The sequence below is a fragment of the Patescibacteria group bacterium genome, from assembly GCA_028692545.1.
Classification (GTDB): domain Bacteria; phylum Patescibacteriota; class Patescibacteriia; order UBA1558; family S5-K13; genus STD2-204.
The window spans coordinates 1-57671 of record JAQUXC010000002.1 but is presented as its reverse complement, the minus strand read 5'-3'; the positions used below and the strand labels follow the sequence as shown (position 1 = coordinate 57671).

Annotated in this window: 54 protein-coding genes and 4 tRNA genes (1 of these 58 running past the window's edge); 27 read left to right on the top strand and 31 right to left on the bottom strand. The window is 28.3% G+C overall.

Annotated elements, in window-relative coordinates; all coding sequences use genetic code 11:
- Positions 1-817, top strand: the 3' portion of a protein-coding gene (locus PHZ07_01290; GenBank protein MDD3284207.1) for a site-specific integrase. The gene continues 257 nt to the left of window position 1, outside the view; only the last 817 of its 1074 coding nucleotides appear in the window; the start codon falls outside the window, past its left edge; the stop codon is at positions 815-817.
- A 31-nt stretch (positions 818-848) separates the two neighbouring features.
- Here the strand turns inward: PHZ07_01290 and PHZ07_01285 are convergent.
- From PHZ07_01285 to PHZ07_01240, 10 genes are all read right to left on the bottom strand, one after another.
- Positions 849-923: transfer RNA gene (locus tag PHZ07_01285), tRNA-Gly, on the bottom strand.
- 40 nt (positions 924-963) lie between these two features.
- Positions 964-1533, bottom strand: a complete 570-nt coding sequence (gene rpsP, locus PHZ07_01280; protein ID MDD3284206.1) for a 30S ribosomal protein S16 — start codon at positions 1531-1533, stop codon at positions 964-966.
- A gap of 164 nt (positions 1534-1697) precedes the next feature.
- A complete protein-coding gene (locus tag PHZ07_01275) occupies positions 1698-4316 on the bottom strand; it encodes a chromosome segregation SMC family protein (GenBank protein MDD3284205.1) in 2619 nt (872 codons plus the stop codon).
- A gap of 86 nt (positions 4317-4402) precedes the next feature.
- Positions 4403-5098 (bottom strand): ribonuclease III, encoded by a 696-nt coding sequence (rnc, locus tag PHZ07_01270; GenBank protein ID MDD3284204.1) that lies wholly within the window; start codon positions 5096-5098, stop codon positions 4403-4405.
- Between the two features lie 55 nt (positions 5099-5153).
- On the bottom strand, positions 5154-5603 hold the full coding sequence (nusB, locus tag PHZ07_01265; GenBank protein ID MDD3284203.1) for a transcription antitermination factor NusB: 450 nt from the start codon (positions 5601-5603) through the stop codon (positions 5154-5156).
- Between the two features lie 34 nt (positions 5604-5637).
- Positions 5638-5874: a 50S ribosomal protein L32 gene (rpmF, locus tag PHZ07_01260; GenBank protein ID MDD3284202.1), complete on the bottom strand. Its 237-nt coding sequence runs from the start codon at positions 5872-5874 to the stop codon at positions 5638-5640.
- Between the two features lie 140 nt (positions 5875-6014).
- Positions 6015-6407: a hypothetical protein gene (locus PHZ07_01255; protein ID MDD3284201.1), complete on the bottom strand. Its 393-nt coding sequence runs from the start codon at positions 6405-6407 to the stop codon at positions 6015-6017.
- 90 nt (positions 6408-6497) lie between these two features.
- Positions 6498-9635 (bottom strand): class I tRNA ligase family protein, encoded by a 3138-nt coding sequence (locus tag PHZ07_01250; GenBank protein MDD3284200.1) that lies wholly within the window; start codon positions 9633-9635, stop codon positions 6498-6500.
- A 176-nt stretch (positions 9636-9811) separates the two neighbouring features.
- Entirely contained in the window at positions 9812-10237 is a 426-nt protein-coding gene (gene tsaE / locus PHZ07_01245; protein ID MDD3284199.1) for a tRNA (adenosine(37)-N6)-threonylcarbamoyltransferase complex ATPase subunit type 1 TsaE, read from the bottom strand.
- A complete protein-coding gene (locus PHZ07_01240) occupies positions 10230-10385 on the bottom strand; it encodes a hypothetical protein (protein MDD3284198.1) in 156 nt (51 codons plus the stop codon). Before PHZ07_01240 ends, tsaE begins: the two co-directional genes overlap by 8 nt.
- Before the next feature lie 135 nt (positions 10386-10520).
- Between PHZ07_01240 and PHZ07_01235 the strand changes: the two genes are divergently transcribed.
- Entirely contained in the window at positions 10521-10883 is a 363-nt protein-coding gene (locus tag PHZ07_01235; GenBank protein ID MDD3284197.1) for a hypothetical protein, read from the top strand.
- An 80-nt stretch (positions 10884-10963) separates the two neighbouring features.
- Here PHZ07_01235 and tsaD read toward each other — a convergent pair whose 3' ends face one another.
- The 7 genes from tsaD to PHZ07_01200 form a co-directional block, all read right to left on the bottom strand.
- On the bottom strand, positions 10964-12001 hold the full coding sequence (gene tsaD / locus PHZ07_01230) for a tRNA (adenosine(37)-N6)-threonylcarbamoyltransferase complex transferase subunit TsaD (GenBank protein MDD3284196.1): 1038 nt from the start codon (positions 11999-12001) through the stop codon (positions 10964-10966).
- 32 nt (positions 12002-12033) lie between these two features.
- On the bottom strand, positions 12034-12387 hold the full coding sequence (locus PHZ07_01225; GenBank protein MDD3284195.1) for a hypothetical protein: 354 nt from the start codon (positions 12385-12387) through the stop codon (positions 12034-12036).
- A gap of 10 nt (positions 12388-12397) precedes the next feature.
- Positions 12398-13786, bottom strand: coding sequence for an AmmeMemoRadiSam system protein B (gene amrB, locus PHZ07_01220; protein MDD3284194.1), 1389 nt, complete (start codon positions 13784-13786; stop codon positions 12398-12400).
- A 94-nt stretch (positions 13787-13880) separates the two neighbouring features.
- Positions 13881-15179, bottom strand: a complete 1299-nt coding sequence (gene tig, locus PHZ07_01215; GenBank protein MDD3284193.1) for a trigger factor — start codon at positions 15177-15179, stop codon at positions 13881-13883.
- Between the two features lie 303 nt (positions 15180-15482).
- A tRNA-Gly gene (locus PHZ07_01210) sits at positions 15483-15558 on the bottom strand.
- Positions 15559-15665: 107 nt separating this feature from the next.
- Complete coding sequence (ruvC, locus tag PHZ07_01205) at positions 15666-16160, bottom strand: crossover junction endodeoxyribonuclease RuvC (GenBank protein MDD3284192.1); 495 nt, start codon at positions 16158-16160, stop codon at positions 15666-15668.
- A 76-nt stretch (positions 16161-16236) separates the two neighbouring features.
- On the bottom strand, positions 16237-16938 hold the full coding sequence (locus PHZ07_01200; protein ID MDD3284191.1) for a YebC/PmpR family DNA-binding transcriptional regulator: 702 nt from the start codon (positions 16936-16938) through the stop codon (positions 16237-16239).
- A 107-nt stretch (positions 16939-17045) separates the two neighbouring features.
- Here PHZ07_01200 and PHZ07_01195 point away from each other — a divergent pair, with 107 nt between their 5' ends.
- Genes PHZ07_01195 through PHZ07_01180 form a run of 4 tightly spaced genes read left to right on the top strand, consistent with a single transcriptional unit; the run spans position 17046 to position 21866 of the window.
- A complete protein-coding gene (locus PHZ07_01195) occupies positions 17046-18290 on the top strand; it encodes a hypothetical protein (GenBank protein ID MDD3284190.1) in 1245 nt (414 codons plus the stop codon).
- A 4-nt stretch (positions 18291-18294) separates the two neighbouring features.
- The gene (locus PHZ07_01190) at positions 18295-19320 is read left to right on the top strand and encodes an SIS domain-containing protein (GenBank protein ID MDD3284189.1); all 1026 of its coding nucleotides are present in this window, start codon (positions 18295-18297) and stop codon (positions 19318-19320) included.
- 6 nt (positions 19321-19326) lie between these two features.
- On the top strand, positions 19327-21123 hold the full coding sequence (locus tag PHZ07_01185; protein ID MDD3284188.1) for a sulfatase-like hydrolase/transferase: 1797 nt from the start codon (positions 19327-19329) through the stop codon (positions 21121-21123).
- Between the two features lie 44 nt (positions 21124-21167).
- Positions 21168-21866, top strand: a complete 699-nt coding sequence (locus tag PHZ07_01180) for a polyprenol monophosphomannose synthase (GenBank protein ID MDD3284187.1) — start codon at positions 21168-21170, stop codon at positions 21864-21866.
- A gap of 59 nt (positions 21867-21925) precedes the next feature.
- Here PHZ07_01180 and PHZ07_01175 read toward each other — a convergent pair whose 3' ends face one another.
- Positions 21926-23956 (bottom strand): DUF2079 domain-containing protein, encoded by a 2031-nt coding sequence (locus tag PHZ07_01175; protein ID MDD3284186.1) that lies wholly within the window; start codon positions 23954-23956, stop codon positions 21926-21928.
- A 138-nt stretch (positions 23957-24094) separates the two neighbouring features.
- Here PHZ07_01175 and PHZ07_01170 point away from each other — a divergent pair, with 138 nt between their 5' ends.
- The gene (locus PHZ07_01170) at positions 24095-24571 is read left to right on the top strand and encodes a hypothetical protein (protein ID MDD3284185.1); all 477 of its coding nucleotides are present in this window, start codon (positions 24095-24097) and stop codon (positions 24569-24571) included.
- A gap of 63 nt (positions 24572-24634) precedes the next feature.
- Here PHZ07_01170 and PHZ07_01165 read toward each other — a convergent pair whose 3' ends face one another.
- From PHZ07_01165 to PHZ07_01120, 10 genes are all read right to left on the bottom strand, one after another.
- Positions 24635-25102: a hypothetical protein gene (locus PHZ07_01165; GenBank protein MDD3284184.1), complete on the bottom strand. Its 468-nt coding sequence runs from the start codon at positions 25100-25102 to the stop codon at positions 24635-24637.
- 42 nt (positions 25103-25144) lie between these two features.
- Complete coding sequence (locus PHZ07_01160; GenBank protein MDD3284183.1) at positions 25145-25561, bottom strand: hypothetical protein; 417 nt, start codon at positions 25559-25561, stop codon at positions 25145-25147.
- 60 nt (positions 25562-25621) lie between these two features.
- Positions 25622-26050, bottom strand: coding sequence for a hypothetical protein (locus PHZ07_01155; protein ID MDD3284182.1), 429 nt, complete (start codon positions 26048-26050; stop codon positions 25622-25624).
- Positions 26051-26059: 9 nt separating this feature from the next.
- Positions 26060-26461 (bottom strand): hypothetical protein, encoded by a 402-nt coding sequence (locus PHZ07_01150; GenBank protein ID MDD3284181.1) that lies wholly within the window; start codon positions 26459-26461, stop codon positions 26060-26062.
- A complete protein-coding gene (locus PHZ07_01145; GenBank protein ID MDD3284180.1) occupies positions 26458-26859 on the bottom strand; it encodes a hypothetical protein in 402 nt (133 codons plus the stop codon). Before PHZ07_01145 ends, PHZ07_01150 begins: the two co-directional genes overlap by 4 nt.
- Before the next feature lie 76 nt (positions 26860-26935).
- Complete coding sequence (locus PHZ07_01140; GenBank protein MDD3284179.1) at positions 26936-27349, bottom strand: hypothetical protein; 414 nt, start codon at positions 27347-27349, stop codon at positions 26936-26938.
- Between the two features lie 78 nt (positions 27350-27427).
- A complete protein-coding gene (locus PHZ07_01135) occupies positions 27428-27781 on the bottom strand; it encodes a TrbC/VirB2 family protein (protein MDD3284178.1) in 354 nt (117 codons plus the stop codon).
- A gap of 34 nt (positions 27782-27815) precedes the next feature.
- Positions 27816-30140 (bottom strand): pilin, encoded by a 2325-nt coding sequence (locus PHZ07_01130; protein MDD3284177.1) that lies wholly within the window; start codon positions 30138-30140, stop codon positions 27816-27818.
- 15 nt (positions 30141-30155) lie between these two features.
- Positions 30156-31550 carry an extracellular solute-binding protein gene (locus PHZ07_01125; protein ID MDD3284176.1) on the bottom strand — a complete coding sequence of 465 codons (1395 nt, stop codon included), beginning with the start codon at positions 31548-31550 and terminating at the stop codon, positions 30156-30158.
- A gap of 71 nt (positions 31551-31621) precedes the next feature.
- Complete coding sequence (locus tag PHZ07_01120; protein MDD3284175.1) at positions 31622-32485, bottom strand: UTP--glucose-1-phosphate uridylyltransferase; 864 nt, start codon at positions 32483-32485, stop codon at positions 31622-31624.
- Positions 32486-32607: 122 nt separating this feature from the next.
- Here PHZ07_01120 and PHZ07_01115 point away from each other — a divergent pair, with 122 nt between their 5' ends.
- From PHZ07_01115 to PHZ07_01055, 13 genes are all read left to right on the top strand, one after another.
- Entirely contained in the window at positions 32608-33582 is a 975-nt protein-coding gene (locus tag PHZ07_01115; protein ID MDD3284174.1) for an RluA family pseudouridine synthase, read from the top strand.
- Positions 33575-34150 carry a guanylate kinase gene (gene gmk, locus PHZ07_01110; protein ID MDD3284173.1) on the top strand — a complete coding sequence of 192 codons (576 nt, stop codon included), beginning with the start codon at positions 33575-33577 and terminating at the stop codon, positions 34148-34150. The genes PHZ07_01115 and gmk overlap by 8 nt, the downstream gene beginning before the upstream one ends.
- Before the next feature lie 4 nt (positions 34151-34154).
- Positions 34155-34231 (top strand) — tRNA-Arg (locus tag PHZ07_01105).
- Between the two features lie 223 nt (positions 34232-34454).
- Complete coding sequence (locus PHZ07_01100; protein MDD3284172.1) at positions 34455-34769, top strand: metalloregulator ArsR/SmtB family transcription factor; 315 nt, start codon at positions 34455-34457, stop codon at positions 34767-34769.
- Positions 34762-35067: a thioredoxin family protein gene (locus PHZ07_01095; GenBank protein MDD3284171.1), complete on the top strand. Its 306-nt coding sequence runs from the start codon at positions 34762-34764 to the stop codon at positions 35065-35067. Before PHZ07_01100 ends, PHZ07_01095 begins: the two co-directional genes overlap by 8 nt.
- Before the next feature lie 9 nt (positions 35068-35076).
- Positions 35077-36057: a permease gene (locus PHZ07_01090; protein ID MDD3284170.1), complete on the top strand. Its 981-nt coding sequence runs from the start codon at positions 35077-35079 to the stop codon at positions 36055-36057.
- A gap of 12 nt (positions 36058-36069) precedes the next feature.
- Positions 36070-36522, top strand: coding sequence for a nitrophenyl compound nitroreductase subunit ArsF family protein (locus tag PHZ07_01085; protein ID MDD3284169.1), 453 nt, complete (start codon positions 36070-36072; stop codon positions 36520-36522).
- A 1-nt stretch (position 36523) separates the two neighbouring features.
- On the top strand, positions 36524-37240 hold the full coding sequence (locus PHZ07_01080; protein MDD3284168.1) for an aromatic aminobenezylarsenical efflux permease ArsG family transporter: 717 nt from the start codon (positions 36524-36526) through the stop codon (positions 37238-37240).
- Entirely contained in the window at positions 37237-37911 is a 675-nt protein-coding gene (locus PHZ07_01075; GenBank protein ID MDD3284167.1) for a hypothetical protein, read from the top strand. Before PHZ07_01080 ends, PHZ07_01075 begins: the two co-directional genes overlap by 4 nt.
- Before the next feature lie 3 nt (positions 37912-37914).
- Positions 37915-38331 (top strand): hypothetical protein, encoded by a 417-nt coding sequence (locus tag PHZ07_01070; GenBank protein MDD3284166.1) that lies wholly within the window; start codon positions 37915-37917, stop codon positions 38329-38331.
- 72 nt (positions 38332-38403) lie between these two features.
- Positions 38404-38955 (top strand): hypothetical protein, encoded by a 552-nt coding sequence (locus tag PHZ07_01065; protein MDD3284165.1) that lies wholly within the window; start codon positions 38404-38406, stop codon positions 38953-38955.
- Between the two features lies 1 nt (position 38956).
- Positions 38957-39505: a hypothetical protein gene (locus PHZ07_01060; GenBank protein MDD3284164.1), complete on the top strand. Its 549-nt coding sequence runs from the start codon at positions 38957-38959 to the stop codon at positions 39503-39505.
- Between the two features lie 21 nt (positions 39506-39526).
- The gene (locus PHZ07_01055; GenBank protein MDD3284163.1) at positions 39527-39946 is read left to right on the top strand and encodes a DUF2703 domain-containing protein; all 420 of its coding nucleotides are present in this window, start codon (positions 39527-39529) and stop codon (positions 39944-39946) included.
- Positions 39947-40076: 130 nt separating this feature from the next.
- Here the strand turns inward: PHZ07_01055 and PHZ07_01050 are convergent.
- Positions 40077-40152 (bottom strand) — tRNA-Lys (locus PHZ07_01050).
- 224 nt (positions 40153-40376) lie between these two features.
- Between PHZ07_01050 and PHZ07_01045 the strand changes: the two genes are divergently transcribed.
- Positions 40377-41681: a PIF1 family DEAD/DEAH box helicase gene (locus PHZ07_01045; protein ID MDD3284162.1), complete on the top strand. Its 1305-nt coding sequence runs from the start codon at positions 40377-40379 to the stop codon at positions 41679-41681.
- Between the two features lie 101 nt (positions 41682-41782).
- On the opposite strand, the gene PHZ07_01040 is transcribed toward PHZ07_01045, so the two are convergent.
- Positions 41783-42190 carry a MarR family transcriptional regulator gene (locus tag PHZ07_01040; protein ID MDD3284161.1) on the bottom strand — a complete coding sequence of 136 codons (408 nt, stop codon included), beginning with the start codon at positions 42188-42190 and terminating at the stop codon, positions 41783-41785.
- 191 nt (positions 42191-42381) lie between these two features.
- On the opposite strand from PHZ07_01040, the gene PHZ07_01035 reads away from it, so the two are divergent.
- Positions 42382-43053 carry a hypothetical protein gene (locus PHZ07_01035; GenBank protein ID MDD3284160.1) on the top strand — a complete coding sequence of 224 codons (672 nt, stop codon included), beginning with the start codon at positions 42382-42384 and terminating at the stop codon, positions 43051-43053.
- 54 nt (positions 43054-43107) lie between these two features.
- Here PHZ07_01035 and PHZ07_01030 read toward each other — a convergent pair whose 3' ends face one another.
- A complete protein-coding gene (locus PHZ07_01030; protein MDD3284159.1) occupies positions 43108-44352 on the bottom strand; it encodes a M23 family metallopeptidase in 1245 nt (414 codons plus the stop codon).
- 225 nt (positions 44353-44577) lie between these two features.
- Here PHZ07_01030 and leuS point away from each other — a divergent pair, with 225 nt between their 5' ends.
- From leuS to PHZ07_01005, 5 genes are all read left to right on the top strand, one after another.
- The gene (gene leuS, locus PHZ07_01025; protein ID MDD3284158.1) at positions 44578-47550 is read left to right on the top strand and encodes a leucine--tRNA ligase; all 2973 of its coding nucleotides are present in this window, start codon (positions 44578-44580) and stop codon (positions 47548-47550) included.
- Positions 47551-47633: 83 nt separating this feature from the next.
- Positions 47634-48866, top strand: coding sequence for an MFS transporter (locus PHZ07_01020; protein ID MDD3284157.1), 1233 nt, complete (start codon positions 47634-47636; stop codon positions 48864-48866).
- 3 nt (positions 48867-48869) lie between these two features.
- Positions 48870-49694: a 16S rRNA (adenine(1518)-N(6)/adenine(1519)-N(6))-dimethyltransferase RsmA gene (gene rsmA / locus PHZ07_01015; protein ID MDD3284156.1), complete on the top strand. Its 825-nt coding sequence runs from the start codon at positions 48870-48872 to the stop codon at positions 49692-49694.
- 64 nt (positions 49695-49758) lie between these two features.
- The gene (locus PHZ07_01010) at positions 49759-50583 is read left to right on the top strand and encodes a hypothetical protein (GenBank protein ID MDD3284155.1); all 825 of its coding nucleotides are present in this window, start codon (positions 49759-49761) and stop codon (positions 50581-50583) included.
- 19 nt (positions 50584-50602) lie between these two features.
- On the top strand, positions 50603-57671 hold a 7069-nt coding region (locus tag PHZ07_01005; protein ID MDD3284154.1), incomplete at its 3' end, for a carbohydrate binding domain-containing protein.

The window sequence follows — 57671 nt, the reverse complement described above, 5'->3', positions numbered from 1 at the left end:
AAAGTATATTCTTGATAAACATTTAATTCCTTTTTTTGGTAAACTCCCACTAAACAAGATAAGTGTGCTGAAGATAGAGGAGTTCAAAGCAAAGAAACTTGAGGAAGGATTAAGTCCAAAGACAATCAACAATATTTTAACAATTCTAAGTAAATGTCTTAAGACGGCTCAAGAATGGGAGTGTGTAAATCAAGTTCCAAAAATGAGGTTATTAAATGTTCCACCACAGAAATTTGATTTTCTAAGTAATGAAGAGTTATCTTCACTTCTAATTGGCGCAAATGAAATAATAGGAGAAATGATTCTGATGGTTTATATGACTGGTTTAAGATTTGGGGAATTGGCAGTCCTTGATTGGAGTGATGTTGACCTTAAGAATAAGAAAATTATTATTCGTCGTTCTATTACCAGAGGATTAATTGGGAGCACAAAAAGTAATAAGATTAGATATATCCCTCTTGCACCACAACTTCTTGATATGCTTGAAGCCAGATCTATAAAAACAGGTTTAGTATTCCCAAATGTTAATGGAAAATCTTATACTTCAAATTTGGCACTAAACAAACTTCATAGTGCCTGTCAGTTAAGTGGTTTAAGAAAAATAGGATGGCATAATTTAAGACATACATTTGCTTCTCATTTAGTTCAAAGAGGAATTTCAATACTTGTTGTAAAAGAGTTATTGGGGCATTCTGATGTTAAAACTACAATGAGATATTCTCATCTTGGACCACTTGCGACAGTTGATGCAATAAGGTCTTTAAGTGAACAGAAATATAATATTGGCCACAATATGGCCACAATTTGTTTGCCATAAACAAAAAAGACCCATAAATAGGCGTCTTTAATGGAGCGAGTAACGGGAATCGGACCCGTCTCTCAGCCTTGGCAAGGCCGTATAATAGCCACTATACGATACTCGCTTAATTCCATCAGGTCGAATGACCTGGTGGAAATGTGAAATTATTCAGTTTTTTCTTCTACTATTTTTGATGTTTCAACAGAATCTTTAGTTGGAATTTCTTCTACAGGTTTTTCAGTAATAGGAGCTTCTTTATTTTCTGCAACTTCAGTAGGGGTAGATTCTGTAGTTTCAGTTTTTGGTTCTTCAGGAGTGGGTGTTTCTTCTACTACAACTTCTTTAGTTTTTGCTTCTTCTGCTTCTTTCATAACTCTTGCTTCTTCATCTGCTATAGCTTTTGCTTCTTTTTTGGCTTTTGTCTCTTCTTCTAGTTTTTTCTTATCACCTATTTTTGTTTGTCTTTTTTTGCTGATTTTTACAGCTTTTTTCTTTATATCTTCGATAATACCATTTTTTAGAAGTAAATTACTTACTGTGTTTGAAGCTTGTGCTCCAACACTAAGCCAATATTTTATTCTGTCTTCTTTTAATACTGTTTCTTTGGTTTTTGGATCGAAAAATCCTAGCTTTTCTATATAGTTTGACCATGGATCTTTTTGTTTTTCCATTACAACTATTCTATAGGATGGAGCTTTTTTTCTTCCAACTCTTTTGAATCTAATACTTAACATACATTATTTTAGATTAAATTTAATAAATTTTTGAGCCGTGACGCTTGGGAGTATAATATCGCATTTTGTGATTTATGTCAATATTGATGAGGTTTTACAAGTATATTTGTAATTCAATTTTGTAATATAATTATTATATAATAAGTTTTTTTAGTTTTATAGTTTTATTGTTCGCTATATTTTTCTGCTTCATTAAAACTTATAGAAAGTATTTTTGATATTCCATTGTCATCCATTGTAACTCCATATAATGTATTTGACTTATGCATTGTGGCACGATTGTGTGTTATGCATATAAATTGGGTTTTGTTTTTTAACATATCTACTATTTCTGCAAATCTTTCAGAGTTTGCTTCATCAAGTGCTGCATCTACTTCATCTAGTACTACAAATGGAGATGGATTGTTGTCTATGATTGCACAAATTAGTGCAATTGATGTAAGAGATCTTTCTCCACCCGACAATACATTCATACTTGTGAGCTTTTTACCTGGAATTTTTACTGAAATTATTATATCAGCTATACATTTTCTGTCATTATATATATTTGATTCTTCATTTTCTATATCCTCTTTCTCTTCTTCATTTTCTTCACTATTTTCATTTTCAGTATTTGTTGTTTTTATATTTTCCTCTTTTTTTATAACAAGACCAGCATTTCCGCCTTCAAAGAGCACTTGAAAATATTTATTAAAAGCCTCATTTATTTTTTTGAAATTCGTATTAAATCTTTCTTCTATTTTTATCTCTAAATCTTCAATGATTCTTTTTAAATTTTTTGATGCTTCTTCTAGATCTGTAAGTTGTTTTTCTAGAAATTCATATTTTTCATTTACTTTTGTGTATTCTTCTTCTACATTTTCTTCTATTTCTCCAATCTGAGCAGATTGATTTTTGTATTTATTGATTTGAGATAAGCTGTAATCTTTGTCTATATCTTTTGCATTATAATTTAATTTTTCTAAATCTATATTTTCATATTTTATTTCGTTGTCTATATCTTCTTTTTTGGTTTGAAGTCTAGCTATGTTTATATTTAAATCCTGTATTTCTGAATTTATTATATTTAGTGCATTTTGTATTGATTGTGCCTGTTTTTGAGCATCAAACAATTTGTTTCTGTTTTCTTGATTTTTTTTGTCTAGATTTTCTATTTCTTTTTTTGAGATTGATATTTTCTCATTTAGAATTTCAGTTTTTTTATCAATATCACCTATCATTTCTTCTATTTGTTTTTGATTTTTTGATTTGTCTTCTGAATTAGATATTTCTATATCAATTTTTATTTTATTAAGTTTAATTTTTATATCTTCTTGTCTTCTTTTTAGATTAGTTAATTTATTTTCTATTATATTTTTTTGATTTTTTAATTCAAAAATTTCATTTACTAAAGAATCTTTACTACTTAGATATTTATTAAATTCCTTTTGTACTTCTTCATATTTTGTCTTTACATCTGAATTTTCATTATTGACTGATTTATTTATATATTGAACTTCTTTTTCTATAAAATAAAACTCTTTTTCCAATTCATCTTTACTGAGATTCTTTATGTTTTTGACAACATTTTGTATTGAATCATTTAATCTTTTTATTCTTTCTTTTATATTTATAGAATCTTTATTTGTATTTGAGTTAGATATTTCCTCTAGTTGAGATTTTATTTCATTTATTTTTGATATAAAATTTTCTTGCTTTACGATTTTTTCATCAAGATGAATTTGTATGGATGTTATATTTTTTTCTTCATTTGTAATTTCAGATTCATTTTGATCGTATTCTTTTTCAAGTTCTTCTTTATGATTTCCAAGCCAAATAAGATTACTTTTTCCATTGGAAGAAAATTCTATATCTAATTTTCCTTGATAAACTACCTTGTCGTGTGATAAGTTGTTCCTTGTATCTATAAGTTTTTGATATTCCAATTGCAAATCAGAAAATTCTCTGCTATAAGTATTTTTATTTTTTTCTTTTTCTATTTCAGATTGTTCATGCTCAAGTTTTATTTGAAGGTTTTCTTTTTCTTTGTTTTTTTCTTTGAGTTTTTGTTCGATTTCTTTTATTTTTGTATTCATTTCAGAAATTATAAATCCGTAGTAGTTGTTTTGAAGTTCTTCTAATTGAATTTTTGTTTCTTCTTGTTTCTTTAATTTATTTACTTGTTTTGTAAGATATTTAAGTCTAGGAGAAATTTCATTTAGTATAAGATTGCTTTGTTTTAAATTGTTTTGAGTGCTTATATACTTGTTTTGTGACTTTTCTTTTTTTATTTGATATTCTTTTACACCAGTTGCTTCATCAAAGAAATCTTTTCTTGAAGCAGAGGATTGGTTTAATATAGAATCTATCATTCCTTGTCCTACTATTGAATAATTACCTTGTCCAAAATTCGCTCTAGCTAGTAGTAGTTGTATATCTAATAACCTTACTTTATTTTTGTTTATTATATATTCACTTTCTCCATTTCTGAAAATTCGTCTTGTAATAACAACCTCATCAAAGTCTAGTGGAATTTTTTTGTTTTTGTTATCCAAAAAAATACTTACTTCGGCCATTCCTAATTTGCTTTTTTTGTCTGAGCCAGCAAAAATAATCTCTTCAGCTTTTTTTGTACGAAGAAGTTTTTGGCTTTGTTCACCAGTAACCCATCTTATAGCATCAGATATGTTTGATTTTCCAGAACCATTTGGTCCAACTATTGACGTGAGATTTCTATTAAATTGTAATTCAGTTTTATGTGCAAAGGATTTAAATCCTTGGATTTCTATTTTCTTTAAGAACATTGTTTTGTTTTATTTTTGTATGCGAATTTTACTAATTATACTAATCATTTGTGTTATATTGGTATGAATTTGTATATTTTTTTATTTTACCAGTTTTGTTTTTTAAGTCCCAATATTGCAGCATTTATTTCTGCTTCTTGTTTTGAGCTTCCTTCTGCTTTTGATATTAGTTTTTCATCTATATATAGCCCTACTGTGAATATTTTATTGTGATCTGGTCCTTTTTCGCCAATTAGTTTGTATTTTGGTGTTATATTGTATTGTTCTTGTGCTTTTTCTTGAAACTTTGTTTTTGGATCCATGTATAATTCTTTTTCTAATATTTCATCTATTTTATATAATATATTTTTTTCTACAAATTTCTTTGCTTCATCGTAGTTTTTGTCTATATAAATCGCTCCTATTATAGCCTCTACTGAATCAGCCATAATATATCTTCTAGCTTTACTATTTTTGTCCTTTGATTCACCTCGACTTAGAAAAAGATATTTATCTATCTCTAAATTTTGAGCAACATCTGATAATGTATTTGAATTTACCAAACTTGCTCTTATATTAGTAAGATCTCCTTCTGGTTTTTCTGGAAATTGACGAAATAAAAAGTCAGTTGTTATAAGTTCTAATACTGCATCTCCAAGAAATTCCAATCTCTCATTATTTTTTAATTTGAAATTTTGATTTTCATTTAAGAAAGATTTATGTACAAAAGCCTGTTTTAATAAATCTATATCATTAAATGATATTTTTATTTTTTTTGCAAATTCTTGTGTTTTGTCTTTCATTGTATTTGTTTTTAGCTCCGCAAAGGCTAATGGCTGTCAGCTAAATGAATATTATTTATTCTTCTTCTATTTTTATTTCCAAATCTTCAATATTTCCACCAAGTTCTTTATATATTGATCCAAGTACTCCATTTATAAATTTACTACTATTATCACTGCCATAATTTTTAGATAGTTCTATTGATTCATTTATAGCTACTTTTGGTGGAATTTCTTTGGAATATTTTAGTTCATATATACCAATTCTAAGGATATTCCTATCTATTATGTTTATTTGTTTTAATGGCCACTCAGGGGCGTATTTTAGTATTAAACCATTTAATTCTTTCCATTTTGTTACAACACCATTTAATAAAATTTTTGCAAATTCATCTTTGTCTATATCTGGAGTAACTTCTTTTGTGATGTATTCTAATAGTTTCTCTGGATTCCCAGGGGTTTTATTGAAGTCCCAAGTAAAAAGTGTTTGTAAAACTATTGTTCTAGACAGATGTCTATTAGACATAGATTTTTATTTTAATAACAAAAAAAGAGGAGAGCTATTGCTTTGCCTCTTTTTTTGCTTCTTTTTCTTTTTTAGCTTTTTTCTTATCTAAAGTAGTTTTTATTTTTATTATTTCTTCTCCATTGTAATAACCACAATATTTACAAACTCTATGAGGTGCAATTGTTTGTTTGCATTTTGGACATTGTACTAAAGTAGTTTTTTTAAGTGCATGATGTGATCTTCTTTGATCTCTGGCAGACGAAGTATGATGTTTCTTTGGTACGGACATAAATATTTATTTGTTATTTTGTTAATATTATATCAAGATTTTAGCTTATTTTCGAGCTTTTGTCAATTTTAAAATTTTATTCATAATTGCTATTTTTATTATATTTATATATCTAAAAGACCCCAGAAAAACAAGGGTCTTTAGTTTTGTATAGCATCTTTTACCATTATCCAGAGTGATTCTGGTTTGAACGTTAAAAAATTTATAAATCCATTTACCTCTACTGCTTCAAATTCTTGTTTTAATCTGGCTCCATTTCCAATAGCAATTATCGGAAGATATCTGGTGGATCTTTTCATTCGGAGTTTTGCAACAATATTTGGACCATTTTCTTTTTCATAGAAGAAATCTTCTAATATAAGGAGATTTGGATTTCCTTTTTTTGCGATTGATTTGATGCATTCATCTCCAGAACATGCTTCGTCAAATAATAGATAACAATTATCATTTTCTGTGAGTTTTTTTAGTAATCTAATTAACTTTGTTCTGTTTACTACGTTTGAATCGGCAATAAGAATTTTAACTATATTCATCTTTCCTCCCAATGTAATTGTATAGTTTATTCTATAATAGAAATTTGTCAATATTTTAAAACTTCGGTTTTTGGTCGAAGTTTTGTGTTTTTATTTTAATTTATTTAATAATTCTTTTGCATCTCTTAATTTCTTTTTTTCAGCTTCTACAATTTCATTTGGCGCATTGTCTATGAATTGTTTATTTGCTAATTTTGTTTCAAGAGTATTTATATATTTTTCTAGTTCGATAATCTGTTTTTCGGTTTCTTTTTTATCTATAATTATTTCAATATATATATCTATATTTGGAATATGGATTTTTTCTTTGTACAAATTATTTTGTAATTTTATTCTAGATAGGATTTCTATGATTTTTGAATTTTCTTTTATCAATTTTTCATATTTTTTTGATTCTATATGACAATTGATAATTTTTGCCGGGTCTATTTTATTTATATTTTTGAATTTTCTTATTTCAGTTATTATATTTTGTATTATAAAAAATTCATCCTTTACCTTTTTGTTTTCTTTGTATTTCTTCGAGCTTAGCTTGATTTTTACTTCAGGCCATTTTTGTATCAAGAGTAATTCATTGCTAAAATTTTTCCATATTACTTCTGTTATATATGGAGTAAATGGATGCCATAATTTTAACAAATTTTGAAGTATATATAATAATATTTCATCCTTGTCCGCCATAGCTTTAGCGTCGGCGGATTTTTCTAATTTTGAAATTTCAATATACCAATCAGCTAATTTGTTCCAAGTAAATTCATATAAATCTTCTCCAGCAGGGGAGAATTGAAAGTTTTCTATTTTTAAAGTTGTATTGTAAATTATTTTATCAAGTTCATCTAGTATCCATTTATCAGAAAGTGTAATAGCCTCTGGTTTTTTTTCTATTAGTTTAGGATTTTCTATATTTGTAAGAATATATCTTGAAATATTCCATAATTTATTTATAAAATTTCTATAACCAGATATTTTTTCATCATACAATTTTACATCATTTCCTGGCGTTGATCCTATTATCATAGAAAGTCTTAAGGCATCTGCTCCATATTTTTTTATTACATCAAGCGGATCTATTCCATTTCCAAGTGATTTGGACATTTTTTTGCCATTTTTGTCTCTTACGAGCCCATGAAGATATACAGTGTGAAATGGAATATCATCTAATATATATGTTGTAAGAAGTATCATTCTTGCAACCCAGAAAAATAATATATCATAACCCGTTTCCATTACAGATGTGGGGTGAAAATCTTTCAAATCTTTTGTTTTGTTTGGTCCACCAAGTGTTGTAAATGTCCAAAGTGCAGAAGAAAACCAAGTATCCAATGTATCAGGGTCTTGTTTCCAGTCTTTTATTTTATATTTTCCATCAAGTATTTGATATTTTTCTATTTTTTCATGTTGTAATTTATATTTTGAAGCTTCTTCATCATTTAATTCATTGATAATTATATTAAAAGTTCTTATAACAGCATTGTGAGTTATTATAAGTATTTTTTTGTTGCTATAATTTTTATTAATGTATTCTAAAAATTTTTCTACACGTTTTTTCATATCATCGTAGCTCTCTTCTTCTCCAGGAATATCAAATTTAATTTTATTATTTTTATATTCTGGATATTCTTTAGCAACTTTCTTTGCTTCTTTTCCTTCAAATCCCGCATAATCTCTTTCTACTAGTAATTCATTTGTAAGAAGAGTAATATTTAATTTTTGATTTATTATTTCTGCTGTTTGTCTTGCTCTTTTTTGTGTTGAAGAAATTATAATATCAAATTTTTCATTCTTTAAATTTTCTGCAATTTTTTCTATATTTTTTACATTGTCTTCATCAATTGGAACATCGGTTTTTCCTTGGATTTTTCCTTCTTTATTCCAGTCTGTCGCCCCATGTCTCATCACATATAATTCTGTAATAGTTTTTGGTACCCAAATTTCTTTGTCTTTGTACCAAACAGGCATTCTGTGTCCAAACCAAAGTTGCCTTGAAATACACCAATCTTTCAAATTATTCATCCATTCAAAATATACTTTATCAAACCTCTGCGGAATAATTTTTATAGATCCATTTTTTACAACCTCTGTTGATAATTGTTTGAGAGTTTTATTGTTTTTACTTTTTATTTTTTTGTTTACATTTACAAACCATTGCTCAAGTGGCATTGGCTCTATTGGAGTATCACATCTATAACATATTGATAAATTATTATTATATTCATCAATTTTTTCTATGAGCTTATTTTTCTTTAATTCTTCTATGATTTTTTTACTTGCTTCTTTTGTATTGAGTCCAGAGAATTTTCCAAATCCTGGTAAAATCTTTCCATCTTTGTCTATAACTTTTATTATTTTTAAATTATGTTCTTTTGCAAGATCTGCATCTATTGCTGAGTGAGCTGGCGTTACACCAAGTGCACCTGTTCCAAAATTCATATCTACATTTCTATCAGCAATAATTTTTATATGTAATTTTATGCCACAAAAAGTTATATCAAATGTTTTTCCGATATATTTTTTGTACCTTTCATCTTTTGGATTTACTGCAACTGCAGTATCACCAAGTTTTGTCTCAGGGCGGGATGTTGCTATTGTGATAGGAAAATCTTTAGAATATTTGAAATAATATAACTTTGTATTTTGTTCGCGATGCTCAACTTCATCATCGGCCAAAGTGGATTTACAATGTGGGCACCAATTTATAACTCTTTCGCCTCTATATATAAGTCCATCTTCATACAATTTTCTAAAAACATGTTGAACTTCTTTGGTAATTCCTTTGTCCATTGTATATCTCTCTCTTGACCAATCTAGAGATGAGCCCATTTTTTGGAGTTGATTTTTTATAACTGTTTTTGATTCTTGTACGAAATTATCTACTTCTTCCAAAAATTTTTCTCTTCCAATTTCATGCCTATCTATTCCTTTTGCTTTTAATTTTTTATCAACCACAGTTTGTGTTGCAATAGCAGCGTGATCCATACCTGGAAGCCATAGAGTTTTATCACCTCTCATTCTATGATATCTAACTATTAAATCTTGATATGCAAGCATTGCTGCATGACCAATATGAAGTTGTCCAGTGACATTTGGAGGAGGTAAGACTATAGAAAAACTTTTATTATTTCTTTTTTGTAAATTGTCAGGATTAAAATATCCAGAGTTTAGCCACTCTTGATATATATCGTCTTCAAATTTTTTCGCTTCGTATGCTTTGTCTAATTCTATTTTCATGTGTTTATTTTGTATGATTTTTGTTTCCTATGTCGTTTCGAGCGAAGTCCCGCTGAGCGGGACGAAGTCGAGAAACCTCGAAATTGTATTTAATTAAATAACTTCGAGACCTCTCCATTCTCCCGCATTGCGGGATCGGTCGAGGTGACTACCCTAAAACACAAAGTGCAAAAATTTTAATATTCTATTATTCTTTCATTTTCATGAGTCCCTAGTTTAAAGTTTACATAAATTGTCTCTTTTGGTAAATAGTCACAAATCTTATTAGCCCACTCTAAAATTATAAGATTTTTTTCATCATTTATATAATCTTCAAGTCCAATATCAAGAAGTGCGTCATAAGTTTCGAGTCTGTAGCAATCAATATGTACTACGTTTTTTATTTTGGAATTATTTTTTAGCGTTTTATAAATTTTCATTACTACGAATGTTGGACTTGTAATATTTTCTATGCCAAAATACCCACCAATTCCCTTTGTAATTGCAGTTTTTCCTGCACCCAAATCACCATTTAATCCTATTACATGAAAATTAAAATTTTTTGTTAATTTTTTTCCAAGCAATCTGGTTTCTTTTAGTGATTTTGTAATATGTTTAGTCATTTCCAAAATTTATAGTAATAAGTAATGTTGGAATAGGACAAATATATAACTTTTTATTATCTCTATCAATATATATGCCAATCCAAAAATCATACCACGCAAATGATAGTTTAAATCTGCTAATTTTTAATAATGTAATTGATTTCATACAATAAAGCATAACAAAAATGGGGGGTTTGGGCAATTGAGATTTGAGGCTGTTATACTTGACAATTGCATAAATATATGTTAATATAGATAGAATATATAAAATCCTAGAAAATAGGTAAAATATGGAGGAATCATGAGTGATGAAGTACAAACAAAAATTTCTGCCATGAACTATCAACTTGGTATCATTATAATTATATTGATACTAATGTTTCTTGGTCAATGTTCGTCAAAGTCTGAGCCAAAATCCCCGTGGGTATTTGTTGATGGCAAGACGGCATATCTTCAGACATTTGAAGAGTCATCGATGCCGGAAGCTTACTCTGGCAACGTCATTTTTATCAAGGATAGTATAGTATGTCAGTCCCATGTGACAAAAAGGGGTAGTTATTACAAGTCTAAAAAGCTTGAGAAGACATTGCCCCTTAATGAAGAACAGGCCCAACTTTGGGCCAATAGAATTGAACAAAGAATGTTTGAGACCGGGAAATACTAATTTTCTGGTCTCAACAGAATATAAAGGATGGTGTTCTATGAGCATCATCCTTTTAAAATTAAAAAATATATTTGAAATATTTACAAGCTCAAATTAGAATCAGCTGTTATTTTGAAATTATTTTTACGAGCACGATTTCTATTAAAATACCCAGCAACTGCTACCATCGCAGCATTGTCTCCGGTATGTTTTAGTTCCGGAAAATATGTTTTTATGCTTAATTTTTCAGCATCAGCTTTTATTCTACTTTTTATAGAACTATTTGCACTTACTCCACCACCTAAAATTATATTTTTTACATTATAATTTTTTGCAGCGCTAATAATTTTTTTTGAAAGTACATCACAGATCGCGTTTTCAAAAGCTTTGCAATATTCACTTATTACTTTATTTTTTTTTCCTGGCCCGAGCGAAGTCGAGGGGTCGTCACGCCACTTATATAATATAGAAGTTTTAAGTCCAGAAAAAGAAAAATTATAATCTTTTGTGTTTAGCATTGGTCTAGGAAATTCAAAGCTTGGTTTTTTAGAATATTCGCTGGCTAGCTTATTTATTATTGGACCACCTGGATAGCCAAGTTCTAATATTTTTGCAACTTTGTCATATGCTTCACCAACTGCATCATCAACTGTAGCTCCTAATAGTTTATATTTTCCATAATCTTTCATTAAAAATATTTGAGTGTGACCACCAGAGATTACTACGGCAAGTGCTGGAAAAGTTGTTTTCTCATTAAATAATTCTGGATAAGTAAGCCAATTACTATAAATATGCGCTTCTATATGATTAATTTCTATCAATGGTTTTTTGTAAATATATGAAAGTGTTTTTGCAAGTTCTAGTCCTATAATAAGAGATGTAATAAGTCCTGGGCCATAAGTAACTGCTATTAGGTCAACATCACGCGCGATATCAATATCTAATTTTTTTAGCAATGGGAAAAAATTCTCAGCATGACATCGTGCTGCAACTTCTGGAACTATTCCACCATATTGTTTATGAATTTCTATCTGAGATGAAATGAGATTTTTTAAAAGTGTAATCTTGTTATTCTTATCAATTTCAATAAGAGATAATGCACTTTCATCACAAGAAGATTCTATACCTAGTATTTTCATATATATAAATTTATTTGTGATATTAAGATTATTTATTGGGTTTTTATTTTATTAAATGATCTAATTGTTATAATAAGTGAGTCTTCAAGTGCAATCCATTTGTGATAAACTCCTGGCGCATAATATACAAGGTCACCTTCCTTTGTTTGTAGGAGTTTTTTGTTTTCAAATATTTGTTGCATTTTTCCATATACAAGAATTGTTACGGTAAACATATTTTTATCACAAACAAAATTTTTTCTTTTTTCACCTTTTTTATGTTTACCCCATTTTATCATTACATTATCAGACATAAGCTCCGGGTATTTATCTATACTATTTCCAATAATCCATTGTTTATAATTTTTTCCAATTTTAGCTGTATTTTCTGAAAATATTTTTTTCATTTTTTTTGTTTTATTCACTAAAAACTTCCACTTGATATGTAAAAAATTTTGTATCATTATCTTCATAACAATTCCAATCTAGTCCTGCTTTTTGACAAAGTGAGCCAAAAAATTCATCAGCGTCCGTAACATTTTCCCAAACTTGTGGTAAATAAGTTGCTCCATATTTGCCATTTTTCAAAACAACACCATCAATATCTTTTCTGATTTCATCAAATTCTACTTTTTGTGGAACTGTGAGAACTGATATTTCTATTTTTATATCTTTCAATTCATCTTGAGATAGGGGAGAAAATCTTGTATCTTCAAACGCAGCTGAAATTGCATTTAGCTGAACTGCTTTATATAATTTTTCAATTGCTTCGATGTAGCCAATACAACCACGAAGTTTATCATATTTATTTAATGTTACAAAAACACCTCTTTTTTGTTTGAGATTTTTTGGAATTTTATCTTCATCAACTTTCATCAATTCCCCATTATTTTTGAGAGCATAATCTATAGTATTTCTTGCAAGATTTAATAAATATTTTTTGTCTTCATTCGAATAATTTGAATTTTTTATTTCTTCCACCTTCGTTGAAGCTTCGGTGGACAAGTCACCTGTAAATATTGCAGAAGCATATCCAACAACATTTTTGTCTCCTGTAATTTCTCCGCTATCACTGTAGTGCAACACTTCCGATTCCCAATTATTATTTTTTGCAATTTCAAATAATAATTTCAAAGGAATTTCCCCACATGCTTCACATTCTTCATTATATTTCAAATTTTTTATTGATTCCAAACATTTTTTATCCATTTCATTCGCAATGACTTTTTTATAATAATGAGACAAGTCGGTACTTATTACTATAATAGTTTTATCATCCAATAATTTGGATATAATTTTAGAGGCACTTATAATTTCTTCAGAATTTACTTGTCCGACTAATATAGGAACAAGTTTCCAATTGTTTGCTATTACAACTTGTAAAAATGGAATTTGTACTTCTTGTGAATGTTCTTCTTCTAGTGCTAAATCAGTAAATTCAAATATGGCATTTTTTTCTAATTCAAAATTTATTTCTTTGTCTATTTCTATATCTCCTAGTGGAGTACGCCAATAATCAGCATGAGAAAGTCCAAAATTATCTATATATTCACTATGAACTGGACCAATTATTATTACTTTTTCTATATTCTGATTTTCAAGTTGTTTAAATCCATAACTTGCAGTTTGTCCACTATAAATCATTCCTGCATGAGGAGAGACTATTGCTCTAATATTTTTATAATTTTTGTTTTCAGTATTATTCAAAAAATTATTTATCATGGTCCCTAATTCATTTTTGTCAGATGGATAAAATGAACCACTAACTGCTGGAAGTCTGATAATTTTTTCTTCATTTTTATTCATATTGTTTTGTCCAGTCGTATAACTGGATGAGTTATTACTTTTTATATCACAACCACAAAGCAATAATAGTAATACCAAGAAAATAAATAATTTTTTATTTTTCCCCATCATCATGGATTATTTTTTCTGTTAAATATTCCATTACTTTTTTATTCAAGAGAGTATTTATAAGATAATTCTTATAATGATCTGACTCTATATGTTTGTTTGTTTTTTCATCTCCATTTCCATACATCATCTTTGCTTTTTCTACTTCTGAATTTAATTCATTATCTTTGATTTCAAATTTTTGATCATCAATTACTTTTCTTATCACAAGAGAGGACTCAAGTCTTTTTTTTGCTTGTGGCATAAATTCTTTCTCTATTTCTTCTATTTTTTTGCCAAGCTTTGTAATATAATCAGAAAATTCTATTCCGCGATGACCTATTTCATGCTTTAGTTCCTCAATCATTTTTTGAGCTTCTTGAGCTACTATTTCATCTGAAAATTCACCTATTTCAGAATTTTCTATAATTTTATTTAGCATTTCCATTTCTGTTTCTTTTTCTATTTTTGCATTTTCTTCAGTTTGATAATTTTCTTTTATTTTTTCTTTCAAATCTTTCAAATCTTTTGCTTGTAATCTTTTTGCCCATTCATCATTTACTTCTGGCAATTCTCTTTCAAATACAGAATTTAATTTCAATTCAAAATTTGCTTCCTTTCCAGCAATTCCTTTGTTGTGATATTCTGTTGGAAAACTCAATTTAAATTTGAACTCATCACCTTTTTTGTGACCTACAATTTGTTCTTCAAAGCCAGGAATCATTTGTCCTTTGCCAAGAATAAGTGGATAATTTTTTTCAGTTCCACCTTCTATTACAACATCACCCATTTTCACAACAAAATCTATTTCTACTTTGTCGCCAATTTTGGCTTCTGTATCTTTAAGAGTTTCTTTCGCTTCAAAGTCTCTCATTGTTTCAATTGCTTTTTCTATCTCCTTGTTATCTACTTTCGCTTTTTTCTTTTTTATTTCAATTTTTTCCAAATCGGCCAATTTTATATTGGGAAGAATATTTATTGTTGCTTTGAAAATTATTGGATTTTTAGGAGCTAGTTTTTCTATATCTACTTTTGGATGTGAAATTGGTTCCAATTTTTCCTGTATTACAGCTTCAAAATAAAAATGAGTAAGAATATCATCTAATGCATTTTGTAAAACCGCATTTTCACCAAATTTTTGTTTTACTATTTCATAAGGTGCTTTTCCAGGTCTAAATCCTGGTATTTTTGATTCTTTTGCCATAATTTCCGCAGTTTTTTCTACGAATTTTTGGTATTCTTTTTCTTCTATTTCAATAGTAAGTTCTACTTGATTTTTTGGGAGTTCTTTTTTGATTATTTTCATTGCTATAAACCTTTCTTTTAATTGTTTAATATATCTAAATTTAGCAGAGAAATAAGGAAAAATCAACTTAATATAAAACAAAAAATAATCTTTTAAAGATTATTTTTTGATGGTTGACTTTGAATAGTTGCGTCATTCGAAACGTGTATATAAATATAATAGAGTTGGGATACACGTCCGCCTTCGCCTACGGCTTCGGTGGACTATCCTTCTATTCCTTTTGGGAATACGGATGGCTTTCTTCTTTATATAAAGTTTCGAAGGAGTGGCGCGCCATCCGAAGTTCGCTAAGCGAACGAAGGATGGAGCGGGTGAGCGGAATCGAACCGCCCTCTTCAGCTTGGAAGGCTGACATAATAAGCCACTATACGACACCCGCATATTAATTGTGAATTTCAAATTATGAATTTTGAATTAACTTTTATATTTGAAACCTGTATATAATATTTAAGCAGTTATAAAGTAAAAAGTCAATATTTTAATATATTATCTCATTCTATATTTACAAGTAAGTGCTATTGCAAGAGCATCTGCCGTATCATCTTTTTTTGGAACTTGTTTTAATTTTAGAATAATTTTTACCATTTCTTTTATTTGGTTTTTGTCAGCCTTTCCATACGATGCAATAGCTAGCTTTATTTCAAGTGGAGTGTATTCATAAATAGGAAGTTTTGCCTCTGACAATGTAAGAATTATTACACCCCGAGCGTGACCTACGTCCATTGCTGTTTTTACATTTTTACAGAAGTACAGTTTTTCAACTCCAACAAAATCAGGTTTGTATTTTTTTATTAAAAGTGTGAGTTCTTTGTGGATTGTGTTTAGTCTTTTGTTGAAATCAACTCCTGCTTGTGTTTCAATACAACCACAGCTGATAAGTTGTGGTTCTTTTTCTTGTGTTATAAATCCATAACCTACTGTTGCAAGGCCAGGATCGATTCCTAAGATAATTTTTGGGGATTTTTTTTGTATTTGAGGCATTATTTATGCAAGTTAAAAGTTATAAAGTTGTAAAGTTTTGGATTTTTTTTACAACTTTAAACTTGGTACTTTATTATTATTCTGCGTTTGTATAAAAATTATTTACATCATCATTTTCATCAAGCATTTCTATGAGTTTTTCTAGTTTTTCAGGATTTTGCATTTTTACTTTGTTTTTTGCAATGTATTCTACTTCTGCATTTTCTATTTCTATTACATCTTTTAATTTTTCTTGGGTTTTTTGTAAATTTTCTATAGATGTGAGAATCATTATTCCATCTTCAGTTTTTTCTATATCATCTGCCCCAGCATCTATTATAAGGAGTTCTTGTTCATCAGAGAGTTCTGTATTTTTTAAATATATTACTCCACGTTTTTCAAATTGCCACAGTACAGAATTACTTGCTCCAAGTGATCCACCAGTTTTTGATAAAATATGTCTTATTTCAGATGCAGATCTATTTTTGTTGTCTGTTACAAGTTCTATTATTATTGCAACTCCTTCTGGACCATATCCTTCATATGTAATTTCTTCAAGATTGTTTTGTTCTCCAATACCAGCGCCCTTTGCTATTGCTCTTTCTATATTTTCTTTTGGCATAGAAAAAGCACGAGCTTTATCTATAGCCATTCGCAATTGAAAATTCATATCAGAGTCAGCACCATTTCTTGCTGCAACTGATATTATTTTTGCAAGTTTTGTAAAAATTGATGATTTTTTAGCATCAACAAGTGCTTTTTTGTGTTTTGTTGTGGCCCATTTTGAGTGTCCAGACATATTATTAACTATTAGTTATTATTAAAGTATAAATCAATATTAACAATTCTTTTTATTCGTGTAAAGAATAAAACTGGGGTATAATATATAGGATTGATATAGAAAATATGAATAAAAACAGAAATTTATTGTTTTTTTTGCCACATATATTTTTGATTGTATTATTTTTTGTAATTTTTATTGTATTATATTTTTTATCATTCCAATTTTCATATCTACTTACAGATATACATCTCTATAAAAGTATAGCCGACAATATAATGATGGGGTTTATTCCATATATTGATTTTGATTTTGAATATCCATTGTTGGCGTCATATATTTTTTTATTGCCAAGAATTTTTAGTAAAGATATAACATCTTATTTTTATATATTTTCTTTTTTTAATTTTGTGATAGTATTTTTTACAAGTTTTGCTTCTATGAAAATTTTAAAATTATATAAAAAAGATATAAATTTCAAAACGATTATTTATCAAATTATATTTATATTTATATTTTTGTGGCTTCTTCTATTACGCTATGATATTTATCCTGTATTTTTTGTTGTTTTGGGGATATATTTTTATTTACTTTCATATAAAAAGCAAAAATATACTCATCATGTGTTATCTTATATTTTTGTTATACTAGCTGGATTTTTGAAATTATATCCATTTTTACTTTTACCAGTAATGTTTATTTCAGATATTAGACAAAAAAATATAAACATTTTTTTGAAAAGTTATTTTTATAGTTTTTTATTTTTTGTATTGAATATTATTTTTCTATTTTTTGGAAGAGATGGTGTTTTTTATTTTTTCAATTTTCACTCAAATAGAGGATTACAGATTGAAAGTTTTTATAGTTCTATAATTTTATTTTTATCAAAAACAAATATTATATCTGGAATAGAGATAATTAACGATGGAGCTTGTTGGATTATTTCTGGAAGTTTTTTGGAATTTATTTCTAAAATTTCATTATATATATTCTTATTTTTTTATATTGTTATATTGTATTTTATATACAAAAAGAATGATTGGAGTGAAAATTTGTCAAAGAATATTATTTTTTCCTTTAGTATTGTGACTTTGACATATATTTTATTGAATAAGGTTTTTTCACCACAATATTTAATTTGGTTGTTTCCATTTATATTTTTATTAGATACTTTCTCTCATAGGAAAAATAATTTTGTTAGTAAAATATTTTTATTTATAATATTTTTGACTATAATAATTTTTCCTTTTTATTATGCAAATTTGGTATCATTTGGCTATGTTTCTATTATTTTATTACTTATAAGAAATGTATTATTATTTGTTATTTTGCTTAGAATATTATATGATTTTTTTATAAATAAAAAATAAATATATGACAACAAAAAATACTAATTTATCAAAAATAGCTATTTTCGATAAAGGTGATGTTTTCAAAACTTATGAAAATACCCATAAACAATTTGATCAAGTTTTTGGTGAATTTAAAATTAGTTCTTTGAAGAATAAATTCAAAGATATAAACAAAGTTTTGATTTGTGGAATGGGGGGCTCTGCGCTCGGTGCAGATCTTGTGAGAAATGTATTTTGCAAAAATATAAAATTACCAATTCTTGTTTTGAATGATTACAATTTACCAGCTTGGGTGGACAACAAAACACTTATTGTAATTTCTAGTTTTTCTGGAACAACGGAAGAGTCAATACAATGTTTCAAAAATGCAAGGAAAAGAAAAATGAATATATATTGTATAGGTGGAAAAACTTTTGATATTTCAAATACTTCAGGATATTTGTTTGATCCAAAATATAATTTTGCACAAAATCCAAGATTTGCTATAGGATACTCAATAGCTAGTATGATTTCTTTGTTTATTGGATTAAATATTTTGAAATTTGATTTGAATGATATTAAAAAAGGGACTAAATATTTTAGTATTGGAAAAGAAACTACAGAGAAGTTTGCAAAAAATATTTTAAATAAAATTCCTATTATAGTTGCATCAGAGCATTTGTTTGGTAATGCTCATGTTTTTCAAAATCAATTAAATGAAACAGGAAAAATATTTTCTACTCATTTTCAAATGCCGGAGATTTGTCATCATCAGTTTGAAGGACTTGGTTCTCCGAAAGATTTAAATAAAAATATTATTTATGTACTCATAAATTCTAAATTATATGATGATAGGAATCAAAAACGTTATAATATTTTTAAGGAAATTTTGAGTAAAAAAAAGATAAAATTTATAGAAATTATTCCAAAGGGTTTAAACGTTTGGGATGAGTCAATGTACGTTCTTGGATTATCATCATATATATCTTTTTATTTGGCATATTTTAACAACATAGATCCACAACCAAACCCTTGGGTTGATTATTTAAAAAAAAGAATGAGGGAATAATTAAAGATGAAAAATATAATTTTTTTATTTATTTTTGCATTTTATATTTTAGTGTTTTATTTTTTTGAAATACAGTTTACTCATACAAATTTTTTAGTAGGGGGAATAGAAAATATTTTTAGAATTATTACTAGTTTTATATTATGTATAATGCCATTTTTATTTTTTTCTTATTTTCAAAGGAATAAAAAAAATATATATTTTTGGTATTTTTTGTTTATAGCATCGTGTTTGTATTATTTTGTATTATTTTTTTTACTTATTTATTTGGTTACTACATTAGGATTTTTTAATTTAGATTTTTTTATAGATAACTTTAGAGATTCTTTTTTTACAATATTTACAGTAGTTAATAATATGGAGCTTTTTATGTCTCTTTTTTTTCTTATTTTATTTATAGTATCATTCTTCATTTCTGTAAATTTTTTGTCAAGAATAAAAAATATTAATAGAAATGACTTAAAATATATAATATTTTTTTTATTATTGTTGCTTATTCTTTTGGTTGGAGTGCAATTTCATTTTAAATTTGAAAAAAGTATTTTTTCGGATTTTGTAGGTCAATTTTTTACTGGTAAAGATGTTGTGTATAGTCAATATCAAAAGGATTATTCTGCTATAATTCAAAGATATATGAATTTCGATTTAGATAACTTTATAAGAGATGAAAACCACTCTTTACCGGATATATATTTTATACATTTGGAGAGTGTAAATAGTGATTTGATAAATCAATCTATAATTCCTAATTTTGAAAAATATTCTTCTAAAAATGGTATTATTTTTAATAATTTTTTTAGTAATTCTGTGCAAACATTAAAATCACAGGAGTCTATTTTATGTGCATTACCACCATCAATGGATGCACGCTTTAGGATAGGATTAGATGAAAAAAAATTAATTTGTATACCAAAAATTCTTGATAAGTATGGTTATAAAACTTTATTTTTCAAAAGTCATAATTTGGAATTTAGTAAGACAGGTCAATTCATGTCTAATATAGGATTCCAAGAAACTCACAATGCTGACATAATGGAAAATGAAGATATGCAATATGATTGGGGATTTAGAGAAGATTTTTTTTATAAAAGGGTTTATGGATATCTTCAGGAATATGGAAATAATAGAAAATTTGTTTATATAGCAGTTTCTACGACCAATCATTATCCATTTATTGTTTATGATAAGAGTTTTGATTTACCTATAAAAAATACTAGATCTATAACAGATAAAATGAAAAATACAATATATATACAAGATCAATACCTTAAAATTATTTTAGAAGAATTAAAAAATGACAAAAAGGATAAATACATTTTTATTTTTAGTGATCATAGTTGGCCCCTTGGATATCATTATGGAAATATTATAAATGAGAGTAATGCTTATATGGAAAATTTTCATATACCTTTTGCATTTTTATATTTCGGAAATGAAGCTAATTATTTTGATTTAAAAAATAGAGTCTCAGATTCATATAGTGAGTTAGATTTTTTAAAAACAGTTTTGGATTTACTTAGTATAAAAACAGGCAATGAATATTTAGGGAATTCTTTTTATCAAAATTTATTGAATAATAAAAAAGAATCAGATATAGAAAATTGTTCTATATCAGTTCAGCCTTATTCAGATAAATATATAACTTTTTTTTATAATAATAAACATTATATTTATAATATTAGAAGGAAAGAAGCTTATTATTTTGATATTTTAAGTGATAAATATGAGAAAAACAAAAAAAATATTACTCAATTTGAATTTTTGGATATATATAATAATTGTAAGGGAATAGTGGGATATTGAAAAATAATGTAATTAATTATATACTTGTATTAACATGAAATTTTATGGTTTATATAGTGATACCAACTTATAAAGAAAAGGACAATATTGGAGCTCTTATAGAGAAAATCTGTGAGCAAGATATTGAAGATCTTCATATTTTGGTAGTAGATGACAATTCTCCAGATGGTACAGCCGAAATCGTAGAATCTTTGATTAGTAAATATCCAGTAGAAATTATAAAAAGACCAGAAAAACTCGGTCTTGGTAGTGCTTATGTGGCAGGATTTAAATATGCACTGTCTCATAATGCTGATATGTTGATGGAAATGGATGCCGATTTTTCTCATTTTCCAAACAAGATACCAAATCTTATTGATGGTGTAAAAAACGGTGCAGATATGTGTCTTGGTTCTAGAAGAGTAAAGGGTGGAGGAGTGATAGGCTGGAGTTTCAAAAGAAAGTTTATGTCTCGAGCGGCTCAAGATTTTTCTAGATTATTTCTTGGTCTAAAAACAAAAGATGTAACAGGCGGTTTTAGATGTTATCACAAAAGAGTGTTTGATGTAATAGATTTAAATAATATAAAAAGTAATGGTTATTCTTTTCAGGAAGAAATGATATATTTGTTAGAGAGAAATAATTTTAAAATAAAAGAAATTCCAATTACATTCGTGGATAGGCAAAAAGGAGTTTCAAAATTGGGGTTTGGTGAAGTATTTTATTTTCTTGTAAATATGTTGAGATTGAAATTCAAAAAATAAATCCAGCTAAGATCAACTCAGTCGAGTTAAACTCGATCAGCCGGTTAAACTGTAAAAGTTTATTCTAATTCAATTTTTATAGTAGATTCTAGGATATCTTTCTTAGAATATTTTTTTATAAAAGATTTTTGGTTATCCAATACTATATCCCCTTCTATGTCTACAAGATTTATTTCTATATTATAATCTTCATTTGATAGTTTGTCTGGTACAAGGAACCAATAATTTATTTTTATAATTTCATCATCTTTCCATTTTGAAGTGGGATAAAATCCATAAGTAAGTGGATATATTTTTTCAAATTTGTTTCTAAATACTTTTTTTGAAGATAATCTTAATTGTAATTCATAATCTTTTTCTATTTTTTCTGTATTACTTTTTTTGAAATATAATGCAAGTGGGATTATTTTTGCATTTATTTTTTCAAATTTATTAATACTTGTTATTTCTATGTTATCCCAACCCAAAAAAGTTATTTCATTGTTTATATTTACATTTCTTGCATTGCCTATATTTATCTTGTCTCTGATCACTTTGTATAATGGAAAATTATAATCATTATTTTTGTTTGTTTGTTCCATATTTGGATCATATTTCCATAAACTATAAGTGTCTATTATTTTTATTGGAGAAAAATTATTGTTTTTCCAAACATTTTGCCAATTTATATAAGAATTTTTGTAATTATAATTTCCGTCTTGTAAATATTGAATTTTATAAGATAGAGTATCATCAAAATTTATTATCATATATTCAGTGTCTTTTGGTAATTCATAGGGAATGTATGATAGTTGCTTGTATCCAGAATATGCATAATTTAGAGAATATAATTTTAGCCTACTTGATAATGCTGGTAAGAATTCATATGTAGACGCAACAACTTCATTTTTTGGTATATAATTTACCATTTCTTGTTTTATATTTTTTACATTTTTGTCATAATATACTTTTTCAAAATTCTGTATTTGTATTGGTGATAATAAGAATAATAAAAATATACTCCCAGATAGTATATATATAGTAATTAATTCTTTATTCTTTTGAAGAATTTTTTTTAATTTTGTATTGTTTTCATTTTTATTATATATGGATTTTATAGAACATATATAAGCTCCTACTAACCCTGGTATAAATAGTGCCCCATAGTGAGTTTGGTAAATTAAATCTCCGCCACCGAGCTGGGTAAGTGCATATTGTAAAAATATAAGTAAAACAAGAATCATAAATATAGGACTAATAAGAGGTATAAATAAAAATGAAATAAGTAGTGATATTATCATTACCATATTTGAAAGTGAAAATATATGAAGAATTACTTTTATAGGATGGTTGATATAATTTTTTGTAATTTCTGTTATATTATTTCCGCCAAGCCAATTGTAAAATGGTACAAATTTTATTCTTCCTTCAGGATTATATTTTGATATTATAATTTGAGTTATGGGAAAATATATAAGGGATACCAGTGTTGGCCATAATATCCATTTGAATTTTCTTTTTTGTATTAGCGCCAAAATAGAAAACATTATAACCGCCAAAAACACATCCTCTCTTACACTAAGTGATAAAATAGTAAAAAGTACAAATAGTCCAAATTTTTCTTTTTGATAAAAATATACACAGAATAATAAAAAAAACATTGCAAATGGTAATAGATGAAATTCAAAAAAATTCATATTTATAGCAATGGGATTTATAAGCCATAGAATCGGAATAATAAGTCCCCATGTTTTGTTTAGATTGTGTTTTGCTATTAGATGTATTGGTATTGCACATAGTGCTATTATGAGAGTTTGTAAAAACAATAGTGTAAGAGGAGACTTGAATATCATATATATTGGAAGTAGTAGCATTAAAAATGGATTGAAATGATCTCCAAGATATGAATGTGGGTGAATTGTAAAATAATAAAAGCTTCCGTTTGAGGAATTAAAAAAGACTTGGTTGAATATACCAAGATCCATGCAATTGTATCCAAAATTGCTGTATTTTATTATTACAAATGAAAATACAATTCCTATATAAACAAATATAAAAAATGTAAATATAAGCCAATACCTAAGTTTTATGAATTTTGCTACTTTGTCCATATTGCCTATTATATAGGAATTTTTGTTATAGGTCGATGATTATTTGACATTATATAAATATTGTGGTATAAATACAAATTAAAACTAAATAAAAAATGTGTTATTCGTAGCTTTAGCGAAAAATAACATGGAGGAATAATGAAACACATCTTTTTAATAGCTATCTTGTTGTTAGTTTTTGGTACTTTGATATGCTCAAATATTGAGTATTATCAGCTGTCTAATGGCATGATGAAAAAAGTTAACCCCAGGCAAAGTAAGGATAAAAGCATTGTCATCACTAACCCTGGGAATTCCAGATACCACATTTTCATTAATAATATTACATGTCATTGGTGGTATGGGAATGATGTTAATTTAGATTTGGAGCCTGGAGCGTATATTGTTGTGCATAATGTATTACCAGGAAGTTATAGTGTTGTGGTAAGTAGGATTTTTACAGTTTCTGAACCTATGTCAGATTTTGTAAAAGTTTGTAGGTCTTTTGGTAGGGATCCTTATAAAGTCAATATTGAAATCAATATACCTCGTATCACCACAAAAGAAAATTTCCAAGGTCATTCCGTTGATATTGTAATTGATATCGATGAGGTCTTTGGAAAATACAAAAAATAATTTAAGGTAAATAAAAAAGGGGAGTTGCATGGCTCCCCTTTAAAGTTTAAAAATAGAAATTTATTAAGAACCAAACGACCATCCAAAACCCCACCAAGCTTCTGGTCCGCCAGCACCATGATTAATTAATGCAAAAATAGTAGTTGCTATAATCCATGAAGTAAGTACAATGAACAATCCTATAGTAGCACTTTTTATAATTGCTTTTGCTTTGTTTATTTTTTCATCTTCTCCAGCAGAGCTCATCCATTGAAATCCACCTACCAGTATAAGTATCAAAAAAAACAACCCTAGAAATCCAAGTGCAAAACCTATTATACTTGTAATAACTACTACTGGATCTGTATATTGTTTGATTCCAGCTTCACCAGCAAATTGTTGTAATTTTTCACCGCCACTTAGTATTGCATCATTTGGTTCTGTCCCAGTGGCTAATATATTTTGTATATTTGTTATTGAAAAAAATATTATAAATACAATAATTATACTTTTCGATATTTTGATGATTTTTTCGTCTAATTTTTTATTCATAGTTATGATTGTCCAGTTTTTATAACTGGATATTTATTTATATTAAATTGTAGCAGAATAAAAGAATCCCATTATAAACATTGATATTAAATACGAAAATATTATAATAGCAAGACCTATTGATGCATCTGTTATCCTTTTTCTAGCCTTCGTAACTGTTTCTTCATTTCCACCTGCACTCATCCATTGAAATCCGCCCATTATTATAAGTATGAGGAAAAATACTCCAAGCAAGCTAAGTACAATTCTTACTATAATTGCTATTGTACTTACAACATCACCTTGTTTATATCCAGCGCTAGTCACTGCAGTTGTTTGAAGATTTTTCATTATTTGTGCTGAAGTAGTGTCTGATCCAGAAACACCCGTAACAGCGTGACTTATAGGAGTCAAGATAATATTAAAAACAAATATAGTAATTATTAGTGTTAGTAAATATTTTGTTATATTTTTTTTCATATATTTTTTAGCTCAACCAGTTGATCGGGTTTAACTCGACTGAGCTGGTATTAGTTGAATTTATTTTAATGTTTGTTTTAAAACTATATCTAATATAAAGTAAGTTACCATATATGCACCAAGTATTATAAGAAGTCCATTTGCACTATTTTTTATTCTTGCTTTTGATTTAGTAACCGTTTCTTCATTTCCACCTGCTGTCATCCATTGAAATCCAGCTATTATAATAAGTATCAAAAACAATATTCCTATAAGAGACAATGCTATTTTTATAACATTTCCAATAGTTGCTTCTATACTTTTACTTGTATCAAATCCTATCATAACAGCAGATGTATCTAATATGGTTTTGCTATTTTTTAAATTTGGTATATTTGGTATAGAAGTATTGCCACCAGTTCCCGTAGCTTGTGTTGTTGGAATGCTTAATTGAAATATAGATATAATTACTGTAATTGTTATTAGAGAAAGTGTAATTTTTTTGAACATAATATTAAATTAAAATAATGATATTAGTTGTGTTATAAGATTACTTATTATATATGCACCGAGTACTATAATGAGTGCTAGTATAGAATTATTTACAGTGTGTTTTGCGCTGGTGATTTTTTCTTCATTTCCACCTGCAGTCATCCATTTGAATCCGCCGATTATTATATTTATAAGAAATATTATACCTATAAAGCTTAGCGCATAAGATATTATTGTATTTATAGTTTTCATTCTTACCGACATCATTTCATTTTGGGAGTATGTATTGAAGCCTTGTATTTCTGCAGATGTGTCTAAATCTTTTTGAACCTCAGCACCGCTTTGTAATATTGGTATTGCAGCACCAACTAGGAGAGGAGTGCTAATAGAAATTAATATAATAAAAGTTATTATTTTGTTTTTTATCATAAGACTTGGTTGAGAAGCCCCAAGACACTATTTACTATGATATATGAAGCTAAGATTATAATTAATCCTATTATTGAATTTGTCATTTTTTGCTTTGCAGCTTTTATTTTTTCTTCGCTTCCACCTGCTGTCATCCATGCATATCCTGCAAATATCATATTGTTTAGTATTATTACGCCTACAAATGCAAGAATAAAACCTACTATTCTTGAAGCTATGTCTTGTGGTTGTTCTACTTTTCCATCCTCAGTAAGTCCTGCTTGTCTAGCTGTGTCAGTAAGTCCATAACTTCCACCCGCTGGTGTTTCAATTGCCTTTGCTGTAAATAGTGTAATCTGAAAAAAATTGACTAAAATAAGTAAATAAATAAAAATAAATATTTTTTTTGTAAGTTTCATAGTTTTATATTTCAAATTCCAGCCCTAAACCATTTATTTTGTCTAGGTTTAGGGTTGAGTTTAAAATATACGCTGATTATGTGGTTGTTGCAGCTGATTGTGCAGCATTCATTATAAAGTTTGCTATACCCCAAGCAGCAAATACTATTATAAGCCCTATTACTCCAGCGCCTAATAGTTTTTTTGCTTCTCCTACTTTTTCTTCATTTCCAGCACTAGTCATCCATTTGAATCCACCCATTAGTACTATTACTAATGCTACAAGACCCAACAATACTAAAGCAGAGTTTATTATTGTTGTAGCTGTTGTATCGATATCATTTGTTCCTAATCTTCCAACTGTAGGAATAGTAACAGCTCCTGTTCCAGTCATGCTTGTTACTGCGCTTACATTCATCACAATAAATGATGACATCACAAGTATCAACATGAAACTTACGATGTGTTTTACTGTTTTTGACATTTTTAATTGTCCTTTCTTTCCCATCATATAAATTTATAGATGAGAATTAATTAATTTATTTTATATAAAGATTATACTATTTTTTTTATTTATTCACAAATATTTTTATTGTATAATAGCAAATATCCAATTGAGAATTGAGTAGCTTGAAAATATTATTACTATACCGAGAGCAGCATTGACCAAAATTTGTTTTGACTTTTTTGCTTTCTCTTCACTTCCACCTGCTGTCATCCAAGAGACGCCACCATATATAAACATTAGTAATGATAGAGACCCTACAATACCAAGTATTGCCCTTATAATTTTTCCTATTAATTGGGCAACTGTTAATCCTGTGCCTTGTGGGTCAAGTGGATTTGTGAGTGTAGCAGCAAGACATATATTTTGGAATACAAATAATCCCACAAGTATTATAAGAAAAGATAGAATATTTTTTTTGATTAGTTTGTTTTTCATGTTGGTAATATTTATAAATATTAATTTAATTTATTTAATATGTGCAATTGCCTGTGCATGGGCAAGTCTTATTGCCACTATAAATAGATCCTTCTGTAACATCATTGGCACAACATATTGTATTAGAATCATCTGGGCAATGGTTGTTGTCATCACATCTATCTACATCTACAAGATCATCACGGACAGTAGTATTGGTAAATGTTCTACACTTCCATCCTGGATGCGCAGAATTACATCTCCAGTGAACAGGATCTGTTTCACATGGTCGTTGCTCTTCTTCCTCTTCTTCTTCCACCACTACTTCTACCATTTGTGGTGGTGCACTCGTTATTTTATATTGATTTCCTATATCTAAGCTGTTTTGTATAAAGGATACTATCATAAATGCACCTAGAAATATAAATAATCCTATTACAGTTTGAGTCATCATAGTTTTTGCTTTTGTTACTTTTTCTTCACTTCCACCAGAAAATATCATCATTACTCCAGAAATTATGAAAAACAACAAAGCTATACTTCCTATTATACCTGTCAAAAATTTTGTTATATTTATTACAACATTTAGTATATCGTTTACACTACAATTTCCATTGTTCATACATTCATTTCCAATACCTTGAAAAAACATACTTGTTTCTACTATCACTGTTTCTGTAAAAGGTACGCAACAAATTTTATCAGCATCGCTTTCTGCTAATGAAGCTGTAAATGATTCATTTTCTATTTTACCAGCAGGACATTCAGTTCCTCTTGGTACTAGCACAAATCCTTCTGTTTTTTTACATTCGGAATCAGCTATTTCACAATTACCAAGATTGCATGTAGATCCCTCTGGACACCATCCTGTAAACACATCTCCAGAGCATTTCTTTGTATAACATTTTTTATTTAGAGAGTCACATTCTGTTATAGCATCTATAGGATATTCTCCTATTTCAGGTATGTAGGTAGTTGTTTCACATTTGCCTTTAAAGTCTGTTACACAAGGAGTTGTGCAACATACTTTTCCAGCTATTTCATCGCATTCAGTAATTATTTCAGGCACTCCGACGCATGTACCAGAATCTACACATGTTCCACCTTGATCTGCACATGGTGTTCCTGTGTCGTTATCACCCCCAATACAACAAATTTTTCCAGAGTTGGTGCAATCATCAAGAACGTTAGGGTCGCTGAAAATTTCATTAGCACGACACAGGTTTCTACAAACACCATTTTTAGTAGAACAAGATGGAACGCAAGAATCTAAATCTTCGATACAAATATGTCCATCAATACATCCGCTACAGAAGCCACCAATACAATGATTACATGAACTGCTATCACATTTATTATTGTCAGCATTATTTATTTCACATAGATGACTACTAGTATTACATGAATAACAAGCAGGGCAGTCTTCATTACTGGTACATTTAGGTGAACAACAATGAGACCCAGATTCACAAGTATTATTAAAAATTGTATTTTCTATATAATTATAGTCTTCACAGTCTGAAGTAGAACATTGTCCTGGATATGCATTTGTACCACATGTGCCATAACAAACAAGACTACTAGGATTTGTACAAGTACCATTACTATCACAAAAGCCACATAAATCACCACATTTATTGCGTTCTAAAGGTTTTAATTCGCATCTGTATCCAGTAAAACCACCTGTCATAGCTTTACATGAATAACATGGAGGACATGACTCATCACCTGAACAGTTTGGTATACAACATTTTGCTGGATCAGGACCATATCCAGAAGGAGGACATTGGCCATTATAATCTGATTCTATATGAGCGGTAGGTCCACAATATGTTCCAAAAAAACCACCACCATTATAACTACAAAATCCATTAATTCCAGCAGAATTTGTACAGACTGGAAGAGCCATTTGTGTTGTATTACATTCTCCATTTTCGCAATAATGGTATAGTTGTGCATCACATTTGTTTCTATCATCATCTCTTATTTGACATGTACGAGGTGAGAAATAGGGAGTTCCACTCCATACACATGATTGACATGCAGGACATTCATCATCATCTGAACATGTTAATTGACATTGTTTATTATTGTTACATACATAATTATTTGAACAATGATGTTGCTCATAATCATTATATGTTACACATTCACCATTTATACAATCACTACATGAAATATTATAAGTGCTGTCCCCACTGCAATTATTTCTAGGACTATGCATTACATCTTCTATTTTGCATGTATTATCTGTCGTGTCACAATAATTACAAGTTGGACAATCTTCGTGATTTTGACACGTTATGGCAAACACCTTATCAAAATTTATCAATCCAAAAAACGTAAAAATTATTGAAAATATTAAGATTTTTTTTGTCATTATATTATATTAAAATTATTGAATAGTTTGGTTTATTCTTCCAGCTGTTGTTTGGATAATATTTTCTGGTTTTTCAAGTGATCCATTTTTTATACTGTTTATCATTTCATTTATATACTTTTCTGCTATTTCTGGATTTTTGCCTTGATACCAAGATTTTGCAGTGAGTATTTGTTTTGAAAAAGGACCAATTTCTAAATCATTTAATTGTTCACCTATAAGAGAATTTAGAGCTGTTGGTTTGTGTGTTTGATCTAAATATATTTTAGCATTTTCTTTTTTGGTAGCAAAATCTATAAAGCCCCAAGCAACATCAGATGATTCTGTTTTGTGTGAAACAGTCATCACCCAGTAGTCGGCAAAGTTTATGGGATTGTTGGTATTTTCTATTTGAGGAATTTCTGAAATACCAAAATTTAATTTTGGAGCTCGAGATTTGATTTGTTGTATGTGATATGGATATCCAAAGAAAAAGCCCACCTGACCATTTATAAATGCCTCCAAAGAATTATCTTGTTCTTCATTCCAAGAATAAACTTCTTTTATAGGATTTGAAAAATCACTATAAAAATTTATTGCTTGAAGTGTTAAATTTATTTCATCTTTTGTTTTTCCAAAATTTACAAAACCACCATCGCCTACAGTAATTCCATTTTGTTGAATTAAAAGCATGACTATGTCGGCTGAATTTGTAATATTATTTGTTGTGCCAAGTGCAGATCCAGATTGCAAAAATTTTCCATCTTCATTTAATAATGTTATTACCTTTACGGCATTTTTGAAATCTGTCCATGTGCTTGGTGGTAGAGGAATATTTACGTTGTTTAGCATGTCTTTGTTATAAAACATTGCCATTGTATCTATACTAAGTGGTAATCCATATATTTTATTGTCAATTACATTATCTTTAAAAACTACTGGTGCGAAATTTTTTGTAATTTCATTTAGAGATATCATTTTTGTTTCTTTTACATAATCTATAATATCTGTTTTTTTGAAACCACCTATTCCAGTGGATTTTATATCTCTATATGGCAATTGAGCAGTTTCTGGCATAGGAGTAATATATTTACTCATTTTTCTTAACCAATTGTTTGGTAGAAAATATATATCAGGACCATTGTCTTCAGCCCATGCACTTATAAGTTGATTTTCATATTCATCATAACTAAATACACGATAATTAAACCTTACATTTGGATGTATTACAGAATATGCATCAAATAATGGTTGTAAGTTGGCTCTATCCTCATACACTCCCCAAACTTTTATTGTTACAGGTTTTAATTCAGCTGGTTGTTTTTTGAAAATATTATTTGTACATCCAAATCCAGAAGTAATAATTAGAGTAAATATTAAAAATAAGAGTATTTTTTTTATTTTAGATTTATTTAATATATTTTTTTTCATATTTTTTAGGTTTCAGTTTTCAAGTTGCAGATTGTAGGATATCCTGAAATCTGAAACTTATCGACTGAACGCTATATTATTTGTTTTAAATATTTTTTGAAATCTTTTGCTAAATCTTTTCTATCAAGTGCATATTCTACAGTTGTTTGTAAATAATTTAATGGATCTCCGGTTGTAAACCATTTTCCATTTTCCACTTCTTGAACATAAGCTTTGCCACCGTTTCTTATATATTTTTCTATTGCATCTATAAGCCAAAGTTCATTTCCTTTTCCTAGAGTTTGTTTTTCTAAAATATTTAATATTTCAGGAACTATTACAAATCTTCCAAAATCAGCGAGTTGCGATGGAGCTTCGCTTATGCTTGGTTTTTCTATTATACTTTCTACCTCATTTATTGTTCCTTTTTTTATTTTTGCTATTCCATATTTTATAACATCTTTTTTTGGAACTTTTTGTACGCCAAATATTACGCCAGGATTTTTTTCATAGCTATTAATAAGTTGTTTTGTAAATGGAATTTTTGATTTTACCAAATCATCTCCAAAAGCATATATAAATGGTTCATTACCAAGAATACTTTTTGCACAGAGTGCAGGAGTTCCATTTCCATATGGACCTTTTTGTCTGATGTAAATAAAATTTGCCATATCTGATATTTTTTTCATTTCAGCTAATTTTTCAAATTTTTTATTTTTTTCTAGAGAATCTTCAAGTTCAAAATTTCTATCAAAATGATCTTCAAGAGTTTTTTTGTCCCATCTCGTGACAAGTATAATATCTTTTATTCCTGAGTTGACCATTTCTTCAACTACATATTGAATAATAGGCTTATCAACTATTGGGAGCATTTCTTTTGGTTGAGATTTTGTAGCTGGTAAAAATCTTGTTCCAGATCCTGCTACTGCTATTACAGCTTTTGTAATTTTTTGCATATAAAAACATTTAAGTTTATAACTGTTTTTATTATACTATAAATAAAGTTAGTTAGTAAGATGTGAGACACCCGCCGGGTGACTAATTGCTAAAAGCCCATTATTGTGTTAGTTTATAATATATGAAAAAAAAATTTACATGCGAAAATGACAAAACAAGATTAGATAAGTTTCTTACAGAAAATTTGTCTGATTTTTCACGCTCCAAAATACAACATATAATAGAAGGCAAAAATGTTTTGGTAAATGGCGAAGTAATTACTATAAATCATTTTTGGTTAAAATGTGGTGATGTTGTAAGTGTTAAGAGTGTAAAAATAGAGGATTTAAAAGATAAGGTATCTATAAAATCTCCTGTTTTAAAAAAGATAAAAATTATAGAAGAAACTGCTGATTATATAGTTTTAGAAAAACCAGCTGGACTTATTGTCCATCAAACAGAAGATGTGAAAGAATATTCACTTGTAGATTGGCTAAAGATTCAATATCCAAAAATAAAAAAAATAGGAGAAGATACAATATATAGACCAGGCATTGTTCATAGATTGGACAAAAATGTTTCAGGTCTTATGGTTGTAGCTTTAAATCAGAAAATGTTTGATAGTTTGAAGCAACAATTTAAAGATAGAAAAACAACAAAAAAATATTTTACTCTTGTCCATGGAGAATTCGAAAACGATGAAGGAGAAATAGATTTCAAAATAGAAAGATCAAAGAGGTCTGGCAAAATGGTTGCAAAACCAATAAATACTGATGGCAAAGAAGCTTCTACAATTTGGTTTGTTGTAGAGAAGTTCAAAAATTATACACTTTTAGATATAGAAATAAAAACTGGCAGAAATCATCAAATTAGAGCTCATATGCAAGCAATTGATCATAGTGTAGTTGGAGATAATTTGTATCAAACAAAAAATTTCAAAAACAAATTTAATACAAACAGGATTTTTTTACATGCTTATCATTTGGAATTTTTTGATTTATCAAAAAATCGAAAAGTTTTTGAATCAAAACTTCCAAAGGAATTACTAAGTATTATAGATTTGCTTCGACAAAATCAAATTATTCCAATCGACAAAAATGAAAACGAAAATGAATAAAAATATATTGGTAATAGCTGGGCCTACTTGTTCTGGAGAAAGTGTTATTACGCAAGAAATAATAAAGAGACATAGAAATTTTGTAAGACTTATAACTGCTACAACAAGAAAACCCCGATTGAATGAAAAAAACGGAGTTGATTATTTTTTTCTTACAAAAGAAGAATTTTTAGAAAATATAAAAAATGGAGATATATTGGAATATACTTATATAAAAAATAGAGATGAGTATTATGGAGGCTACAAAATTGAACTCGAGAAAAAATTAAAATTAGGATACAAAATTATAATAAATCCTGATATAGTCGGTGCAAAATATTATAAGAAGAATTATAATGCTACTACTATATTTATAAAAGTAAGGTCTATTGATGTAATAGAAAAAAGATTGAAAAATAGAAATCTTGATATTTCTGATAAAGAATTAAATATCAGGCTTGAGAATGCAAAGGAAGAAATAGAAAGTCAGGAAAGCTTTTATGACTATGCTGTATTAAATGAACAGGGAAAATTAAAAGAAGCTGTTTTGGAAATAGAAAGAATTTTAAAAAAAGAAAAATATTTATAATTATGCACTCGTAGCTCAATTGAATAGAGCGCTTGTCTTCGGAACAAGAGGTTGTAGGTTTGAGCCCTACCGAGTGCACCATTTTTCATCCTACAAATTGAGATTTCGCATGGCACGTTATTTTTTAGAAACTTTATATGAAGAAGAAAACCATTTGATTCTTCGAAGAAGAGAGAATAATAATCTGACTTAGTTCTAACTAAGTAGAGTGGTTATATAAAATATCTAGAAATAGGTATTTTTATTATTGATTTATTTTTTAGATTTATGTATCATATCAATATAAATTGATTATATAAAATATATGAAACAAAAATGTTGCTCCAACAAAAAACTGTCTAAAGAACTTACAGACTTAGCAAGATTTTTAAGGATAATAGGGGATGATAATCGTTTAAAAATTTTATGTCTTTTACGAAATAAGGAACTCTGTGTGTGTGAAATATTAGAAAATCTGGATTTAGAACAAAATTTAGTTTCAAGTCATTTAAAAGTACTACTTGATTTTAAATTGATTACAATTAGAAAAGATTGGAAAAGAAACTATTATTCTATAAATCAAAAAACATTTAAAAAATATAATTCACTATTAACTAACTTTTTAAAAAATTATGAATGAAAAAATTCAAAACATTCAAGTTCTTGGCTCAGGATGCTCAACTTGTAAAAAATTATTTGAATTAACAAAACTTGCTGTCTCAGAATTAGGAATTGAGATTGGGGTGGAACATATTACAGATATTCAAAGAATAATAAGTATGGGAATTTTGTCTTCCCCAGCTTTGGTTGTAAATGAAAAAGTGCTTATCTCTGGCAAGGTACCAAATTTAGAAGAAATTAAACAACTAATAAAAAATAAAACCGCTGAGTCGGCAGAAGAAGAAAAACCTGTCTGCAGTTGCGGTGGAAATTGTTAACACAACTCTATGGATATTTTTAAGCCTATTCAAATATTTGCTGATTTAGTTACATATGATTTGTTTGGTATAACGAATAAATATTGGGGCGATGCAATTAATTTTTTTGTTTACGATATTATAAAAATTGGATTATTGTTGATACTTATTAACTATATTATGTCTATAGTTAGATATTATTTTCCTGTTGAAAAAGTTCGTAACATTTTAAGCAGTAGAAAATGGTATGGATTTGATTATATATTGGCAGCTATGCTTGGAGTAGTTACTCCATTTTGTTCCTGTTCTTCTATACCTTTATTTGTGGGTTTTATAAGCGCCGGTATTCCACTAGGAGTAACTTTTGCTTTTTTAATTGCTTCACCACTTGTCAATGAAGCATCTTTGTTTATATTCCCTTCAATATTTGGATTAAAGGTGACTATTATTTATAATTTATTAGGAATTGTCATTAGTGCAATAGCTGGAATGATTATTCAAAGACTTAAGATGGATAAAAATGTTAATCCTGAATTTTTGAAATTCAAAACACAAAAACAAGCAATTGAAGAAAATGATGGTCAAAAAATTTCTTTATCTAAAAGACTTGTAATATGGTGGAAAGATGCTATTTCTATTTCAAAAAGTATTTTTCCTTATGTTTTATTAGGTGTTGGATTGGGAGCTTTGATACACGGTTTTGTGCCAGAAAGTTTTGTAGAAACCTATCTAAACAGTGATAAGTGGTTTATCGTGCCACTTGCCACAATACTTGGCGCACCACTTTATGCTAACTCCGTAAGTGTAATTCCAGTAGTGGAAGCTTTGACTGATAAAGGTGTGGCTCTTGGAACAGCCTTAGCATTTATGACCGCAACAGTAACTTTATCTATTCCTGGATTATTAATATTAAAAAAGGCTATGAACTGGAAATTATTATCAGCTTTTATAATAGTAACAACAATTGGTATTATGATCATGGGATATTTCTTTAATATATTTAAATTTTAAATATAAATAGTTATGAAAAAAATATTTATTATACCAGTTATTATTTTATTAATGATTTCAATTACAGGGTGCAGTAATAATGTTAATAAAAATACAAACCAGGTGAGTGAAAAACAAAATATTATTCAATCCGCTGATAAAGTTCAGGTATATGTTTTTCATGCCACTCAGCGTTGCTACTCTTGTATTACCATTGGAAGGCTTTCAAAAGAAACTGTTGAAGAATATTTTAAATCAGAGCTTGAAAGTGGAAAAATTGAATTTAAAGAAATAAATATTGATTTACCAGAAAACAAAGAATTAGCAAAAAAATTTCAAGCTAGTGGTTCATCATTATTTATTAATTCAATCTATGACGACAAAGAGAATATTCAGCAAGACTTAGCCGTGTGGAAATTAGTTGGTAATGGAAATCAATTTAAAATATATCTAAAAGGTAAATTAGATAATATACTTGGTAAATAATATGGATTTTATAAATTCTTTAATAAACAATTATAATATACCAGCTCTTTCAGCTTTTCTTCTTGGTATTTTGACATCTATTAGTCCTTGTCCACTCGCTACAAATATTACTGCCGTTGCTTTTATCTCTAAAGATATAAAAACACCAAAATATACAATTTTATCTGGACTTTTTTATACTATTGGTCGTGGCATAAGCTATACATTACTTGCTACTTTGATTTATTTTGGATTATCATCTTTTCAAGTCTCAAGAATATTTCAAGGTTGGGGAGATAAAGTATTAGGTTTAATTTTGATAGTACTTGGACTAATAATGTTTGGCATTATAAAGATTAACATCAAAAATAATAATCAAACAATTGAAAAAATAAAAATATATTTATCAAATAAAGGACATTTGGGTTCAATGGCTCTGGGAATGCTTTTTGCATTGGCCTTTTGTCCATATAGTGGAGTATTATTTTTTGGAATACTGATTCCATTGACACTTAGCTCATCTTTTGGTTTGTTTTTGCCACCATTATTTGCACTTGGTACAGGACTACCAGTAATTATTTTTTCTTTTTTACTTGCATTTAGTATAGGAATTGTTGGTAAAGCATTTAAGGTAGTTCAAAAAATAGAAAAATGGTTAAGATATATAGTTGCATCAATTTTTATTATAACTGGAATTTACTATATGCAATTTTTAATTAAATATTTAATTGCTTTATGAAAAATAAAATAATTATGATACTTTTGTTTTTTATAATTACTATCACAACAACCTTTTTAATTATTTTTGATAAAAAAGAAAGTCAACTAACAGAAAAAAAATATCCAAAACAAATAAAAATAAAAATCGCCGCTTGTCCGATAAAAATAAAAATCGCCGCTTGTCCGACTTGTTATGAATTATTGAAAAATATAGATAATAATAAATATGAAATCATTAGGACAAATTCAACATCTGAAAGCATTGAGCTTTTAGAAAATAAATTGGTAGATATTATATTGGGAGGAAGAACCCTAAAACCAGAAGAACCCAAATTAGACTCTCTTGTAATATCAGATGGTTATTCTTTTTTAGGAAATCAGGAAATTACAATTTATATAGATGAATTAAAAAAATATTCCATATACACAGATTTAGATATCGAATCAATAAAAAATAATATTAGTATTCAAAAAATTAAAAAAGTAGATAATATTTATGATTATTTAGATAAAGGAATTGTTATTACTTCTTGGGAAAATACTGATTATACAAAAGCTAAGATAGTTCATGTTTTAGAGGATAATGGAAATAGATTGAAATTATCTCGTAGACCAACGGTATATTGTAATGGAAGTTGTTATAATAAAATAAATAAAGATTTAATAAATAATTTAATAATTAATAATTAAAGTATGCTTAAAAAACCAATAATTCCAACAATTTTGTTCGTTTGTGCTTTAATATTCTCATTGTTTATGCTTGTTGGAGAAAAAAATAAACAAACAAATGAAAATAATAATTTAGAGGAAAATATAATAAAACAAAATTCAAAACCAATAAGCAATATTATACTTTTTTATGGAGATGGTTGTCCTCATTGTAAAATAGTGGATCAATACATAGAAGAAAATAAAATAAAGAGTAAATTAACATTTGCAGAAAAAGAAATCTATTCAAGTAAAGAAAATGCAAACTTATTAATTGAAAAAGCAAATATTTGTAAAATACCAAATAATACAATAGGTGTTCCTTTTCTTTGGGATGGAACAAAATGTTACATGGGAGATGAGGATATTATAAATTTTTTCAAATTAAAAATAAACGGATAAATATATGAAATCCATTAGATGCTATATTGAATAAAATAATATATTATCTATATGGATTAAAAACAAAATTATATGACACACAACAAGAAAAAAATATCTAATGGGTTGAAAAAAATTATTATATTTGTATTATCAATCTTTGGCCTAAACCTGTTAATAACAAAGCAAGTTTTAGCTGTTTGTCCAATTTGTACAATTGCAGTTGCTTCAGGTGTTGGATTTTCTAGATGGATAGGGATTGACGATACTATAACTGGATTATGGATTGGTGGTTTAATAATTTCTATGATTAGCTGGACTGAAAGTTGGTTAGACAAGAAAAATATACATTTTAAGGGAAGAATTTTTGCAGATATTCTAGTATATTTTTTACTTGTAATTATTCCACTTTACTATTCTAAAATTATAGGTAATCCATTGAACACTTTCTGTGCATGTGGTTTAGATAAACTTCTTTTTGGAATTATAGTCGGAAGTATAGGATTTTGGTTTGGCACAAGTTGGTATTTTTATCTAAAAGAAAAAAATAATGGACATGCTTATTTTCCATTTCAAAAAGTTGTTATGCCAATTTCCCCAATTATTATTTTAAGTATAATATTTTATTTTTTAACCAAACAATAATATGCAAAAAACAAACAACAATCAAAATCCAATAAAAAATCTTGATGAATTTATTCAAAAAGTTGATAACATGAAAAAACAAGAAAAAATGGATTTGTCTTCTGATCAAGATTTAAGTATTGCGATAATGAATCTTATAAGTATTGAAGAACATTTCTTCTTTACTGGTGCAAAACTTCAGAAAACAGAATATTATGACATGATAAAAGATGTTAGAGAAATGAGAAAAGAATTACTAAAGAAAATTATCAAAGAATACGAGGGAGAAGTCTGGTGTATTTCAAAACATTTACTTGCTGCGTCAATGCGACTTATGGAAGTAGGTACAAAACAGCTTGGAATGGAAAAAAAACAAGAAGCCTATGATTTATTTGAAAAAGCATATAGCTTATACTCATTATTCTGGGGACTAAATATGAAATTGTTAAATGTAGGCGATATTAAAAAAATAGATGATGAGGCTTTGAATAAAAAAGATACAGAAAAAAAAGGCTTTATGGGAAAACTTAGTACACTTGTAAAAAAAGCTATTGATTGTTGCATTGAATAAATTATTAAAAATAATAAAAATATGAATAAGTGTAATTGTCAGTGTGATTGTAATAAAGACGTTGAAAAAAATCTTACAATAGTCTGGCGAAGACTAATTTCGCAAGGAAGTACTTGTCCAAGATGTGGTTCTACGGAGGATGAACTAGATAAAGCAGTTATACAGCTTAAACAAAAATTAAATCCATTAGGAATTGAGGTAATTTTACAAAAAGAAGAAATAACACTTGAAGAATTTAAAAAAGATCCACTTAAATCAAATCAGATTTTATTAAATGGGCAATTACTTGATGATATAATAAAAGCTAAAACAGGAGAAAGTCAGTGTTGTGATGTTTGTGGAGATGAAAAATGTAGAACAGTTGAAGTGGGAAACAAATCATATGAGACTATTCCGTACGAATTGATTATTGATTCAGCTTTAAAAGTTTTAAATTTTTAAATAAATATAGAACTATAATTATTTGAAATTTATTCTACTAAATAAAACAAAACAAAAAAACACCTATTTCTAGGTATTTTATGATTCTTACCACGATGAAGCATTGCGGTCTCTCGAACCTCTCAAAGAATGGTGCGCCGTGGAGGACTCGAACCTCCGACCGTTTGCTTAAGAGGCAACTGCTCTACCAACTGAGCTAACAGCGCATGTAATTGTAATTTGTTAAACCTATAACTTTTATTTATATTTTATAAAGAAGCTTCAGTCAGAGGCTGATCCGCTTTCGGCGGAAACAATGCATGATTATTAAGTTTAATAGTATAAGATTATCATATTTTTGATAAAAATCAATATATAAGTTTTGGTGAGAACATTTTTTAAATATTTTAAATTAGTAATTTTTCATTACTATGTATTATACTATTAAGATATGAAACAACATGAAGCTTTGGCTATATTAAAATTGGGTCACAATGTTCTTCTTACTGGTCCAGCAGGAAGTGGTAAGACGTATTTGTTAAATCAATATATTACTCATTTAAAAAAAACCGGTGTTGCGGTAGCGATAACAGCTTCTACTGGTATTGCAGCAACTCATATTGGTGGTCGTACTATTCATTCTTGGGCTGGTATAGGAATCAAAGATCAATTAAGTAAGAAAGATATTAGCACTCTTACAAAAAGATCTTATTTAAAAAAACAATTTGAAAAAGTTGAGGTTTTGGTAATTGATGAAATATCAATGTTGCATGCTCATAGATTAGATATGATTGATACAGTTTGTCAGGCCTTCAAGAAGAATTTTTTGCCTTTTGGCGGAATTCAGGTAATTATGTCTGGAGATTTTTTTCAGCTTCCTCCAATATCTCCTGGCACAGGAGAAGCAGAATTTGTTTATAAATCTAATATTTGGAGAGATATGGATTTGCGTGTCTGTTATTTGAGTGAACAATATCGTCAGAATGATAAAAGTATGACACGGGTTTTGAAGGGTTTGAGAGAAAACGATATTAGTTCTGAAATAGTTGATTTGTTAAAAAGTAGAATGAATCAAAAAATAAAAACAAAAATTAAACCAATTAAATTGTTTACTCATAATATTGATGTTGATGTTATAAATAACAATGAACTCAAAAAAATAAATTCCCCAGAGATTATTTATCGTATGACGAGTAGTGGTGAAAAAAAATTAGTAGAATCTTTGAAAAAAAATTGTTTAGCACCAGAAGATTTGATTTTAAAAAAAGGTGCACAAGTTATGTTTGTAAAAAATAAATTCAAAAACGAAAAGGCAATTTATATAAATGGTAGTATGGGAGTAATTATTGATTTTGATGAAAGTGGTTTTCCTATTGTTCGTTTGAATTCTGGCAAAGAAGTTTCGGTAACAATTGATAGTTGGACAATTGATAGTGAAGATAAAATTTTGGCAAAAATTAATCAGGTTCCACTTCGCCTAGCATATGCTATTACTGTTCATAAAAGTCAGGGTATGACACTTGAAGCTGCAGAAATTGATTTAAGTCGTTCTTTTGGTTATGGAATGGGGTATGTTGCTTTGTCTCGTTTGACTAATTTGGAAGGATTATATTTACTGGGAATAAATGAAATGGCTTATAAGTTGAATCCTCAAGTTTTTGACTATGAAAAAGAGCTTCTGATTCTTTCTCAAAAAGCAAAGAGTGATATGAGTCCCAAAGTTTACAAAAAACAATCATCATTAATTATGGAGTGATAATAATTTATAAAAAATTATTCCATGAGGGTCTTCAATCAATTTCATTAATCTTTTTGCTTCAGCTAAAGATTTTTTATATATAGTTTTATTTATATATATTAATTGTTTTTTATAGAATAAAATATTTCTAACATTTTATCAATTTCTTTTTTACTAATTTTAGGCAACAAGTCTTCCACCTTAAAAGTTATTGTAGTTGTTGCATCTTTCAATAAATTTTTACCAGCATTTGTCAGCTTTGAATACCTTGCTCTTGCATCGTTTTTATCATCATTTCTTTCTATTATTCCTAGTTTTTCCATTGGCAAAATCATTCGTGTTACCCCTGACGCAGTAAGTCCCATGAGTTCTGCTAGGTCAACTCTTCTTAATCTTTGCTCTGGTGTAGAATCAATCAAATAAAGGATCATAAAATCACTAAAAGCCAATCCATGCCCACTAATTTGGCGAGATACTATAGAGTTTACTTTTGTAAGTTGCATCAACAATTCCAATTTTTTATTCATAAATTTATTGTTATTATTGGTATTTTTCGCCAAAGGCGGATCAGCCTTGGGCTGATTGATATATCAAGTATATTTTATAATAGCTGACATGTCAAGCTTTTTTTAATCAAAACTAATATGAAAAATTAGACTTTTTGAAATTTTGTATTATAATGTTTTTATAAATTAAATTAATAATTAATACTAAAAAAATGAATCAAAAGACACTTAACATCATTTTCATGGTTGTTTTTGTTTTTTTGCTTTCTGTTGTTGGTATTCTTCTTTTCAAAACTGATAAAACAAAAAATAATGAAAACGACAATTTATCTAATTCGGAAAATGTGATACAAGATAATAATAATGATCAAGTTATCCTAGATACAAAAGATCAACAAAGTAATGAAGAAGAGTCTAATATTGAAAATAATTTAAAGACATACCAAAATATAAAATATAGTTACAGTGTTAAATATCCATCAAATTGGTATGTTGACGCAACATATTCAGAGAAGGATTTTACTCTTAGAGGACCTGTAGAAGATAATAATTTTATTGGTGGTGATACAACTTGGTCTAATTACAAAAATCCTAGTCAATACAATCCAGGAAATATGCCGAGTGATTTGCAATCAGTCAATCTATTAATATACAAAACTGATTCAAATATAATACTTAATGATTTTGTAAAGATTAAGCATTTTGCTTATAGTGATTTATCTAATATTACTATAAATGGAATAAGTGGTTTTGTCTTAAAGGGTAATTCAGAATCACAAGGATTAACAGGTGTATTGTTAAAGGTTGAGGATAAAGTTTTTTATTTTAATTCAAAGTCAGAAGTGTTGATGAATCAAATGATTAAGACATTTGAAGTAAAATAGTAACAATATAATTATAAAATAAAAAGACTTTTTAAAAGAGTCTTTTTATTTTAATTATCTAATATAACTCAATGGATTTTTCTTATATCCGCCAACTCTTACTTCAAAATGTAAATGTGATCCAGTAGATCTTCCTGTTGAGCCCATGAGCATGATGGTTTGTCCACGAGATACTTTTTCTCCTTTTGATACTAAGAGTTTACTAGAGTGAGCATATAGAGTTTGTATTCCATTACCATGGTTGATAATTATGTAGTAACCATAGCCACCAGCATTCCATCCTGATGTTTCTACTGTTCCTGATTCAGCGGCATATACCGCTGTTCCTGATTTAGCAGCAATATCAAGTCCTGTATGTCTCCATGAATAATATTGAGTAATTCTACCAGTAGCAGGCCATAAAAGCTTTGTGCCTGTATTTGTAATTTCAGCCTTTGAAGGAATTATTATATTTTTTGTATTAGTTATTTTTGTTGCAACTATTTTATCAGCAGGCCTTATTCCATCTGGAATTATTAATTCTAATCCAATAGATATTTGATCTGCAGTAGATAATTTATTTGTTGCAAGTATTTTGTCTGCATCAGCGGAATATTTTTTTGCAATAGATGAAAGTGTGTCACCTTTTGATACAGTATAAATCAATCCTGTAGTAGGAGGTATTTTTAATATATTTCCTGGTTTTATCATACTGTAATAAGTCAGGTCATTGCTCCATAATATTGTTGCTACACTTATTCCAAATTTTTGAGCTATTCCACTTACAGTATCTCCAGTTTCTACTACATATGAAATAACCTTATCTCTTGGTTGTTCTTTTAGTGATTCATCTGACAAGTGACTTGCGACAAGTGCGGAGTTTTCCTCTGTTGATATTATGTTTGTAAATATTGGATTGTCTGTTGTGGTTTGTAATGTTGGTAGAGGTGCTTCCATAGCACTTCCTTCATATTCTACATTGTTTTTTGCTATTACAGCTGGTCCCTCTTCTGTGATTATTTCATTGTAAAAATAATTTTCATTTTGAGAAATTATTATTTTTGCTATTATGGTATTTTTTGCAAATTCTTCTGGTTCGGGAAGTTTTGCAAAAATATTATTTGTAAGAGTTATTAGTCCAACTAATATAAACAAAAAATAAGAAAAAGTTTTTTTATTTGTTTTATTATCTGTTAGTTGTACTATATTTTCATCTTTTTCTTTTTTATGCTTTAAGATTTTTATTTTTATTATTAGGTGATAAAGTCTCAAAATTAGCGGTTTGAATATTTTCCAAATAGGCCAAAATATGAAATTCAAAAATTTGTATAAGAACGTAAAAGACCAAATAAGTGTATATTTGGTTATTTTAATTGTGTATATAATAGAAAGTATTAAATATTGTTTTATTCTAGTATATATATTTTTATGGTTATTTTTTATTTACTACTTCGTGTATTTAATAGTAAAGTATGTTGAATTTTAGGTCAATGCTTGCTAATATAATATTAATTCAATATAACAATCGTTAATTTTTTTAATTTTATGAATCAATCGTATAATCATAGAGAAATAGAGAAAAAATGGCAGGAAATATGGGAAAAAGAGAGAATATTTTGTGTTTCCAATAACTCAAAAAAACAAAAAAGATATGTTCTTGACATGTTTCCATATCCAAGTGCTGCAGGACTCCACGTTGGACATCCAGAAGGATATACTGCTACAGATATTTATTGTAGATATTTGAAGATGAATGATTTTGAAGTTATACATCCTATAGGTTGGGACGCGTTTGGTTTGCCAGCAGAAAATTATGCTATAAAAATAGGGGTTCATCCAAAAAAAAGTACAGAAGATAATATCAAAAACTTTACAAAACAAATAAAAAGCTTTGGTTTTAGTTATGATTGGGAAAGAGTTATAAATACTTCCGATCCAAATTATTATAAATGGAGTCAATGGTTTTTTCTTTTGTTGTATAAAAATGGTTTGGCTTACAAAAAATTAGCTCCTGTAAATTGGTGTCAGTCATGCAATACAGTTTTGGCAAATGAACAAGTTGTAGATGGAAGATGTGAGAGATGTAAAAATGAAGTAGTTCAAAAAGATTTGGAACAGTGGTTTTTTAGAGTTACAAAATATGCAGAAGAGTTATTGTCTGATATGGATAAACTTGATTGGCCAGAGGCACTAAAGACAATGCAGAGAAATTGGATAGGAAGATCAGATGGTGCAGAAATTGATTTTCAAATAAAAGATTTTAATAAACAAATAAAAGTGTTTACTACTCGTCCTGATACTTTGTATGGATCTACATATATAGTGCTTACCCCAGAACATAAATTAGTAGAAGAATTGAAAGACAAAATACAAAATTTTGATGAAGTAAAAAAATATATAATAACTACTTCAAAAAAAAGTAATCTTGAAAGAACAGATTTGAATAAAAATAAAACAGGGGTAGAGCTATGTGGGACAAAAGCTATTAATCCAGTAAATAAAAAAGAAATTCCAATTTATATTTCAGATTATGTTTTATCTTCATATGGAACTGGAGCTATAATGTGTGTTCCTGCTCACGATGAAAGGGATTTTGAATTTGCAAATAAATTTAATTTATCAATAATAGATGTTGTAAAATCAAACAGAAGGAAAAAAGTTTTGATTTTACATGGTATATCTGGAAGTTCAAAGAGTAATTGGTATTTGTCTCTTAAAAAAGATTTGGAAAAAATGAATTATGAAGTAATAGTTCCTGATATGCCTGATAGTGATAAACCGGTTGTCAAAAAATGGATTGAAGCATTAAAACCATTTGTAGCTGATTTTACAGAAAGTGATATTTTGATAGGTCATAGTATGGGAGCACCAGCTCTTATGCATTTGATAAATAAGATAAATTTAAAAGTTGATAAATTATTTCTCGTTGCTCCTGCAACAGAATTTATGAGTGAAGAAAAAATAAAAAATAGTGACGCATTTTCTGATGATAATGTTGAATTTGCTATAAATTTTTTGAAAGAAAAAATTGATTACAAAAAAATACAATCAAATGTTTTTAAAATTTATGCATATTTTTCTGACAATGATCCATATATTGAATTAAGCGAAAAAGAAAAATTGGAAAAAGTATTAAAAGCTGAATATAAAATTTTTGAAAATTATGGACATTTTAGTGAAAGTACTGGTGTAAAAAAATTTCCAGAAATAATTAAAGATATTGAAAGTAGAATTAGAGCAACTGAGGCAAGTGGAATAATGTTAAACTCAGAAGAATTTGATGGAATGAATTCAGAAGATGCAAAAATAAAAATTACAGAAAAGGCAAGTGGAAAATTAACTGTTCAATATAAAATAAGAGATTGGCTTGTTTCTCGTCAGCGTTATTGGGGGGCCCCAATTCCTATTATTTATTGTGATAAATGTGGAATGGTAGAAGTGAGAGAAATTGATTTGCCCGTTTTACTTCCAGATGATGTAACAGATTTTCGACCTACAGGAAAATCACCACTTGCGTCTTCAAAACAATTTAATGAAAATGTAAAATGTCCAAAATGCGGTTGTAATGCGAAAAGAGAGCTTGATACAATGGATGGATTTGTAGATAATTCTTGGTATTATTATAGGTATCTAGATCCAAACAATGATCAAGAATTTTGTTCAAAAGAAAATATAGAAAAATGGATGCCAGTAGATACTTATGTTGGTGGAGCAGAGCATGCTGTAGGGCATTTGATATACTCTAGATTTTTTACAAAAGTTTTAAGAGATACGGGGTATTTGAATTTTGATGAGCCATTTTTGAAACTTATAAATCAAGGTCTTATACTTGGAACAGATGGTCAAAAAATGAGTAAATCTCTTGGTAACGTAGTAAATCCAGATGAGGTAATAGACGAATTTGGTGCAGATAGTTTTAGAATGTATGAAATGTTTATGGGTCCACTTGAAGATCCAAAGCCATGGAATACTGATGGAATTCGTGGACAAAGAAGATTTTTGGATAAAAATTGGCAGTATTTTTTGGATTTAAAATATGGAAATGATAAACACGAGAAATTAGAATCATTATTACATAAAACTATCAAAAAAGTTTCTGAAGATATTGAATCTTTCAAGTTCAATACTGCAATAAGTTCGCTTATGATTTATTTCAAAGAACTTAGTTTATTAAAAAATCCAAAAAGAGAATTAGTAGATTCTTATCTTATAATGCTTTCATGTTTTGCACCTCATGTATCTGAGGAAATTTGGGAAATTTTAAAAAATAATAATTTCATATGTAATCAGGTGTGGCCAAAATATGACAAAAGATTAATAATAGAAAATAAGGTAAATATTCCAGTACAAGTAAATGGTAAACTTAGAGCAAGTGTTGTGGTAAGTGTTGATATAAAAGAAGAAGAATTAAAAAATCTTATTTTACAAATTGAAAATGTAAAAAATTATTTAGAGAATAAAAATATTTTGAAATTTATTTATATAAAAAATAAAATAGTAAATATAGTTGTTAGTTAAAAACGTTGTACGTTAGACGGTTTTGAGGCCATTTTTGTATTACGTATTACGTTGTACGTTACGGGATCAACATTATAAGCTGTATGACAAAATATATATTATTAAAAATAAAAATGAACAAAAAAGAAATAATAAAATTTTTTAGAAATTTTCTACCATATAGAATGAGACGTCAAGCAAGAGAGCTATTTGTATCAAATATGATAATAAATTTGGCACTTGCGATGGTTCAAATTTTTGAGCCAATTTATTTGTATAGAATGGGATATTCCGTTTCAAATATTGCTATATTTTATTTTTTTGTTTATATTTTATATTTTTTTATAATGCCATATGGTGCAAAGTTTGCAAATCGTTATGGTTATGAAAATGGAATGTTTATTGGTAGTTGTCTTTATATATTTTTTTATCTTTCACTTTTTTTAATTCCAAGTTTTCCAATATTATTTTGTGTTGCAATGTTAATTTATGCAATACAAAAATCTTTTTATTGGCCAGCATTTCATGCTGATTTTGCTCATAATTCTACAAATACAGAAGAAGGAAGAGAAATTAGTTCATATTCTATTTCTAGTTCACTTATGTTCGTACTTGGTCCAATAATAGGAGGCTTAATAATTACTTATTTTGGGTTTAGTGTGCTTTTTATAATAGTATCTCTTCTTTTTTTGATATCAAATTTACCAATGCTTATTACGAAAGAAGAGTTTACAAAAAGAGATTTTAAATATTCTTTTATTCTTAAGGATATTTTCAAAAAGAAAAATTTTAAAAGTTTATTTTCATATATTGGATATGCAGAAGAGCTTATTGCTATGGTTTTTTGGCCTATATTTATGTCGGTTATCATTATTAGTTATGAAAAAATAGGAATATTATCCGGAATTTCTACTATGATTATGCTTATAGCAACTCTTTATATAGGAAAAATATGTGATAAAAGGGATAAAAAAATTATTTTGAGACTTAGTTCATTTTTTTATGCTTTTACATGGATTGCAAAAACTTTTACAAGAACAATAATACCAATATTTATTTTTGATACAGCTTCAAAAACTGCAAAATCAGGGATTGATGTTTCAATGAGATCTATTATTTATGAAAGTGCAAGAGAGGGCTATAAAGGAACAAAAGATGAAAATGATAATAGTATAATGGAAGCAGTAGTAAGTTTTGAAGCAGGTCTTAGTATTGGCAAGATATTAGCGTGTCTTTTTTTATTTGCTTTCTCTATTATTTTTGTTTCTTTTAAAGATTTTTTTACAGCTAGTTTTGTATTTGCAGGTATATTATCATTATTTTATATGTTCAAATAATTTATGAGTTTATTAGATGATACACAGCGTTTATTGAAAGTTAATAAAATTTTGCCGTCAAAATCTAAAGGGCAAAATTTTTTGATTTCAGAAAATATTTTAGAAAAAATTATTGATTCTTCAGACTTGAAACAGGGTGATAATATTTTAGAAGTTGGTCCAGGTATCGGAACACTTACAAGAGAACTTGTAAAAAAAGACATTAATTTAAAAGTTGTAGAACTTGATAAAAATCTTGTAAAGTTTTTAAAGCCACTTTCAGAATCTAAAAATTTTGAAATTATTGAATTAGACATATTGAAGATAAATCCAGAAGAAGTTTTTTTAAAAGAGTTTTTAGAAAATTATAAAATTATTTCAAATCTTCCTTACAATATAACTTCTATGTTTTTGAGAATATTTTTAGGGCAAAAATATAAACCAAAAGAAATGATTTTAATGCTTCAAAAAGAGGTGGTAAATAGGATAATAAACAAAGATGGAAAGTGGTCAAAACTTTCTATAATGTGTAATCTTTATTCTCATACAGAATATCTTTTCGATGTAAAAAGAGATAGTTTTTATCCTAGTCCAGATGTAGATTCAGCGGTTATAAAATTTTCTATTTATAAAAAAAGTCCATTTGCTAATTTTGATGAAAAAAAATTTTGGCAGTTTGTAAAAATAGGATTTTCTTCTAAGAGAAGGACATTAATTAACAATTTGAGCATAGGATTAAACATCAATAAGGATGTTCTAAAGACTACTTTTTTCAAACTTGGTTTTGATGAAAATGTAAGAGCAGAAAAATTAAGTATAAATGATTGGATTAATTTGTCATTAACATAAAAAATTAGTATAATAATTCTAAGAAAAGGTATTTGTTTTAATTCCTTATATATTTCTTTATACTATGAATAATAAAGAAAAAAATCTTTTTTTTGCAAGTGATAAATCTAGCGATAGTAGTGTCATTAAAAAGAAAACAATAATTGATCATTTTTCAGATGATAGTTTTGTTGTTAGATTAATTTTTTTTGTTGGTTTCTTTGCTATTATATTTGGAATTTGGAAAATAACTATGCAAATAAAAAGCCCATTTATTCAATCAAGTATTGTTTTGGAAGATAAGGAACCAGTTATTCAATATTTAAATAGATTAAAAGATAGTGATGGTGATGGAGTTTCTGATTATGAGGAAGAATATGTTTATGGAACGAGTCCTTATTTAGTTGATACTGATAGTGATGGTATATCTGATTATGATGAAATTATAAATATGGTTTCTTCTGGAGCGGAGTGTACAGATGATAGTTGTAAAATTGGAAATACAGCTGATATAGCAAATATAATAAATGATTCTTCGGGTACAACTCAGACATTTACAATAGAGGATATAAAAAAAGCATTGGTGCAATCTGGTTATTCGCAATCAATGATTGATCAACTTTCAGAAAGTGATTTGAATAAAATACATGCTGAAGTTGTAAAGGCTGCAAATAATCCTAATTATAATTTTGAAGATTCAGGACTTGCTCCAGATACTTCAGAAAGTGATTTAGAGATTCCAGATATTTCTGAAGATGATTTTCAAAAATTACAAAATTTATCTCCTGATGAAATAAGAAATATGATGATAGAAGGTGGGGCAGATGCAGACAATTTGAATCAAATTTCAAATGAAGATTTAAAAAGAATTTATTTGGAAGCCTTGAATGAAACGCAGATAGATCAATAAAATAAATAATTAAATATAAATGTATCTAAACAAAAACACCAAAAAATTAAGTATAGTATCTTTACTCATAGTATTTTTGTTTGTTTTTAATTTTAATTTTCTTTGTGCGCCAAAAACAGCCCATGCTCAAGTGGTTGTCGATCCTACTAATTTAGCTGCAAAGATAGCAAATTTTGTTTGGGACAAAGTTAATTGGGTCTATACAAAAGTATATAAAGATATAGTTTCGATTGCTTTTAAAAAAGGTTTGCAAACTTATATGAATATGCTTGCTCAGGAAGCAGCAAAAAGTGTAGTTGGTGGTGGACCAGGTCAAAAAGCTCTTTGGACCACGGATGGATGGAAAGATTTTAACAAAAAAGCAGGAGATGCTGCTGGTGCATCTTTTATAGATCAAATATCAAAAGGTATAGCCAGCTCTACAGGAGTTTTTATAGATGTATGTGAACCACCTGGTGGTCTTGATGTGAAACTTGGTATGCAATTAAAGTTGTCAAAATATTCATTAAGTGGATCGTCACCGTTGGCAGAACCGAGATGTAGTTTAGATGATATGAAAAAAAAATGGGGATCACTTGCTGATAAATTAAGAGACGATCCTTCTTCTCTAGTAAAATTAAATGGAAATTCTTTAGCACAGCTTACAGGTGATAGTAGTTCTTATGCGGCGATGAATTTTGTGAAAGATATGGTAAAGGTAAAAGAGAGTGATATCCAGTATGTAAATATGACAGAATTATCTTTTGCGCAATTTGCAGAAGAAGCCAAAAAAATAGCAGAACTTAATAGGATTAATCCTGATAGTGCAAAGCCTGCTACAGCTATTATTACCGGTGGAATAAAAAAACCAGCACAGGTATCAGAAGAGGACTTAGCAGCTATAAGAGCTGAAACAAAAAAAGTATCTGAAATATCAACGGGTAGTATGGCAGCCGATACGGCAAATATATTTTTGAATACTCTTGTAAGTGAAGGTCTAAACAAATTAGTTCAAAGGTTATTTGAATCATTAGCTCCTCAGCCAGAATATACTCCACTGATATCAGAAGAAGATCAACCTTATGGTGATTATTCAATTAATACTATAAAAGGTCCACTTGATGTTATAAATAGAATTTTTGAATCTATAAGTAGAATATCTTACAATCTTACAGCAAAGGATATTGATATTATTACAGAATTAGAAACAGACATGGGTGATGATATTATAAGTAGTTTGAATAATGGATCTATTGATTCAGAGTTTGCACAACTACTTAGAAAAGCTCAATCAGGAGATGGGTTATCCTTAAAAGAAGCAGTAGACGCAAACTATTTGAAAAAAGATAGATTTTTTGGATTTATTGATATAAATAGTTCTGCTTCTGTAAGAGAACCATCTTTAGAAGAGGGTTATTCTTATACTTCAATGCAAAAATTAAGAAAGGCAAGAATAATACCTGTTGGTTGGGAATTAGCAGCTACATATATTTATGAGATGGGTCAATCTCAAAAAATACCGGAAGGATGTAGCTCTATGGGATGTACACTTGATAATGTAATAAGTCAATTTGATAAGAAAGGGCATTATTATAAGGACGGAAATTCAACTACTCCAGTATTGGATAAATATTGTGGATGGAGACCTCTTTCTTCAGACCCTTATTTTATAAATAAAGATAATAAAACAGAATGTGAGTCATTTGGAAATTCAAATGATTTAAATATACAAACAAAGTGGGACGGAGGAAATGCAACATCAAAAGGTTATTGCTATAAATATGAGACAGATTCAAATGGTGTCATAAATAATATTACAGATATGACATCAAGTAATCCAAGCGAGAGTGCATGTATTTATTCTGGACCATTTGAAACTGTATATTATGAATGGAAAGATGGTGGCTGTATGGTAAAAGAGCTCGATGAATCTGAATTATGTGGACTTGTAGATCCAAATTGGATTATGAGAGCCCCAATTCAACAATGTAGATTAGAAGGATATTATTCTGCACTTGAAATGACAGAAAGTTCAAATCGTTATACTGATTGTGCTGATACCGCCCACTGTTTGAAAGAAGATGATTTTGGTAATTGTATTGGAGGATATGATTATTGTCTAAAAGAAAAAAATATTTGGAGATTTAAAGGTGATCAATGTAATAGTGAATTCAATACTTGTACAACACTGGTAGATGATAAGAAAGAATCAAAATCATATCTTACAAACACACTAAAAAGTTGTCCTCAAGAAGAAGTTGGTTGTAGAGAATATTTGAAAGATAAGTCATGCGATGAATCTGGGATTTGTTCTTGGGATGAAGAATCTAATCCTATATATTTTAATAGTAACGTAGAAACATGTGACTATTCAAATGATTCTTGTAATAAATTAATAGAAGTAAAACAGCGTGTAAATTTTGTACCAAATGGAAGTTTTGAAATTGATGAAGAAACAGAAGGTTTTTATGGATATCAAAGGCCAGATGGTTGGTTATATGAAACTGATTGGCAAAATAGTTTAGGCGGATTAAAAGATGATGGTGCTTTATCTGGTTCTAAATATTTTAAATATGATAATGATGGTGTGAATAATCCATCTAATTGGCTTTGGATGCCAATTCAATTACCAACGGGTGGTTTGTATACACTAAGTTACTCTGTAAGAGGAAATGGTGCTGTATCTGTTAATTTGAAATTTTGTGAGAATGAAGGAACGTGTCCAAGCGGTACTAACCCATTAATTTATGTCTCTAATAGTGATTTATCTTTTTCTGGAAATACAAATAATGAGTGGGAAAGAAAGAGTGGTTATTTGTATATTACAAAAGATATGGCTAAAAATTCTCAAAATGCACACGTAATTTTAACGGGTCTTTCTGGTAATGTTGATATAGATTCTGTTCAACTTGAGTTAAATAGTTTTTCAGAAATTAATAATTATTGTACTAGGAATGGTAATTATTTTAATTGTGATGGTGAGGGAGATCCAAGTTCTTATATAGAATATGGTAGTTCCAATAACAAATATATAAAAACGGCTCCATCATATTATTCATGTGATACAAATCCAAATAAGCCAGAATGCTCGGGATATGCCAAACAATGTTCTTTTGAAAATGTTGGATGTGCATCATATTATCCGGAGTTAAAAGGAATTGTTTCGATGATCCCTGCTGTTATTTCTGAGAATGATAAATGCCCAAGTGCATGTAATGGTTTTGATACTTTTTCAGAGTTCCCTGGATATTTTGATAAAATGGAAGCAACTGAAAATAATGTAGAGGTATTTCCAATTGATAATAATTTTATCCCTAACTCTGCTACCGATTGTCCTAGATCAGAAGAGTCATGTGAATTATTTACAAATTTAGATAAATTAGAAAAAGGAGGAGAATCGAAGGAATATTATAATAGAATAAGGCAATGTGTAAAACCAGAAGAAGCAGAAATAACATTGTATTATACGTGGGAAGGATCTGACACAGAGGCATATCAATTGAAGACATGGAAAGTTTTAAAAAGTAATATAGTAGACTCATATAGTGCTGATGGTTATGCACCTTGTACTAATGTGACAATTGGTGGCACAAATTGTCTAGATAATGGAAGTAATGTAGTAGAATGTGATCCAAGTAGTGATTTGGATTGCAGAACATTTTATGATGAAAATGCAATTGCTCACAATAGATTATTGTCAAAAACAATACCTATAACAGATGAATGTATAGATTTAAGAAGAGAAGAAAGTGATGATAAAATAGTGTATAAAATAGCACCATCTTTGAGTAGAAAATGTAGTGCTAAAAATGTTGGTTGTACAAAATATGACGGTAATAATGCTGGTAATGTAAGAAATTTACTAGAAGAAGGTTTTGAAAGTGGCTCTATAAATGGCTGGGATGCTTCATCTGGTAGTTTAGATACCCATAAAGCGCCAAGTAGTGAATCTGTTTATTACAATGGACAATCAATGAAAGTTGCTATAGAAGGGGGCACAGCTAGTAGCATGAGTGTTATGAATTTAACATATAACAGTGGAAGTATTAATGTTATGCCAGGCAAAAAGTATATATTGAGTTTTTGGGCAAAAACATTCAGTGGTAATAGTGTATCTGACTTTTTTGGAGGTACTTCTGAAGATCAGTTCCTTTATAATAACATTTTTAATAAAGCAAAGGCACAATCAGGTAATCAAATATTAGACTTCAATCAGAGTATTACAGTTGATAATGAAGATTGGGCTCTTTATGAAGTATCTATAATAAGTCCAGAAAGTATAAATATAAATAGTTCTAGTTTGACGTTGAAATTTGCTGTAGCTATTAATAATACGACTTATAATATAGATGGTATATATATAGATAATATAGTTTTGAAAGAAATTCAAAGTAGTTTTTACAAGATAAAAGATTCATGGAATACTCCAAAAGTATGTTTTGGTGAAGATAATCCCGATGAAAATGGATCTGCTGTTCCTTATCTTGGATGTCAGAGATATACAGACAAGGATAATATCCCTGTGTATTTGTATGAATTTAGTAATTTATGCAAAGAAGAATACGTTGGTTGCAAAGCAATGATAGATACACATAATTCAGATATGCCGTTTCAGCAAACGTTTAATGCTTATTGTGAAAATGAGACTAATTCATATGGAAAAGAATGTAATATAGGAAAATATTATTATAAAAATAATTCATATGTTATACCATCGAACATTACTACCAGTACTGTTGTTGTTCCAAAGGATGATATAGTTTATATAGTAGATGATGATAAATATTCATGTTCATCTTCAAATAAAGGTTGTGGATCACTTGGAGTAAGTGATGATAGTAGTACCTATTATGATACATACCTTATAAATAATCCAGACAATTATATTTCAAGTGATAAATATGGTTCTTCAGATAAACAAATTTTGTGTCTAGATGAATATAAAAATTGTGTTGCATTTACAAAACCAGATAATAGTAAAATATACAAGATTCATCCTAGAGGATTGGAATGCGAATACAAAGATGTAGATTTGGTACATAATATAAAGGCTGGATTTTATACAAAAGATGGAGTGGATTGTTCTTATTTATTGTACAATGAAAATTATGATAATTTGTCTTATAACTTAGCAGATTCTTGGAAACCATTTCTTGGAGACTATATATATAATAATGAGTATGCTGCAGTATGTGATAAAGAGTCAAGTGGATGTTCTGAGTTTATAGATCCATTGGACAATAAAAATATGAGAGATTATGTAGCAACAAATTTGGGAGATAATTTGAATTTTTCTTCTGCAAGTCAATGGACAAAAGCATTTTGGGATATTGAAGACAGTAGTATAAGTTTATCTACTGGAGCTATAGCGTCTCTAACTGATCCAGATAGGGGAAATATTTTGGATTATCAAATTTCACAATCAGGTTCTGATAAATTGAATATGCTTGCATATAAACATACAGAAGTCAGTAACCTCTACAACTTTTTTGTAAATTCAGGAGATATATATAGATTGGGTGCATGGGTAAAATTTGATGGAAATATGGCAACGGGAACTGAATCTGTAATTACATTTTTGAATTGTAGACAAAATCCAAATAGTTTTACTAATTTCTTTGAAGGTTCAAGTACTCCTTTTGCATTTCCTTATATGAGCTCCAAATCTTATATAAGAGAAGATGTTTCTGAAAATGGTTGGCATTATATATATGGATTATATAAAGTTATGTCTAGTGCTAATTACTGTAGCGTTGCTTTTTATGTAGATGGAGTTGTTGGTTCTCATATATTATTTGATGATATAAATTTTGATAAAGTAGAAGGTGATTATTATTATATAAACAATGATAATCTAGATGACAGTAGTTGTAGCTATCCATCTCTAAAAGAAGGATGTGTATTATTTAATAATACAGCAGATTCAAATTTATCTTGGAATGCAAATGAAAGTTATGTGAATAATGTTTTATCTCCTGGTGATGATTACAAATCATCTGATACAAATAAACTTTTAAAGGTTACTAGAGATAGGGAATGTGGAGAATGGTCTACTTGTGGATCTCAAACAAAGACATTTGATGAAAGAAGCGGTCAAGTAAAAAGTTCTTGTATATCGCTAATAGCATGTGATGAGGTATCTGACAATGGAAATTCCTGTTCACATCCTTTCAAAAGAAACAGTGATATCAAACCTCTTACATTAGATTCATATAGACAGGATAGAGGCTCTTATAGTTGGTCAGATTTAGACTTGAGTGGTTATTCTATTCCTGGACTTTATCCAATAGATACACTTAGTCCTATAAAGACAACTACAACTTCAGATTATAGTTTGGGACATATTATAGTAAAAAATACAGCAAATAATAATAATTTTGTATATAAAATGGGAATAGGTATAAAAAATCCTCTTTCTAGTCCATTTAATCCTTCTGTTTTATCTAATTCACAAAGTAAATCCTGTAGATTGTATCCAGAAGCTGATTCTCCATTTCCTTGGACAGAAATAAATAATATGGTCACAGATATTTCAACTTCTACTGATTCATATGTAATACCAAAAACAGTATCTGCAAATTTCAAAAATGCAAATGTATGTCAACCAAATTTTAACTTTGTAGATATCGATGGCCCACATAAAATTATAGATAATAATGATAACTGTGATTGTCACTATACAAAAGCAGTATATGGATCACAAACACTTTATTATCCATATGATGAGAGTAATATAATAGGCACAATTCCAGATTCTATAAATACACCTTATGAAACCAATGTAGCAATAGGTAGCAAGACAAAACATATTGGTTTAAAAGGATATTGCCTTGAGTATGATAAATCATATGCAATAAATAATACTAGAGGAGATAATGCAGAGTATAGGTGTTTGTCATGGTACCCTGTTGAAATGCTTAGTGGTGAAATTGATTCATTTTCTATGGCAGAAAGTGCAGATATAAATCAGTTTGTACCACTTGATGCAAAACTTTGTGCTATAGCAGATGATTGGAAAACTCCTGAAGATAGAGTATATTGTGGTGTTTTTGGAGCAGGTGGATGTAATGTTTTGATTTTTGTACCAGCAGGAAGTACTGTTAATACAT

What these genes read in the sequence shown, in the direction of transcription:
- rpsP (MDD3284206.1), bottom strand. Translation starts at nt 1,533, where the DNA reads ATGTTAAGTATTAGATTCAAAAGAGTTGGAAGAAAAAAAGCTCCATCC.
- PHZ07_01275 (MDD3284205.1), bottom strand. Translation starts at nt 4,316, where the DNA reads ATGTTCTTAAAGAAAATAGAAATCCAAGGATTTAAATCCTTTGCACAT.
- rnc (MDD3284204.1), bottom strand. Translation starts at nt 5,098, where the DNA reads ATGAAAGACAAAACACAAGAATTTGCAAAAAAAATAAAAATATCATTT.
- nusB (MDD3284203.1), bottom strand. Translation starts at nt 5,603, where the DNA reads ATGTCTAATAGACATCTGTCTAGAACAATAGTTTTACAAACACTTTTT.
- rpmF (MDD3284202.1), bottom strand. Translation starts at nt 5,874, where the DNA reads ATGTCCGTACCAAAGAAACATCATACTTCGTCTGCCAGAGATCAAAGA.
- PHZ07_01255 (MDD3284201.1), bottom strand. Translation starts at nt 6,407, where the DNA reads ATGAATATAGTTAAAATTCTTATTGCCGATTCAAACGTAGTAAACAGA.
- PHZ07_01250 (MDD3284200.1), bottom strand. Translation starts at nt 9,635, where the DNA reads ATGAAAATAGAATTAGACAAAGCATACGAAGCGAAAAAATTTGAAGAC.
- tsaE (MDD3284199.1), bottom strand. Translation starts at nt 10,237, where the DNA reads ATGACTAAACATATTACAAAATCACTAAAAGAAACCAGATTGCTTGGA.
- PHZ07_01240 (MDD3284198.1), bottom strand. Translation starts at nt 10,385, where the DNA reads ATGAAATCAATTACATTATTAAAAATTAGCAGATTTAAACTATCATTT.
- PHZ07_01235 (MDD3284197.1), top strand. Translation starts at nt 10,521, where the DNA reads ATGAGTGATGAAGTACAAACAAAAATTTCTGCCATGAACTATCAACTT.
- tsaD (MDD3284196.1), bottom strand. Translation starts at nt 12,001, where the DNA reads ATGAAAATACTAGGTATAGAATCTTCTTGTGATGAAAGTGCATTATCT.
- PHZ07_01225 (MDD3284195.1), bottom strand. Translation starts at nt 12,387, where the DNA reads ATGAAAAAAATATTTTCAGAAAATACAGCTAAAATTGGAAAAAATTAT.
- amrB (MDD3284194.1), bottom strand. Translation starts at nt 13,786, where the DNA reads ATGAATAAAAATGAAGAAAAAATTATCAGACTTCCAGCAGTTAGTGGT.
- tig (MDD3284193.1), bottom strand. Translation starts at nt 15,179, where the DNA reads ATGAAAATAATCAAAAAAGAACTCCCAAAAAATCAAGTAGAACTTACT.
- ruvC (MDD3284192.1), bottom strand. Translation starts at nt 16,160, where the DNA reads ATGCCTCAAATACAAAAAAAATCCCCAAAAATTATCTTAGGAATCGAT.
- PHZ07_01200 (MDD3284191.1), bottom strand. Translation starts at nt 16,938, where the DNA reads ATGTCTGGACACTCAAAATGGGCCACAACAAAACACAAAAAAGCACTT.
- PHZ07_01195 (MDD3284190.1), top strand. Translation starts at nt 17,046, where the DNA reads ATGAATAAAAACAGAAATTTATTGTTTTTTTTGCCACATATATTTTTG.
- PHZ07_01190 (MDD3284189.1), top strand. Translation starts at nt 18,295, where the DNA reads ATGACAACAAAAAATACTAATTTATCAAAAATAGCTATTTTCGATAAA.
- PHZ07_01185 (MDD3284188.1), top strand. Translation starts at nt 19,327, where the DNA reads ATGAAAAATATAATTTTTTTATTTATTTTTGCATTTTATATTTTAGTG.
- PHZ07_01180 (MDD3284187.1), top strand. Translation starts at nt 21,168, where the DNA reads ATGGTTTATATAGTGATACCAACTTATAAAGAAAAGGACAATATTGGA.
- PHZ07_01175 (MDD3284186.1), bottom strand. Translation starts at nt 23,956, where the DNA reads ATGGACAAAGTAGCAAAATTCATAAAACTTAGGTATTGGCTTATATTT.
- PHZ07_01170 (MDD3284185.1), top strand. Translation starts at nt 24,095, where the DNA reads ATGAAACACATCTTTTTAATAGCTATCTTGTTGTTAGTTTTTGGTACT.
- PHZ07_01165 (MDD3284184.1), bottom strand. Translation starts at nt 25,102, where the DNA reads ATGAATAAAAAATTAGACGAAAAAATCATCAAAATATCGAAAAGTATA.
- PHZ07_01160 (MDD3284183.1), bottom strand. Translation starts at nt 25,561, where the DNA reads ATGAAAAAAAATATAACAAAATATTTACTAACACTAATAATTACTATA.
- PHZ07_01155 (MDD3284182.1), bottom strand. Translation starts at nt 26,050, where the DNA reads ATGTTCAAAAAAATTACACTTTCTCTAATAACAATTACAGTAATTATA.
- PHZ07_01150 (MDD3284181.1), bottom strand. Translation starts at nt 26,461, where the DNA reads ATGATAAAAAACAAAATAATAACTTTTATTATATTAATTTCTATTAGC.
- PHZ07_01145 (MDD3284180.1), bottom strand. Translation starts at nt 26,859, where the DNA reads ATGAAACTTACAAAAAAAATATTTATTTTTATTTATTTACTTATTTTA.
- PHZ07_01140 (MDD3284179.1), bottom strand. Translation starts at nt 27,349, where the DNA reads ATGATGGGAAAGAAAGGACAATTAAAAATGTCAAAAACAGTAAAACAC.
- PHZ07_01135 (MDD3284178.1), bottom strand. Translation starts at nt 27,781, where the DNA reads ATGAAAAACAAACTAATCAAAAAAAATATTCTATCTTTTCTTATAATA.
- PHZ07_01130 (MDD3284177.1), bottom strand. Translation starts at nt 30,140, where the DNA reads ATGACAAAAAAAATCTTAATATTTTCAATAATTTTTACGTTTTTTGGA.
- PHZ07_01125 (MDD3284176.1), bottom strand. Translation starts at nt 31,550, where the DNA reads ATGAAAAAAAATATATTAAATAAATCTAAAATAAAAAAAATACTCTTA.
- PHZ07_01120 (MDD3284175.1), bottom strand. Translation starts at nt 32,485, where the DNA reads ATGCAAAAAATTACAAAAGCTGTAATAGCAGTAGCAGGATCTGGAACA.
- PHZ07_01115 (MDD3284174.1), top strand. Translation starts at nt 32,608, where the DNA reads ATGAAAAAAAAATTTACATGCGAAAATGACAAAACAAGATTAGATAAG.
- gmk (MDD3284173.1), top strand. Translation starts at nt 33,575, where the DNA reads ATGAATAAAAATATATTGGTAATAGCTGGGCCTACTTGTTCTGGAGAA.
- PHZ07_01100 (MDD3284172.1), top strand. Translation starts at nt 34,455, where the DNA reads ATGAAACAAAAATGTTGCTCCAACAAAAAACTGTCTAAAGAACTTACA.
- PHZ07_01095 (MDD3284171.1), top strand. Translation starts at nt 34,762, where the DNA reads ATGAATGAAAAAATTCAAAACATTCAAGTTCTTGGCTCAGGATGCTCA.
- PHZ07_01090 (MDD3284170.1), top strand. Translation starts at nt 35,077, where the DNA reads ATGGATATTTTTAAGCCTATTCAAATATTTGCTGATTTAGTTACATAT.
- PHZ07_01085 (MDD3284169.1), top strand. Translation starts at nt 36,070, where the DNA reads ATGAAAAAAATATTTATTATACCAGTTATTATTTTATTAATGATTTCA.
- PHZ07_01080 (MDD3284168.1), top strand. Translation starts at nt 36,524, where the DNA reads ATGGATTTTATAAATTCTTTAATAAACAATTATAATATACCAGCTCTT.
- PHZ07_01075 (MDD3284167.1), top strand. Translation starts at nt 37,237, where the DNA reads ATGAAAAATAAAATAATTATGATACTTTTGTTTTTTATAATTACTATC.
- PHZ07_01070 (MDD3284166.1), top strand. Translation starts at nt 37,915, where the DNA reads ATGCTTAAAAAACCAATAATTCCAACAATTTTGTTCGTTTGTGCTTTA.
- PHZ07_01065 (MDD3284165.1), top strand. Translation starts at nt 38,404, where the DNA reads ATGACACACAACAAGAAAAAAATATCTAATGGGTTGAAAAAAATTATT.
- PHZ07_01060 (MDD3284164.1), top strand. Translation starts at nt 38,957, where the DNA reads ATGCAAAAAACAAACAACAATCAAAATCCAATAAAAAATCTTGATGAA.
- PHZ07_01055 (MDD3284163.1), top strand. Translation starts at nt 39,527, where the DNA reads ATGAATAAGTGTAATTGTCAGTGTGATTGTAATAAAGACGTTGAAAAA.
- PHZ07_01045 (MDD3284162.1), top strand. Translation starts at nt 40,377, where the DNA reads ATGAAACAACATGAAGCTTTGGCTATATTAAAATTGGGTCACAATGTT.
- PHZ07_01040 (MDD3284161.1), bottom strand. Translation starts at nt 42,190, where the DNA reads ATGAATAAAAAATTGGAATTGTTGATGCAACTTACAAAAGTAAACTCT.
- PHZ07_01035 (MDD3284160.1), top strand. Translation starts at nt 42,382, where the DNA reads ATGAATCAAAAGACACTTAACATCATTTTCATGGTTGTTTTTGTTTTT.
- leuS (MDD3284158.1), top strand. Translation starts at nt 44,578, where the DNA reads ATGAATCAATCGTATAATCATAGAGAAATAGAGAAAAAATGGCAGGAA.
- PHZ07_01020 (MDD3284157.1), top strand. Translation starts at nt 47,634, where the DNA reads ATGACAAAATATATATTATTAAAAATAAAAATGAACAAAAAAGAAATA.
- rsmA (MDD3284156.1), top strand. Translation starts at nt 48,870, where the DNA reads ATGAGTTTATTAGATGATACACAGCGTTTATTGAAAGTTAATAAAATT.
- PHZ07_01010 (MDD3284155.1), top strand. Translation starts at nt 49,759, where the DNA reads ATGAATAATAAAGAAAAAAATCTTTTTTTTGCAAGTGATAAATCTAGC.